Annotated in this window: 53 protein-coding genes (2 of these 53 only partly in view); 18 read left to right on the forward strand and 35 right to left on the reverse strand. The window is 62.4% G+C overall.

Features of this window, described 5'->3' with window-relative positions:
- Positions 1–1,095, forward strand: partial view of a hypothetical protein gene (locus METAC_RS0117965; protein ID WP_156898271.1) — the end only. It extends 1,332 nt beyond the left edge of the window; the window shows 1,095 of its 2,427 coding nt (coding positions 1,333–2,427); the start codon falls outside the window, past its left edge; the stop codon is at positions 1,093–1,095.
- A 20-nt stretch (positions 1,096–1,115) separates the two neighbouring features.
- Here METAC_RS0117965 and METAC_RS0117970 read toward each other — a convergent pair whose 3' ends face one another.
- From METAC_RS0117970 to METAC_RS0117995, 6 genes are all read right to left on the reverse strand, one after another.
- A complete protein-coding gene (locus tag METAC_RS0117970; protein WP_026608090.1) occupies positions 1,116–1,994 on the reverse strand; it encodes an HpcH/HpaI aldolase/citrate lyase family protein in 879 nt (292 codons plus the stop codon).
- Positions 1,995–2,071: 77 nt separating this feature from the next.
- Positions 2,072–2,578, reverse strand: coding sequence for a MaoC family dehydratase (locus METAC_RS0117975; protein WP_026608091.1), 507 nt, complete (start codon positions 2,576–2,578; stop codon positions 2,072–2,074).
- Positions 2,568–3,164: an NUDIX domain-containing protein gene (locus METAC_RS0117980; RefSeq protein WP_026608092.1), complete on the reverse strand. Its 597-nt coding sequence runs from the start codon at positions 3,162–3,164 to the stop codon at positions 2,568–2,570. The genes METAC_RS0117975 and METAC_RS0117980 overlap by 11 nt, the downstream gene beginning before the upstream one ends.
- 3 nt (positions 3,165–3,167) lie before the next feature.
- Positions 3,168–3,959: an NAD kinase gene (locus METAC_RS0117985; RefSeq protein WP_026608093.1), complete on the reverse strand. Its 792-nt coding sequence runs from the start codon at positions 3,957–3,959 to the stop codon at positions 3,168–3,170.
- Between the two features lie 170 nt (positions 3,960–4,129).
- Positions 4,130–4,696 (reverse strand): hypothetical protein, encoded by a 567-nt coding sequence (locus METAC_RS0117990; RefSeq protein WP_026608094.1) that lies wholly within the window; start codon positions 4,694–4,696, stop codon positions 4,130–4,132.
- A gap of 43 nt (positions 4,697–4,739) precedes the next feature.
- A complete protein-coding gene (locus METAC_RS0117995; RefSeq protein ID WP_026608095.1) occupies positions 4,740–5,558 on the reverse strand; it encodes an SDR family oxidoreductase in 819 nt (272 codons plus the stop codon).
- 422 nt (positions 5,559–5,980) lie between these two features.
- On the opposite strand from METAC_RS0117995, the gene METAC_RS25995 reads away from it, so the two are divergent.
- The 7 genes from METAC_RS25995 to METAC_RS0118040 all read left to right on the forward strand — a co-directional run bounded on the left by METAC_RS25995 (position 5,981) and on the right by METAC_RS0118040 (position 12,893).
- Positions 5,981–6,747 (forward strand): IS5 family transposase gene (locus METAC_RS25995; RefSeq protein ID WP_245257393.1). Its coding sequence is split into 2 segments (ribosomal slippage): positions 5,981–6,293 and positions 6,293–6,747, totalling 768 coding nucleotides; the frame shifts between segments, so codons are not numbered across the junction.
- Between the two features lie 617 nt (positions 6,748–7,364).
- Positions 7,365–7,574: a CbtB domain-containing protein gene (locus METAC_RS0118015; protein ID WP_026608097.1), complete on the forward strand. Its 210-nt coding sequence runs from the start codon at positions 7,365–7,367 to the stop codon at positions 7,572–7,574.
- Between the two features lie 9 nt (positions 7,575–7,583).
- Positions 7,584–8,303, forward strand: coding sequence for a CbtA family protein (locus METAC_RS0118020; protein WP_026608098.1), 720 nt, complete (start codon positions 7,584–7,586; stop codon positions 8,301–8,303).
- Between the two features lie 106 nt (positions 8,304–8,409).
- The gene (locus METAC_RS0118025) at positions 8,410–9,471 is read left to right on the forward strand and encodes a hypothetical protein (protein ID WP_026608099.1); all 1,062 of its coding nucleotides are present in this window, start codon (positions 8,410–8,412) and stop codon (positions 9,469–9,471) included.
- A gap of 131 nt (positions 9,472–9,602) precedes the next feature.
- Complete coding sequence (gene nagZ, locus METAC_RS0118030; protein ID WP_026608100.1) at positions 9,603–10,703, forward strand: beta-N-acetylhexosaminidase; 1,101 nt, start codon at positions 9,603–9,605, stop codon at positions 10,701–10,703.
- Positions 10,704–10,861: 158 nt separating this feature from the next.
- On the forward strand, positions 10,862–11,665 hold the full coding sequence (locus METAC_RS0118035; protein WP_026608101.1) for a TOBE domain-containing protein: 804 nt from the start codon (positions 10,862–10,864) through the stop codon (positions 11,663–11,665).
- A 175-nt stretch (positions 11,666–11,840) separates the two neighbouring features.
- Positions 11,841–12,893, forward strand: a complete 1,053-nt coding sequence (locus METAC_RS0118040; protein WP_026608102.1) for a sulfate ABC transporter substrate-binding protein — start codon at positions 11,841–11,843, stop codon at positions 12,891–12,893.
- A gap of 134 nt (positions 12,894–13,027) precedes the next feature.
- Here the strand turns inward: METAC_RS0118040 and METAC_RS0118045 are convergent, their stop codons facing one another.
- The 5 genes from METAC_RS0118045 to METAC_RS26585 all read right to left on the reverse strand — a co-directional run bounded on the left by METAC_RS0118045 (position 13,028) and on the right by METAC_RS26585 (position 16,428).
- Positions 13,028–13,891, reverse strand: a complete 864-nt coding sequence (locus METAC_RS0118045) for a tetratricopeptide repeat protein (protein ID WP_036256775.1) — start codon at positions 13,889–13,891, stop codon at positions 13,028–13,030.
- Between the two features lie 176 nt (positions 13,892–14,067).
- Positions 14,068–14,307, reverse strand: coding sequence for a 30S ribosomal protein S21 (rpsU, locus tag METAC_RS0118050; RefSeq protein WP_026608104.1), 240 nt, complete (start codon positions 14,305–14,307; stop codon positions 14,068–14,070).
- Positions 14,308–14,498: 191 nt separating this feature from the next.
- Positions 14,499–15,596, reverse strand: a complete 1,098-nt coding sequence (locus tag METAC_RS0118055; RefSeq protein ID WP_026608105.1) for a 5-(carboxyamino)imidazole ribonucleotide synthase — start codon at positions 15,594–15,596, stop codon at positions 14,499–14,501.
- Between the two features lie 7 nt (positions 15,597–15,603).
- Positions 15,604–16,041: a 5-(carboxyamino)imidazole ribonucleotide mutase gene (gene purE / locus METAC_RS0118060; RefSeq protein ID WP_342446954.1), complete on the reverse strand. Its 438-nt coding sequence runs from the start codon at positions 16,039–16,041 to the stop codon at positions 15,604–15,606.
- 234 nt (positions 16,042–16,275) lie between these two features.
- On the reverse strand, positions 16,276–16,428 hold the full coding sequence (locus tag METAC_RS26585) for a hypothetical protein (protein WP_156898272.1): 153 nt from the start codon (positions 16,426–16,428) through the stop codon (positions 16,276–16,278).
- Between the two features lie 300 nt (positions 16,429–16,728).
- On the opposite strand from METAC_RS26585, the gene METAC_RS0118070 reads away from it, so the two are divergent.
- Entirely contained in the window at positions 16,729–17,382 is a 654-nt protein-coding gene (locus METAC_RS0118070; protein ID WP_026608108.1) for a sterol desaturase family protein, read from the forward strand.
- Positions 17,383–17,397: 15 nt separating this feature from the next.
- Here the strand turns inward: METAC_RS0118070 and METAC_RS0118075 are convergent, their stop codons facing one another.
- From METAC_RS0118075 to METAC_RS0118105, 6 genes are all read right to left on the reverse strand, one after another.
- The gene (locus METAC_RS0118075) at positions 17,398–18,528 is read right to left on the reverse strand and encodes a glycosyltransferase (RefSeq protein ID WP_245257519.1); all 1,131 of its coding nucleotides are present in this window, start codon (positions 18,526–18,528) and stop codon (positions 17,398–17,400) included.
- An 85-nt stretch (positions 18,529–18,613) separates the two neighbouring features.
- Entirely contained in the window at positions 18,614–19,615 is a 1,002-nt protein-coding gene (locus METAC_RS0118080; protein ID WP_051335875.1) for a fatty acid desaturase, read from the reverse strand.
- A gap of 146 nt (positions 19,616–19,761) precedes the next feature.
- Complete coding sequence (locus tag METAC_RS0118085; protein WP_026608111.1) at positions 19,762–20,904, reverse strand: hypothetical protein; 1,143 nt, start codon at positions 20,902–20,904, stop codon at positions 19,762–19,764.
- 265 nt (positions 20,905–21,169) lie between these two features.
- Positions 21,170–22,396, reverse strand: coding sequence for an aminotransferase class I/II-fold pyridoxal phosphate-dependent enzyme (locus METAC_RS0118090; RefSeq protein ID WP_026608112.1), 1,227 nt, complete (start codon positions 22,394–22,396; stop codon positions 21,170–21,172).
- Between the two features lie 342 nt (positions 22,397–22,738).
- Complete coding sequence (locus tag METAC_RS0118100) at positions 22,739–23,140, reverse strand: DUF2237 family protein (RefSeq protein WP_026608113.1); 402 nt, start codon at positions 23,138–23,140, stop codon at positions 22,739–22,741.
- A 15-nt stretch (positions 23,141–23,155) separates the two neighbouring features.
- The gene (locus tag METAC_RS0118105) at positions 23,156–24,358 is read right to left on the reverse strand and encodes a pyridoxal phosphate-dependent aminotransferase (protein WP_026608114.1); all 1,203 of its coding nucleotides are present in this window, start codon (positions 24,356–24,358) and stop codon (positions 23,156–23,158) included.
- A gap of 573 nt (positions 24,359–24,931) precedes the next feature.
- Between METAC_RS0118105 and METAC_RS24410 the strand changes: the two genes are divergently transcribed.
- Positions 24,932–25,171, forward strand: a complete 240-nt coding sequence (locus METAC_RS24410) for a hypothetical protein (RefSeq protein ID WP_036255708.1) — start codon at positions 24,932–24,934, stop codon at positions 25,169–25,171.
- 170 nt (positions 25,172–25,341) lie between these two features.
- On the opposite strand, the gene dapB is transcribed toward METAC_RS24410, so the two are convergent.
- Positions 25,342–26,169, reverse strand: a complete 828-nt coding sequence (dapB, locus tag METAC_RS0118120) for a 4-hydroxy-tetrahydrodipicolinate reductase (RefSeq protein ID WP_026608116.1) — start codon at positions 26,167–26,169, stop codon at positions 25,342–25,344.
- Positions 26,170–26,582: 413 nt separating this feature from the next.
- Here dapB and METAC_RS0118130 point away from each other — a divergent pair, with 413 nt between their 5' ends.
- The gene (locus tag METAC_RS0118130; RefSeq protein WP_026608118.1) at positions 26,583–27,419 is read left to right on the forward strand and encodes an N-acyl homoserine lactonase family protein; all 837 of its coding nucleotides are present in this window, start codon (positions 26,583–26,585) and stop codon (positions 27,417–27,419) included.
- Positions 27,407–28,018 carry a TetR/AcrR family transcriptional regulator gene (locus METAC_RS25370; RefSeq protein WP_051335670.1) on the forward strand — a complete coding sequence of 204 codons (612 nt, stop codon included), beginning with the start codon at positions 27,407–27,409 and terminating at the stop codon, positions 28,016–28,018. The genes METAC_RS0118130 and METAC_RS25370 overlap by 13 nt, the downstream gene beginning before the upstream one ends.
- Positions 28,019–28,028: 10 nt before the next feature.
- Here the strand turns inward: METAC_RS25370 and pyrF are convergent, their stop codons facing one another.
- From pyrF to dnaK, 5 genes are all read right to left on the reverse strand, one after another.
- On the reverse strand, positions 28,029–28,763 hold the full coding sequence (gene pyrF, locus METAC_RS0118140; protein WP_051335671.1) for an orotidine-5'-phosphate decarboxylase: 735 nt from the start codon (positions 28,761–28,763) through the stop codon (positions 28,029–28,031).
- Positions 28,760–29,635 carry a class I SAM-dependent methyltransferase gene (locus METAC_RS24420; RefSeq protein ID WP_245257520.1) on the reverse strand — a complete coding sequence of 292 codons (876 nt, stop codon included), beginning with the start codon at positions 29,633–29,635 and terminating at the stop codon, positions 28,760–28,762. Before METAC_RS24420 ends, pyrF begins: the two co-directional genes overlap by 4 nt.
- A 366-nt stretch (positions 29,636–30,001) precedes the next feature.
- On the reverse strand, positions 30,002–30,487 hold the full coding sequence (locus METAC_RS0118150; RefSeq protein ID WP_026608120.1) for a cupin domain-containing protein: 486 nt from the start codon (positions 30,485–30,487) through the stop codon (positions 30,002–30,004).
- Between the two features lie 569 nt (positions 30,488–31,056).
- Positions 31,057–32,181: a molecular chaperone DnaJ gene (gene dnaJ / locus METAC_RS0118160; protein ID WP_026608121.1), complete on the reverse strand. Its 1,125-nt coding sequence runs from the start codon at positions 32,179–32,181 to the stop codon at positions 31,057–31,059.
- 523 nt (positions 32,182–32,704) lie between these two features.
- Positions 32,705–34,612: a molecular chaperone DnaK gene (gene dnaK / locus METAC_RS0118170; protein ID WP_026608122.1), complete on the reverse strand. Its 1,908-nt coding sequence runs from the start codon at positions 34,610–34,612 to the stop codon at positions 32,705–32,707.
- Between the two features lie 368 nt (positions 34,613–34,980).
- Here dnaK and METAC_RS24425 point away from each other — a divergent pair, with 368 nt between their 5' ends.
- Complete coding sequence (locus METAC_RS24425) at positions 34,981–35,838, forward strand: hypothetical protein (RefSeq protein ID WP_156898273.1); 858 nt, start codon at positions 34,981–34,983, stop codon at positions 35,836–35,838.
- On the opposite strand, the gene METAC_RS24430 is transcribed toward METAC_RS24425, so the two are convergent.
- From METAC_RS24430 to zapE, 8 genes are all read right to left on the reverse strand, one after another.
- Positions 35,835–37,112: a PepSY-associated TM helix domain-containing protein gene (locus METAC_RS24430; protein ID WP_051335673.1), complete on the reverse strand. Its 1,278-nt coding sequence runs from the start codon at positions 37,110–37,112 to the stop codon at positions 35,835–35,837. The two genes, METAC_RS24425 and METAC_RS24430, sit on opposite strands and share 4 nt — an antisense overlap.
- Before the next feature lie 297 nt (positions 37,113–37,409).
- Positions 37,410–38,807: a dihydrolipoyl dehydrogenase gene (gene lpdA, locus METAC_RS0118190; protein WP_026608123.1), complete on the reverse strand. Its 1,398-nt coding sequence runs from the start codon at positions 38,805–38,807 to the stop codon at positions 37,410–37,412.
- Between the two features lie 74 nt (positions 38,808–38,881).
- The gene (odhB, locus tag METAC_RS0118195) at positions 38,882–40,135 is read right to left on the reverse strand and encodes a 2-oxoglutarate dehydrogenase complex dihydrolipoyllysine-residue succinyltransferase (protein ID WP_026608124.1); all 1,254 of its coding nucleotides are present in this window, start codon (positions 40,133–40,135) and stop codon (positions 38,882–38,884) included.
- 103 nt (positions 40,136–40,238) lie between these two features.
- On the reverse strand, positions 40,239–43,259 hold the full coding sequence (locus METAC_RS0118205; protein WP_026608125.1) for a 2-oxoglutarate dehydrogenase E1 component: 3,021 nt from the start codon (positions 43,257–43,259) through the stop codon (positions 40,239–40,241).
- 247 nt (positions 43,260–43,506) lie between these two features.
- On the reverse strand, positions 43,507–44,391 hold the full coding sequence (sucD, locus tag METAC_RS0118210; RefSeq protein WP_026608126.1) for a succinate--CoA ligase subunit alpha: 885 nt from the start codon (positions 44,389–44,391) through the stop codon (positions 43,507–43,509).
- Positions 44,392–44,393: 2 nt separating this feature from the next.
- Positions 44,394–45,590: an ADP-forming succinate--CoA ligase subunit beta gene (sucC, locus tag METAC_RS0118215; protein WP_026608127.1), complete on the reverse strand. Its 1,197-nt coding sequence runs from the start codon at positions 45,588–45,590 to the stop codon at positions 44,394–44,396.
- 316 nt (positions 45,591–45,906) lie between these two features.
- Positions 45,907–46,872 (reverse strand): malate dehydrogenase, encoded by a 966-nt coding sequence (gene mdh / locus METAC_RS0118225; RefSeq protein WP_026608128.1) that lies wholly within the window; start codon positions 46,870–46,872, stop codon positions 45,907–45,909.
- 343 nt (positions 46,873–47,215) lie between these two features.
- A complete protein-coding gene (gene zapE, locus METAC_RS0118230) occupies positions 47,216–48,385 on the reverse strand; it encodes a cell division protein ZapE (RefSeq protein ID WP_026608129.1) in 1,170 nt (389 codons plus the stop codon).
- A gap of 239 nt (positions 48,386–48,624) precedes the next feature.
- On the opposite strand from zapE, the gene METAC_RS0118235 reads away from it, so the two are divergent.
- A complete protein-coding gene (locus METAC_RS0118235) occupies positions 48,625–49,521 on the forward strand; it encodes a trypsin-like peptidase domain-containing protein (RefSeq protein ID WP_026608130.1) in 897 nt (298 codons plus the stop codon).
- Between the two features lie 31 nt (positions 49,522–49,552).
- Here METAC_RS0118235 and METAC_RS0118240 read toward each other — a convergent pair whose 3' ends face one another.
- Positions 49,553–50,233 (reverse strand): HAD family hydrolase, encoded by a 681-nt coding sequence (locus METAC_RS0118240; protein ID WP_026608131.1) that lies wholly within the window; start codon positions 50,231–50,233, stop codon positions 49,553–49,555.
- 134 nt (positions 50,234–50,367) lie between these two features.
- Between METAC_RS0118240 and METAC_RS0118245 the strand changes: the two genes are divergently transcribed.
- Both METAC_RS0118245 and METAC_RS0118250 read left to right on the forward strand, forming a co-directional pair.
- Positions 50,368–51,141 (forward strand): outer membrane protein, encoded by a 774-nt coding sequence (locus tag METAC_RS0118245; protein WP_026608132.1) that lies wholly within the window; start codon positions 50,368–50,370, stop codon positions 51,139–51,141.
- A 328-nt stretch (positions 51,142–51,469) separates the two neighbouring features.
- Positions 51,470–52,249 (forward strand): outer membrane protein, encoded by a 780-nt coding sequence (locus tag METAC_RS0118250; protein WP_026608133.1) that lies wholly within the window; start codon positions 51,470–51,472, stop codon positions 52,247–52,249.
- A 105-nt stretch (positions 52,250–52,354) separates the two neighbouring features.
- Here METAC_RS0118250 and METAC_RS0118255 read toward each other — a convergent pair whose 3' ends face one another.
- Positions 52,355–53,338, reverse strand: coding sequence for a beta-ketoacyl-ACP synthase III (locus tag METAC_RS0118255; RefSeq protein ID WP_026608134.1), 984 nt, complete (start codon positions 53,336–53,338; stop codon positions 52,355–52,357).
- 259 nt (positions 53,339–53,597) lie between these two features.
- Positions 53,598–53,867 carry a hypothetical protein gene (locus METAC_RS0118265; RefSeq protein WP_156898274.1) on the reverse strand — a complete coding sequence of 90 codons (270 nt, stop codon included), beginning with the start codon at positions 53,865–53,867 and terminating at the stop codon, positions 53,598–53,600.
- Between the two features lie 558 nt (positions 53,868–54,425).
- Here METAC_RS0118265 and METAC_RS0118275 point away from each other — a divergent pair.
- Positions 54,426–54,620 (forward strand): hypothetical protein, encoded by a 195-nt coding sequence (locus tag METAC_RS0118275; protein WP_036256784.1) that lies wholly within the window; start codon positions 54,426–54,428, stop codon positions 54,618–54,620.
- A 123-nt stretch (positions 54,621–54,743) separates the two neighbouring features.
- On the opposite strand, the gene METAC_RS0118280 is transcribed toward METAC_RS0118275, so the two are convergent.
- Positions 54,744–55,277 (reverse strand): SH3 domain-containing protein, encoded by a 534-nt coding sequence (locus METAC_RS0118280; RefSeq protein ID WP_425338925.1) that lies wholly within the window; start codon positions 55,275–55,277, stop codon positions 54,744–54,746.
- A 541-nt stretch (positions 55,278–55,818) separates the two neighbouring features.
- Between METAC_RS0118280 and METAC_RS0118290 the strand changes: the two genes are divergently transcribed.
- A protein-coding gene (locus tag METAC_RS0118290; protein ID WP_026608139.1) for a 2-hydroxyacid dehydrogenase crosses the window boundary here: on the forward strand, positions 55,819–56,356 show its 5' portion. It continues 458 nt past the right edge of the window; the window shows 538 of its 996 coding nt (coding positions 1–538); it begins with the start codon at positions 55,819–55,821; the stop codon falls past the right edge of the window.

Consider the following 56,356-nt stretch of genomic DNA (forward strand, 5'->3'; position numbering starts at 1 on the left):
GGAAACGCGATCAAGAACAGCGTTTTGCAGGACATCGGCTCTTCGGCGATCATCGCCGGCAACGAGCCGCGGCGCAATAAGGAGCGATACCCGGATAATTTCCTCAATGGTCCGAGCACGCCGGAGTGGAGGGTCGGGCCGGTGACCGTCTCCAATAATCTGATCGAGGATTTCGGCCATGTGATCTTGAACTCGCTGGCCGTATTCGCGGGCCGCGGCGTCGCGAATTCGGTCATCTCGCATAATGAGATCAGTCACGGCCCGGCCTGGGCCATGTGGATGGGCTCCGATCCCGGCTGGTATGGCGCCGGCCAAAAAGACCCTTTGTTCCCTGGGCCGACGAACAATGTCATTTCATGGAACTATATCCATGATCTGGGCGACGGCGGCGACACTACCGCGCAGGACTGGGGAGCGATCTATACGGTCGGGCCATTGGATGGAACGGTCATAGAATATAACAAAACCGCGCATATCACGACATCAACGCATCCCTCATGGTACGGACGCAGGTTGAACGCCCATGGCCGGGACGGGATGATCCTCTACAATGACGATCATACACATGGGCTCACGATCCGGAATAATGTCTTCGCCGGGAGCCAGAATTTCCTTCACTCGTTCAAGGGCACAGGCAATGTGCTCGACAACAATATCTTCTACTCGAAGAACGACGCATCGGCCTATCTAGGCCCGCAAATTTTCAACATGCTCAACTGGCAGCATTACCCTGCCGAGCAGGGCCAAGCCTTCGCAACCTTGACCCATAATCTCTATGTCGTCGATCGAGGAGACTCGAGCGCCGTGCCGGTTCTTTATTTTCCCGTCAAGTCGACGGGGAGCACGGTGACGCCCGATGTCGTGACATCCGATAACAACCTTTATTTTCAGGTAGGCGCGACGATCTCCAATTTCGCCTCCAACGCGACGCTCGCGAATTGGAAAACCGAATTCGGCCAGGACGCTCATTCGCTCTTCAACGTCGATCCGCTCTTCGTGAACCCGGCCGCGGGAGATTTCAGGTTGAAACCGGGGAGCCCGGCTCTGGGGATCGGGTTCGTTCCGTTCGATCTCTCCGCGGCGGGGCGCAAATAGGAAAGCGCAGCGCAGGCGATTTATGGATCCTTGCCGGTGGTCCGCGCGAGCAGCCGCAGCGCCTTGACGAGATGCGGCCGGTCGAGCATTGCGCCGTCGAGGCTCACGACGCCCATGTCGGGCTCCGCGGCGAAGGCGGCGACGATGGCGCGGGCTCTGGCGATGGCCTGAGGCGACGGCGTCAGAGCCTCATTGATAACCGCGACTTGCGCCGGATGAATGGCCATTTTAGCCGCGAAGCCGTCGCGCCTCGCCATATCGCATTCCTTGCGGAGGCCCTGGAGGTCGTGGAAATCGGGATAGATGGCGTCGATCGCCAGCGCGTCCGCGGCGTTCGCCGCCAGCAGCGTGAGCGTGCGCGCGAGCGCATAGGGCGCCGTGTAGGCGCCGTCATCGCCTCGGCTCGTCTCAGAGCCGAGGCAGGCGGAGAGATCCTCGGCGCCCCAAGCGAGGCCGACGAGGCGGCGGCTCGCGCCCGCGTAGCCGCCCATGTTGAAGAGCGACCCCGCGGTCTCGGTGACGATCGCGATGACGCGCGTCGCGCCGTCGGTAAGATCGCATTCGGCTTCTTTGACCGCGAGCCTGGCGCCGAGATGCTGGAGGGCGGCGGCGTCGACGCATTTCGGCAGCAGGACCCCATCCGGGCCGCCCGGCATGATTGCGTCGAGATCGGCGTCGACCAGCCCGGAGTCGAGCGCATTGACGCGGACATAGAGTAGGGCGCGCGGCGCCGCGCGCTTCGCGGTTTGGAGGAAGTCGAAAGCCAATCGCCGAGCCGCCGCCTTGTTGGCGAGCGTCACGGAATCCTCGAGATCAATCGCCAGGCAGTCCGCGCCGGATGAGAGGGCCTTCGCGAGCTTTCTCTCGCTGTCGGCGGGGACGAAGAGAAGAGAGCGCATGAGACGCCTCGGTTCAATTCAGGCGGCAACGCGCCTCGGTCTTCGACGCCGGCGTCTTACGGACCGGCGCCGCGATCTCAAGCCGGCCTTTTCTTCATGAAAGCCTGGCGCCGGCATTCTGCGACGAGAGCGCCGTCCTGGCGATAGGCGCGATGGATGAATTCGACGATTCCCGCGTCGGCGCGCGAGTTCGACATGCGCTTCGCGGCAATCTCGGTCGTCACATGGATGGTGTCGCCTTCGAAGAGCGGCGCTGGAAACTTGACTTCGGTCATGCCGAGATTGGCGATGGTCGTGCCGAGCGTCAGGTCGTTGACCGAGATGCCGATCATGAGCCCGAGCGTGAAAAGCGAGTTCATCAAGGGCCGTCCCCACTCGGTTTCCGTCGCGCAAAAATGCGCGTCTATATGCAGCGGCTGGGGATTGAGGGTCATGTTGGAGAACAACATATTGTCCATTTGGGTGACCGTTCTGGTCAGGCGATGCGCGACTTTGGCGCCGACGACGAAATCCTCGTAATAGAGTCCGCCGCGCGGGCTACGGAGGGCGCCGAAGACCCAATCGCCTTGCGCGTCATCGCTCATCCGCCGCGCTCCGCATTAGGCCGGCGAGCTTGGCGTAATGCAACAGCAGGATCGTCTTGGCGTCGATGATTTCGCCGCTGTCGATCATGGCGAGGGCTTCGTCGAACGTCGGCTCCAACACCTCGATGTCCTCGTCTTCCTCTTCGAGGCCGCCGCCGTCGCTCATTCGATCCGCCGGTGAATATTCCGCGATGAAAAAGGTGAGCCTCTCGCAAAAGGCGCCGGGGCTCATATAGGCCTCGAATAGCCGCTTGGGATGGTGGACGGCGAAGCCGGTCTCCTCCTCCGCCTCCTTGACGATTCTCGCCTCGGCGTCGGCGCCTTCGAGCTTGCCGGCGCAAACTTCGATCAGGCCGTCGTGCCCGCCCGAGAGAAAAGCCGGCGCGCGAAATTGGCGAATGAGCACGACGCGGGAGCGCGTCGGATCATAGAGGAGGATCGCGGCGCCGTCGCCTGTGTCATAGACTTCGCGGCTCATGCTTTGCGGGCGGCCGTCGTAGCGCCGGCGCTCGAAGGAAATCTTCTCGAGCAGGCCGCGCCCGCGCGCAAGCAGCTGGCGGCTGAGGATGCGGATGCCATCGACCATGTCTCAATATCCGAATTGCTCGCGCAGGATCTGCTCGTTGAGCGAATGGCCGGGATCGTGGAGCAGCACGAGCCCGGTCGCATGATCCATCGAGACCGTGACCTTGACGATGTTCTTCAGCTCGAAATGATCGGCGACCGCGGCGACCGGCCGCTTGTCCGACTCGAGGACGTCGATCGTGATCTGCATCTTGTCGGAAAGCAGCGCGCCGCGCCAGCCGCGCGGCCGAAAGGCCGAGATCGGCGTCAGCGCCACCATGGTCGCGTCCAGGGGAAGGATCGGCCCATGCGCCGAAAGATTATAGGCGGTCGAGCCCACGGGCGTCGCAACCAGGAGGCCGTCGGCGGCGAGTTCGCCGAGCCTCTCCCTGCCGTCGATCGACACCCGCATTTTCGCGACCTGATAGGATTGGCGCATGAGCGACACCTCGTTGATCGCCCGCGCCTTGACGATCTCGCCTTCCATGTCGATCGCCTTCATCAGCAGGGGATGGACCACCGAGGCCTCAGCCTCGTCGAGGCGCTGGATGAGGTCGGGACCATGAAATTCATTCATGAGAAATCCGACCGTGCCGCGATTCATCCCATAGATCGGCTTGTTCGCGCCCATGAAGCGATGCAGCGTGCGCAGCATGAGGCCGTCGCCGCCGAGGGCGACGATGACGTCGGCGGCGTCCGGATGGACATTGCCATAACGCGCGACGAGCTCATGCAGCGCGGCCGTCGCTTCCGGCGCGCCAGAAGAAAGAAAGGCGATGCGCTCGAAGCGGTGCTTCGCGCTGTTTTCGGCGGCCATAATCTCCCGCTCCGACCCTTCGAGTTCCAGCGACGCCTTTCGGTCGGACGTTCTATCCGATTGGGATTAGCTTTCGAGCTGCGCCTTGACATAAACGTAAGCCGGAGGCGCCGTAAAGCTGCGTCGAAGCAGCGGCCCGCGACCAGAGCGTTTTCCGACCGTCCGCCGGCTTAAGCGACGACATCCGCGAGGTCGCCGGCGAGCAGGAGCTGCGGAACCTGGGTGAAGCGCCAGCCCTCGCCTTGCTTGTCGAAAATCCAGACGAGATCGACGCGCTCGTAAGGCCAATATTGCGGCGCGGTCTTTTCGTCGCCGAGGATGGCGTTGGCGATGATGTGCATGGAAAGATGTTTCCAGGCGATCAAAGCCGGCCCCGGAGCGGCGAGGACCTGACGCACGAGGGCGGTCTCCTCGCCGTAAAAATAGTCGCCATTGAGCTCGACGCCGGAGTCGGCCTCTAACAGCTCGGCGAGAGGGATCAGAGTGTTCCGGGGTCTCAGGCTCGGGTCTTCCGGCGCGGCTTTGCAAGCGTAGAGCGCGCGGGGCCGGGCGAGGGCCGGATGGCTGAAGCGATCGTCGCAGGGCGCGAAGAAACGAACCAGCGCGCCGGCGCGCTGCCAGCCGCGCACGGTGATCGATTCCTTGTCCTTGCGCCCCTCGAGATTGACGCCGCGAAACCTTTTGTCGGGACTGGGGCGCTCCGCATGGCGGATCAGCATGACCTTGTCGCAACTCATCGCGAGTCTCCCGATCCTTGGGCCGGGCGAAAGCCCGGACGGCTCAACATTTATAATGGCTGGCGATTAGCGCCTCGAAGGCCCCGGCCGGAATGAAGGGCTTGGCCCGCGCGACGGCGGTTTGCGCCAGGGCGCCGATGGGATAACGCAGCGCCGGCCGATCCAATTCGACGATGCGCTTGACTGCTCGGCCGACCAGGACCGGGTCGGCGCCGCTGGTTTCGTCCGCCTCGATGGCGGCGAGCGCGGCCTCGAATGTCTTGCGATAGGCCGAGCCGGGACCACTCGCCGCCGTCAGACGTCGCGCTGCGGTGAAGCCTGTGGCGAAATCGCCCGGCTCGACGATCGCGACTCGGACGCTGGATCCGCGCAGCTCCATGCGCAGCGCCTCGCAATAACCTTCGAGCGCGAATTTTGCCGCGCTATACATGCCCTGGAAGGGAAGCGCGATGAGGCCGGCGATGGAGCCGACGACGACGAGATGGGCGGGATCACGCGCGCGAAGATGCGGCAAGGCGGTGCGGCAGACGCGATGATTGCCGAAGAAATTGGTTTGGAATTGCGCCAAGGCTTCCTCGGAGCTCGTGTCTTCCAGCGCGCCAGCGAAGCCGACCCCCGCATTGCTGACCACGACGTCGAGGCGGCCTTCGCGTGCGACCACATCGGCGATCGCGGCCTCGACCGAGGAGTCGTGATCGACGTCCATCTTGATCGGCTCGAAACCTCCGGGGGGATTGGCGTCGGCCGCTTTGCGCGACGCGCCATAGACGCGATAGCCTGCGCCGTGCAGTTCCTCGGCGATCGCCAAGCCTAGGCCCGAACTTGCTCCCGTGACAAGCGCCACGCGCTTTTCGCTTTTCATTGCCCCGTCCCCTTCAAGCTCTGGTCAAAACCGCGCGCGGCTCTGGATAGCCGGCTCCGCCTTGCGCCTGTCTCTATCACGCGGGCGGTTTTTCCGCCGCAGGTTTGGCTCGGCCGACAGGCGTCGCACCAAAATTGGTGGCGTCTCAGTTTGAATTTCCGCTCCCGACTCATGTCGGTCGCTTAGCTAAAGCGGTTTGTTTCCCAAAAGCGGACCTAAAAGTCGGCCATACTTCCTTAGGCAGTCATAGCTAGGAAGGCCAATGCTATAGAACTTCCATCGGCAGCATCTGGCGATATCGGTTGGCGTCACCCCCAACACCTTCGAGTGCGCTAGGTCCCGTTGACAAATAGGATTCCCATTAGGGTAAGGTTCTGATTCAAGGTCGCTTTCGGAAGGAGGCGGGCTTGATTCGGGGATTGATGTCGGATGAGGAATGGGCGTGTTTCGAGCCGTTCGTGACGGTTCGCGGCGCGCATAGCGGGCGACGGCCGAAGGACCACCGCCTCGTTCTCGATGGGATTTTCTGGATTGCCCGCACCGGCGCGCAATGGCGGGACCTGCACGAGCATTTCGGCAAATGGTCGTCGGTCTATCGGCAGTTCCGGCGCTGGACTCTCAGTGGGCTGTGGGAGCTCCTTCTGGAAGCCCTGAATGAAACCGAGGGCGTTGGCGAGACCGTCCAGATGATCGACTCGACCATCATCCGGGCGCATCACTGCGCCGCCGGCGCTAAAGGGGGACTCCGCGTCAGGGTCTTGGCCGCTCGAGAGGTGGCTTCACGACAAAGATTCACCTCCGCACGAACGGCGAAGGACTGCCGATAGCCGCAAAGATCACCGCAGGCGAGGTCTCGGATTATTCGGGCTTCGCCCCCTTGATGGAAGCGGAAGGACCTGAGGCCAAAGTCCTGCTCGCCGATCGTGGTTATGATTCCGATCATATTCGCGAAACGCTGGAGAAAACAGGCGCTGCGGCCATCATTCCGACGCGCCGAAACCGCAAGATCCAAATCCAGATCGACAGTCACATCTATGCCTTGCGCAACCGCGTCGAGCGTTGCTTCAACAAGCTCAAAAACTCTCGGCGCCTCGCAACCCGCTACGACAAAACCGCAGCCAGCTATCTCGGGTTCGTCCAAATCGCCGCGATCAGGATCTGGATGCGCATATTTGTCAACAGGACCTAGTTTGAGCCGGTGAAAATCGCTGAATCGAATCACCGTTAGATGCTTTCAATCAGTAGGCCCTAATAAATGCCACAGACTCCCAAGCCGATGTCTCGCACTCTTGCCGTCGAAATCGCCACGAAGACCATAGCCGTCGTTAACCCGGCTAACCGCGGGCTGCGAATAGCGGATCTGCTCGAAAAGCATGGGTTCCGCCGCGTCCGGGAACCCGAAATGGATATCCTCAGCGATCAGGCCCGCCTCGTGAGTTGGTTGCGCGAGACCTTCAGAGTCGACTGAATGGATTCTACGAGAAAGGTAGCTGAAGAACAGCAGGGGTTTATCCGATGGCTGCGGCCTGATTATCAGACAGAAAGAAGCTGGCTCGGAAGCGGACCGACGCAAAACCACCCTTTGCAGAAATTCAAACTGAGACGAAACCCAAATTTTGCGTCAATTGACAGGCTTGAGCGCCAATCCTAAGGTCGAGCATACCGGGATGCGAAGAAGGCGGTGTGATTCCGCCGCGGTCGCGCCACTGTCAGCGATGCGCCTGAAGTTTCGAGCGCCTTGCGAGCCAGACCTTCCTCTCGGATTGGCGAATGCGATTTGGGACGCGTCATCCCTGGAGTCACGACATGAGCAAGGCCCTTTCCGCTCCGGCGGCCAGTCTCGCCCCCATTCCCGTCCGCGATATTCTCCCCTGGCTCGTCTTCGGCGGTCTCTTCTGCCTATTGGCGATTTATTTCGTCGGCGCGGAGCAGGGCGCGACCGCTTTGTTGCCCGGCCATTTCATGCACGAACTTGTCCATGACGGGCGCCATCTCCTGGCCTTTCCCTGCCATTGAGGCGCTCGCATGGTCGGATCGCTTTTGCTCCGGGGGATGCTGGCCGGCCTCCTCGCGGGATTGCTCGCCGCGGCGTTCGGCGCGCTCGCCGGCGAACCCTCGATCGAGCGCGCGATCGCCTATGAAAGCGCCGCGGCGCAGGCTGCGGGCGAGCCGCCGGAGCCTGAAATTGTCAGTCGAGATGTTCAGCGCGGGCCGGGCCTTTTTGCCGCCGCTATGGTTTACGGCGCCGCCCTCGGCGGTTTCTTCGGCTTAGCTTTCGCTTTCGCCCATGGCCGGATCGGAGGCGGCGATCCCCGCGCGGTTGCGGCGCTTCTCGCGACGGCCGGCTTTGTCGCGCTCGCGCTTGCCCCCGCGCTCAAATATCCGGCCAATCCGCCGGCGATCGGCGCCGCGGACACTATTGGCGCGCGCACGGCGCTGTTTTTCATCATGATGTTCGCCTCGCTCACGGCGATGATCCTGGCGGCGGCGACCGGGCGAAATCTGGCGGCGCGGTTTGGCGCCTGGAGAGGGGCGCTCACCGGCGTCGTCGTCTTCGTCACAGCCGCCCTATTCGCGGGCGTCCTTCTGCCTTCGGTCAATGAAGTTCCTGCGGACTTTCCAGCCGACCTCCTCTGGCGCTTTCGTCTCGCGTCTCTGGGCACGCAGGCCGTGCTCTGGAGCGCCATCGGATTTGGCTTCGCGCTTCTGACGCCGACGGCCCGTCATCTCTCAGCGTCGGACTAGGTCCCGACTCGGGACTGGGCGAAGCTGCTTGAATTTCCGAAGGGGGGCGCGTCTTCTTTCGCCCGACCTGATTGGCGGGCGCCGTCGGTTTGTGATGGAGAGCGTCATGGAGCCAGAGCATTTCGGAATCGAACAGATTACGGAAGAGGACCGGGCCTACGCCGGGTCGCGTTACGCCGAGGTTCGCGACGCCCTGTTCGCGCATCCCTATCAAGCGGTTTGGGGGCTTGAAAGCGCTCCGCCCTTGCCGCGCTACGAAACGACCGTCGCCAGTTTCTTCCGGGGCCTTCTTCCCTTTGGTCGGCGCTATTTGTTCCGGCAAGCCTCGGAACGAACCGTCGATTCCCATGCGGATTTGCGTTGGGGGCCGGATCGGAAGGGATTTCGCCGATTTCTTCATCCGAACGGGATCTGCCTCACGGGTCTATGGGAAATCACCGAGGCGACCGAATATTCGGGCTATTTTCGGCAAGGCAGCCGCGCCTTGACGATTGGCCGCTATTCTACCTGCTGCACGGAGACCCGCCGCGGCCACGTCCGCTCGCTGGCCTTGGTCGGAAAGCTCTATCCAACAACCGATCCTGATCATGCCGAGCCGCTTCGCGCCGCGAACTTCTTCACTCAGGAAGACATTGGCGGCGACCACACGGCCTACATCAACGACGCCGAGCTTCGCAATGCGCCGAATGTCAGCCCTTGGCGGCGGGGAAAGGCTCTATTGACCATTGTCGTCGAAGGAATCGTGTTCACGCTGACCGACAAGCAAGCGACCCTGCGTCAGCTTCATCAGATCGCGGAGCTTGGCAAACCGAGCAGCGAGCCCACGCGCGCGCCGACATTCATGCGTCTTCTCGTGGCGGCCGAGCAGCCGAGGATCGAAGGCGAGGCCCTGGATTTCCGCGATGAGATCATGGCGCAGATCTTCGACAAGGGCGATCCGGCCCCGAAGCGCAAATTGGCCTTTCATATCGAAGTCACGGATGAAGGGACTGAGCGGAATATTTTGGGCTATGTGCGGCGCCGCTTCCGGAATTGGCGCCGCATTGGCAAATTGACCTTCGATGACGCCGTCGCGTCCTACAACAGCGATTTTGTCGTTCATTTCAATCATCCGGGCTGGCGCGACGACAAGAATGACCCGGCGACGGCGCATCGACGGTCGATCTAAATATAAAGATCAGCCGTCAATGCGGGAGTGGAAGGCGGCTCGCCCGGCGCGCATGGATTTCTTGGCGGGCGCTCTTGCGTCGACCTTATGGCTCCGCCAATCATGCAAGATTGATTCGGCCGAGGCGCGCTATGAAGCTCAAGAGTTCCATCGATTCCGTCGGCGACCATTTTTTGGTGGGCCTGCGGCCGACGACCGCGCTTCACGATCTCGATCGGGCTCTGCTCAACGATCTGCGTCCGGCCGGCGTCATTCTGTTCAAAAGCAATTTCCGCCACGACCTGTCTTATGACGGTTGGCTCGAGAGTCATGCCCGGCTTGTCGACGACATTCGCGCGGCCGCCGGTCGACCGAAAATGTTCATAGCGATCGATCATGAGGGCGGCCGGGTCTGCCGCACGCCGCCGCCGATCACGCGTTTCGCCTATGCCTCGCAATGGGCCGATCACGCCGCGGAGGTCGGCGGGGCGATCGGGCGCGAGCTCGCCTCGCTCGGCCTCAACCTGAATTTCGCGCCGGTCCTCGACATTCACACCAACCCGAAAAACCCGGTGATCGGCCCACGCGCCTTCGGGACGACTCCGGAAGCCGTGATCGCCTCGGCGCTTCCTTTCATGCGCGCCATGCAGAAAGAGAAAGTCATCGCCTGCGGCAAGCATTTTCCCGGTCATGGCGACACGAGCGTCGATTCGCATGTCGGCTTGCCGGCGCAGGACCTCGACCTCGACTCGCTCCGCCGCCGCGAATTGAAGCCCTTCGCCGCCGCGATCGAAGCCGGGATCGGCATGATCATGACCTCGCATATCCTGTTTCCGGCGATTGATCCCGAGGCGCCGGTCACGCTATCGCCGCGCTTCATTCGAGAGATCTTGCGCGAGGAGCTTGGCTTCGCCGGAGTCGCGATCTCGGACGATGTCGGCATGGGCGCCATGAACGGCATTTTCGACGCCCCCGAAGCGGCGGCCCGTTTCATGGCGGCAGGTTGCGACATGCTGATGGTCTGCGCGCATTTCACCGACACCGATCGCGCCCGACGCTTCGCCGAGGCGATCGTCGCGGCGATTGACGAGGGTCGGCTCGACGAGTCGCTTCTGGCGCGATCTCGGGCGCGCGTGTCGGCGCTGCTCGAGCAAACGCCGGTGAACGAGGTTCGACGTTTGCCGGAAGAGGCGCTGCGCGCGCATGGCGACGCCATGGCTTTATATACAGATCAGACCGTCGAGGTCGTGTGAGCGCATCGTCCCGCGGCTGGAGGTCGCGGCTTCTCAAATCCGGCCGATTACACGCGTAGCCCTATCAGGTAAGTAAACTATATAACCGGCCCCAAGGCGCGGATTGTCATTGTCGCAATTGGTAAAGTCGTGCATCTAGGAAGTTTGCGGAGGAAAAATTGCCCCGAAACTTATCCGGAAAAATCGATACTTTGCTGGCGCTTCGCGCCGATGGGCGGCTTCTCGTCGGTAGGGAGCGGATCACGTTGCTTGAAGCCGTGATCCAGCACGGGAGCATCACCAAGGCCGCGGAAATCGCCGGCTTCAGCTATAAGACGGCTTGGGACGCGGTTAACGCCATAAATAATCTTCTCCCCCGGCCGGCCTTCATCACCCACACGGGCGGCCCGCGCGGCGGCGGGGCTGAGGTGACCGACGAGGGACGGCGTTTGATCGCGGCCTTTCGCCGACTGGAGGAAAAGCTCGGGCGAATTTCCAACGCCATCGTCGAGGAAGGTCTCGAAAACGAGCGCGACCTTTTATTCTGGGGGATCGGCCTCAAGCTCAGCGTCCGCAACGCGTTTCACTGCGAGCTTGTCGAAATCCTCCCGGCGCCAGTCAATGTCGAAGTGAAGCTCAGGGTTTCGCCGGAGATCGTGATCACCTCGATCATCACCAACGCCAGCATCGTCGAGCTCGGCCTAACCGTCGGGCGCTCGGCGGTCGCCATGGTCAATGCCTCCTCTGTGATGCTGGCCCCCAAGGAAGACGCCCCGCGCATCTCGGCGCGCAACAGGATCAGCGGCGTCGTGGTCGATCGAATCGACGGTGGCGTCGATTCCGAGATCACCGTCGATATTGGCGGCGGCAAGACCATTATTTCGGTCGTCACGCAGGACGCGGCTGAGGATCTGGGCCTAACGCCCGGCAGCGCGGTCTGGGCGCTTTTCAAGACCTCGCATGTGATCCTCGCAACGGATTGAATTCGTTCGCGACCGGCTCGCGGAGAACGGTTCCGCTCCCGCCTATCTGCCAAACCTGAATTCAAGCTGCGGTCGCCTGCTTGCGGTTCGGTTGGGCCGACTCGCGGCCGGCTCAGTCTCTTGACTATAATTATGTAGTCTATAGAAAGGGTGTACCACTCTTAGGGAGCCCTTCATGACCCCGCTCAGGCGCGATCGCCTCGTTTTTCCCGCCGTTTTTCGAGCCCTCGCCATTGGCGGCCTCGTCCTCGCCACGACCGCTCTATCCGCTCACGCTGCGCGAGCGGAAGAGGCGCTGCTCAATGTCTCCTATGATCCCACCCGCGAGCTCTACCGTGCGGTCAATGAAGCCTTCATCGAGGACTGGAAGGCGAAGACCGGCGAAACCATCGCCGTGCGCGCCTCGCATGGCGGCTCCGGCGCGCAGGCTCGCGCCGTGATCGACGGCTTGCCCGCCGATGTCGTGACCTTGGCCCTGGCCGCGGACATCGATTCGATCGCCGCCAAAACCGGGAAGCTCCCGGCCGATTGGCAAAAGCGGCTGCCCAATAATTCGACGCCCTACACCTCGACCATCGTGCTCGTGGTCCGCAAAGGCAATCCCAAAGGAATCAAGGACTGGGACGATCTGATCAGGCCCGGCGTCTCGGTGATCACGCCCAATCCGAAGACTTCGGGCGGCGCACGCTGGAATTTCCTTGCGGCCTGGGGCTACGCGAACAAGAAATTCAAAGGCGATGAAGCCAAGGTGAAGGACTTCGTTCGCGCCGTCTATAAGAACACGCCGGTTCTGGACACAGGCGCGCGCGGATCAACGATTAGTTTCGCGCAACGAGGCCTCGGCGACGTGCTGATCTCCTGGGAGAATGACGCCTTTCTCGTCTCCGAGGAATTCGGCAAGGACAAGTTCGACATCGTCGTGCCGTCCATTTCGGTCCTCGCCGAGCCGCCGGTCGCCTTGGTCGACGCCAATGTAGACGCCAAGAAGACGCGGGCCCAGGCTCAGGCCTATCTCGATTTTCTCTATACGCCGAAGGCCCAGGCCATCATCGCCGCGAATTACTACCACCCGGTCAAGCCGGAGGCGGCGGCGCCCGCCGATCTCGCCCGCCTGGCGAAGATTCCGCTCGTTACCGTGGACGGGGATTTTGGCGGCTGGGCTAAAGCGCAGGCGAAATTCTTCGCCGACGGCGGGGTCTTCGATCAAATCTACGGCGCGCAACGCTGAGGCCGTCTTGCTTACGTTTTTCAGGATGAGATGCGGCGGCCTCGGGGCCGCCGTTTCTTTATCTGGCGAGGCGCGAAAAGCCTCTTGGAATTCCCGCCCGTTGAGCCGTATCTCGCAGTTGCGGGCGTGAGCGCCTAGGATCTCGCCGCGCGCGCGGCGCCGTCTTTGGCAAGCTGATTATTGGGGTCGAACACGAGGGCGCGCTGATAGGATTCAAGCGCCTTCGCTCGATTGCCGGATTTCTCATAGGCGAGCCCGAGTCCGGCCCAAGCGTCGGCGTTCTTATTGTCGACATTGAGCGCTGCGTTGAAATCCTCGATCGCCTTGTCGGGCTTGCCGATGGCGAGCAGGCTTTGCCCGCGCGCTTGATAGGGCGGGCCGGCGAAAGGATTTCGATCGATGGCGTTGTCGAAATCCGTGATGGCCTGCGCGTGGTTTCCCTCGCGCTGATAGATCAAGCCTCGCGCGTGAAAGGCTTGGGCGCTCTCCGGATTGAGCTTGATCGCCTGATCGAGATCGGCGCGAGCGTCGCTGAGATTGCCTTGGGCGCGCAGGAGATTGGCGCGGCCGAGATAGGCGGGCGCGTGGTTCGGGTCAACCGCGATGGCGCGATTGAAATCGCTGAGCGCGGCGTCATTGCGATTGACCTGGCGATAGGCCAGCGCGCGATTGGTGAGGGCCGCCGCATTGTCCGGAGAGATCTTGATGGACTGGTTGAAGTCCGCGATCGCTTCCTGAAACTTGCCGATCCGCGCATAAGCGACGCCGCGCGTGTTATAGGGCTCCGCGCTATTCGGATTGCGTCGCACGACATCGTTCAGGGAGGCGAGATTAGCCTCGTGCGCTTCCGTCGACGCGCTGTCGATTTCGGCGGCCCCGGTGCCCTGCTTGGTCATCAGGTTCGTGGTCGTTTCGCAGCCGGCGAGCGCAAAAGTCGCCGCGGCGACCAAAAGGCCATGCACAGGACGCCTTGCCGGCGTCGCGCGTAGAAACGCCATCGCGAAGACTGTCATCCGCTCACCCTCGCCGGGCATTCACGGGCCGACTTGGCCCATAAACTCATTAGGGAAGAGACATGACGGCTCCGAGACGCGTCCCACAGGCCTGCTTCACGCTTTGGGAGCTGAGCCTGGCATTTCGCAGCGGGAGCGCATGGCGCCGATGACGAAGGCGATCAGCGAGCGCCCAAAACGGGCTTCGGCTTCATCGGCAACAAGCCCTCGCGCTGCATTTTCTTGCGGGCGAGCTTGCGGGCGCGGCGGACGGCCTCGGCTTTCTCGCGGGCTCTCTTTTCGGAGGGCTTTTCGTAATGGCCGCGGAGCTTCATCTCGCGGAAAATGCCTTCGCGCTGCATTTTTTTCTTCAGCGCCTTCAAAGCTTGATCGACATTATTGTCGCGAACGAGAACTTGCACGCAAAAGTCCTTGATGAATCGCCACATCGTCGCCTGCGGCGACGCATTTGACGGAAAAAGGCGGAACGAAAAGCCGGGCGCTTTTTAGCGCCCGATCCCAGAGAGAACGCGGATACCAGACCCGGGCCTATCTGTCTAGAGCCGAGAGCCGGTTAGCAGCTGCTCAGCTCAGGGCGCCGGAACGACTGAGCTCAAGGCGCGACGCGCGTTACATGGCCCATTTTGCGGCCGGCCCGCGCTTCGGACTTGCCGTAAAGATGAAGGCTCGTTCGGGGCTCGCGTAGGATCTGCTCCCAGGCGAAGGCTTCCTCGCCGATCAAGTTCCACATCTCGACGCTTGATCCATGGCGATCCGTCACGCCGAGCGGCCAGCCGGCGACCGCCCTGACATGCTGCTCGAATTGCGAGGTCAAAGCGCCGTCCAGGGTCCAATGGCCGGAATTATGAACGCGTGGGGCGATCTCATTGACGCGAAGCTCGGCGGGGCCTTCGCCTTCTCCGCCGGTCGGATCGACGACGAACATCTCGACCGCGAGAACGCCCACATAATCGAGCGCGTCCGCGATCGCATGGGCGATCCGCACCGCCTCGGCCGCGGTCTCCGGCGCGATGCGCGCTGGAGCGCGGGTGAATTTCAAGATATGGTTTTCGTGCTCGTTTTCGCAGACGTCATAGACAGCGAACGCGCCGTCCGCCCCGCGCGCCGCGACGACGGAGACCTCCTTGGCGAAGGGCACGATTCCCTCGAGGATCGCCGGCGCGCCGCCGAGCGAGCGAAATGTGACGGCGAGATCCCCGCCCTCGCGGACGAGAACTTGGCCTTTGCCGTCATAGCCGAAACGCCGCGTCTTGAGGATCGAGGGACGGCCGAGCTGCGCCACCGCGCGGGCCAGAGACCCAGCGTCGTCGACGCGCAGATAAGGAGCTGTCGCGATGCCGTTCGAGGTCAAAAATTCCTTTTCGACCAGCCGATCCTGGCAAGTAGCGAGAGCGGCGGGGCCAGGTCGCACCGCGCCGATCTCGGCCAACAGCGCCGCCGTCCGCGCGGGTACATTCTCGAATTCATAGGTTACGAGATCGACGTTGAGCGCGAAATCCTCCAGCGCCTTCTCGTCGTCGAAAGGCGCAATGGTGCGCGCCGCGCTCACGTCGAAGGCGGGGCTATCGGGATCATTGGAATAGATATGCGTCTTGAGGCCGAGCCGGGCCGCCGCCAGGGCGAGCATTCGGCCCAATTGGCCGCCGCCGAGAATGCCTATGGTCGCGCCGGGTGCGAGTGCAAAGGACATGGCCAATTCAGTCCCCGTTCGCCGGCCGCTCGGCCACGGCTTCCGTTTGCGCCGCGCGCCAACTCGACAGACGCGCTTCGAGCGCCGGATTCGCAAGAGCCAGAATGGCGGCGGCGAGGAGGGCGGCGTTGACCGCGCCGGCCTTGCCGATCGCCAAGGTTCCGACTGGAACGCCGGCGGGCATTTGCACGATGGAATAAAGCGAGTCCTGTCCGTGCAAGGCTTTGGTTTCTATCGGGACGCCGAGAACCGGAAGCTCGGTCAAGGCTGCGGTCATGCCGGGAAGATGGGCGGCGCCGCCGGCGCCTGCGATGATCACCTTAGCGCCGGCCGCCTTGGCCCCCTTGGCGAAGGCGAAGAGCCGATCGGGTGTGCGATGAGCTGAAATGATCAAAGTTTCGTAGCCGATCTCGAGTTCGTCGAGGACGCCGGCTGCATGCCGCATCGTCTCCCAATCCGATTCGCTACCCATAATGACGGAGACGGGTTTTTCGGTGGCGGACAAATGGCGGTCCAGGGCTTGGATACGGCGAAGGCAGGGGCATAGACGAAGGGGGGAACCGGCGCAAGCGCGCCGAAGCCTGCGCCGGCGTTCGGCGATCCCAGCGCGGCGGGATCACTTTCTTTTGGCCGGCCGTTGCTCGCTTTACAAAAAGGACGGCGGCAAAATTTACTATTTCTATCTTGCTCTGAAAAATGGGTTGTTTCTAAAAGCAGAGAAAAGCTTTCCAATGAGCGAGGCTCCGAACTTGCCGGCCCATTGCGCCGCCAGCAACCAGAGGAAGGCCCATAATTTTACCCAGAAAGACAAGACGCCCCAATTTTCAGACACGGAAGCCTCCTTTGAACTCTGCTTTAAATAAATAAAGTTACTTTTTGCTGAACTGCATGATAGGCGAAGCCGCTCGGTCCATATAGTCGAGTTTAAGCTTTATCTTTACTGTCAGATGATCATCGATGAGGCCCGAAGATCTGGTCCGCCTGCAATGTATTGGATTTGAAATACGCGGCGCCGCCGGCGTTGAGGCGGCGTGGGGGAATGTCGCATGCCTGCTCTGGCGCGCGCGTTTCCCCCTCGCTTCAAAATGGTTTAGAATTCGAAAATCGCAACATTCGGGTTAGATCGGAAATCATGACGGAGACTTCGGAAGACGCCGGCTACGGCCTTTCAAGAGATAGCGAAGCCTTGCGCGCCTCGCCGCGGCTTTTTGAAAATCCGCTTCTCGACAAATTGTCCCGCGTGCATTGGTCGACGCCGCTCTTCGTCTATGTGCCTGTCGTCGCTTGCCTTACGGTGGCGAGCCTAAGACTGTTCGACGTCACGAGCGTCCTTGGCGGCGCGGCGCTCGGCTATCTGATCTGGACCTTGACCGAATATTTCGGCCATCGCTTCCTTTTTCACTATGAGTTTCCTGGCGCCTTTGGCGCGCGCATCCATTTGCTGATCCACGGCATCCATCATGTGCACCCGAACGATCCGCTGCGGCTCGTCATGCCGGCGCTTCTGAGCGGGCCGATCATGCTCATCGCCTACGCCATCCTGCGCCTCGTCTTTGGATCAAGTCTGGTCTATCCAGTCCTGACGGGGTTCATTCTCGGCTATCTCGCCTATGACATGGTGCATTACTATGTCCATCATGGCGATCCGAAGACGCGAGTCGCCCTCGCCCTGCGGCGCGTCCATATGCTGCATCATTTCCGCGATCCTAAGCGCGGCTTTGGCGTCAGCGCGCCCTGGTGGGATTATGTCTTCGGCACGGCCCATGTCCGGCCCGGCGGGGCTTGAAGAGCTTCGAGAAAGTTAAACGTCCCGTGCGCCGCGGCGGGCGTCGAAACGCCCTTCGCCCCATACAACGTCATGCGTCGTCCAGGCGCGAAGCCAGGCGGCGAGGGCGAGAATTTCTCGGCCCAAAAAGGCGAGCGGCGCCCAGGCTGAAATTTCCCAACCTTTCAGCGCCGTGAAGAGAATTTCGGCGCAAAACCATCCCGCCAAACTGGCGCCGAAGCAGAGCGAGGCGGGGAGCCCGATGAGCGGCCCCGCGAGCGCGCCCGCCAATGCGGCCGGCAGCGGGCTGGCCAATGGCTCCAAAGGGAAAGATATTTTTTCGTTCGCCCGTCTGATCACGCTCCAGCGCGCTTGGCGCTCATAGACCTCGCGCAGGCTGCGCGCGCCGATCTCCTGAGCGACCGTGCGATGCGAGAACACGGTGCGGAGCCCCTGCCGCGCGAGCGCCATCGAAATGGCCGTGTCCTCGGCGAGCATATGGCCGACCGCCTCGAGGCCGCCCGCCTTGGCGAGATCGCTGCGCCGAAACAGCATGACCTTGCCGACGCCATAGCCGAGCCCGAGGACCGAGGCGGCGAGGAGAAGGCGCGCATGGCCGTTGAGCAGGATCGCCTCGATCCGGCCGGCGAAGCTTTGCGGACGCACCGCGACCGGGACCGCGACCACAAGGCCGACGCCCTTCGAAAAACTCCGCATGAAGGCGGCCATCACGTCGGGCGCGAGCGTCATGTTGGAGTCTTTCGTGAAGACGAAGTCGTTTCTGGCCTCGCCGAAGGGCGCGGCGAGATTATTGAGCTTCGGGCTGACCGCGATCTGCGCGGCCGAACGCAAGATGCGGCAAGGCCGTTCGGGATGCGCGCCGGCTACGCGCCGCGCCGCGTCGAGCGCGGGCGAATCCTCCTCGACTGCGCTGATCAGGACCTCATAGGCCGGATAGTCCTGAATGAAAATGGAGGCTTGCGCGCGCTCGAATCCGGGATCGAGATGCTTGATCGGCACGAGGGCCGACACCGGAGGCAGATCGGCGCGCGTCGCTCGGCGTCGCTGAAGGACAGGCTGCATAAGGCCGCAGGCCAGGGTCACGGCGAAGAGCGCCGTGGACAGGCACCACCAGAACGCGCCGATCATGGAGAGAAGAAAAACCACGAGGATCCGATGAATGAGTGCGGCGAGGGCCTCGCTGCAGGCGGACGAGCGATCACCTTCGTTTAACGCCGGATTCGGCGCAAGCTCAGCGCCCGCCCGCCGTTTTCAAGGCGGCGGCGCTGCGGTCGACCCGGCTGTATAAGGTGAAGCGCGGATCGAAAATGAATTGGATCTGGAGACCGGGCCAGGACTCATGCGTCTTCAGATCCGCATAGAATTCCGGCGCCATCTCTTTCAATTGCGGCAAGCGGGTCCAAGGCACGTCCGGAAAATCGTGATGTTCGTTGTGATATCCGATGTTGAGCGCGATGACGTTCAGCGGGCCGTAGTAATCGAAGGTCTCCTGCTCCGGATCGAAGGTGAAATGCTCCTGCACCCAGCGCGCCGCCAAGGGATGCAAGCCGCCGACTGAAAACCAGAAAGAGGCGAAGAGATAAAGCAGGGCGTTCGGGCCGAGGAAGACAAGGATCAAAAGATCATAGGCGACGACGCAGGCGGCGTTGATGAAGGTCCAGCGGCCCCACATCGGCACCGTGCCTTTCAGCCGGCCGAGCCGGAATAATTGCAGCGCCGGGAAAAAGAACATCCAGGCCGCCTTGCCGAGCGCGCTTCGGCCAAAGACGCGGGCCTCCCAATGGCTCGGCAGATCGGCGTCGTAGTCATAATCGCCGAGATGCGAATGATGCTTCATATGATAGCAGCGAAAGCCCATCGCATTCGGGAAGGTGTTCGGCAGATCGGCGAGGATCGCGATCCATTTGTTCAGGGCGTTGGATTTGAATACGCAATTATGGGTTGCGTCATGGATCGCGACGAACATGGCGTGATTGGCGAAGGCGCCGATGCAAAAGGCGCCGATCAGGGCGGCCCACCAATAGGCGAGGCCGAGATGGCCGAAGACGGCGGCGAGCAAGGTCTGCCCGGCGACCGCGCCGGCGATGACGATCGCTGTTCGCGGATCGTGGCCGATCAGGGCCTCGACTTCGGGATGCGCCTTGAGGATCGCCCTCCGACGCAAAGGATGCGGGCGCTTGGCCGCCGTTGGAATGAAGGCGTTGCGCCGCGCGGCGGTCTCGGCGGCGTCCATCGAGCCTAGATCGAAAGCTTGCGCGCTCATGCTTCGATGTTCCTCTTGTAGGGGCGACGCGCGGCGCGCGATTCCGCCCGACAATGGTGTGCTTCTCCGTCGCGAAGGATCAATGCGACCGATCGCATCGGCCGGGCGTTCGGCGCTCAGGCGGCGAGGCTTTTCTCATAGATGCGATGAATCTTGTCGATGCGCGCGCCGGAAAGCTCGATGGGCCGGCGCATGCCCACATTATCCTCCAGGACCCAGCCGAATTCGACATGTTCGAGCGGCCCGTGGGCGCCGCGCCGCCGACACTCCTCTATGAAGGCCAGGATGACCGCCCCGCCGGCCGCTCTGCGATGCAGGGCCTGCCTCACCCCGAAAAGGGCGAGTCGTCCCGATTTGAAACGATGGTTGCGAATGCGCGAGATCAGGCGCGGTAGGCCGAAGGGAAACAGGCGGCCGCCGAGATCCGCGGTGATCTCGTGCAGGTTCGGCAGAATGACGCCAAAAGCTTGCGGCTCGCCGTCGAGCTCGATCATGAAGCCCCCTTCCGGCGGCATGACGAGCTTGAGCCCATCGGCGCTCGACATGAATTCCTCGAGCGTGAAGGGCACGTAGCCCCAATTCTGCCGCCAGGCGTCGTTGAAAATGTCGACGATGATCTCGGCTTCCGGCTTGATGTTTTTGAGATCCAGCGTCCTGATCGCGAGCCGGCCGCGCCATTCCGGCCGCGCCATGATGCCGGGCTCTGCCCGCCGGTCCTTTTCGCTCACGTCATAGCGGTAGGAGATCAAGTCGCGCGCTTTCTTATAGCCCCGCCGCTCCAGCGCCTTGGCCAAATGGGGCGGGGTCCAGGGCATGAAGACCATCGGCGCGGCGTCGAAACCCTGAATGAGCAGGCCGCACTCGCTCCATACCGAGGGGGAGAAAGGCCCATGAATGATCTCGGCGCCGCGTGCGCGCAGCCAGGTCTCGGCGACGTCGCAAAGGGCGTCGACGACGGCGTCGTCCTCGATCGCGTCGAGGCAACCGAATTGCGCGCGCGAGGCGCCCAGCGGGGAAATCTCGTCCTTATAGACTTGCGCGAAAATGCGCCCGGCGAGCTTTCCGTTCTTGCGCGCCAACCAGGCCTGAGATTCGACCTGCTTGAAATGCGGATTGAGCCTCGCCGCGTGCATGGTCCAGCGTTCGGCGTCGAGCGGCGGCGCAAAGCCCATTTCGCCTTGGTAGAGAAGGCGCGGCGCCCGGCAGAAGGTCAGGAAGTTTTGCAGCCCGTCCGCGGGGACGATCTCGATAGAAGGCATATGGATGGCGGTCCTCGGGTTCAAAGACTGCGGAGCTAGGGCCGATCGGCGACGCCACGAGAGTTCGAGCTTCCGGCCCCTGAGCGATGCGAGGCGTGGGACGCTCTCGACCAGCCTTTCCTTTCGCTTGTCCGAGTCGCGATTCCGGCTCAATCGGACGCGGGAGGAGACGAACCGCAGCATCATTTTTCGCTGCAGGCTCTCATCGCCTGACGGTGTTGGCTTCCGTCCGCTGGGCGGGCCGGCGCGCCTGCGCCTTTTTGCCTCAGGTCGCCGCGCTGAGGGACGCCACGGGTTCCGCGTGAACGCTTTTGCGCGTCGCCAACAGATCGATGACGCCTCTGATTTCCGATTCTGTATGCGCCGCCGACAGGAAGAATCGAAGCCGTGGCTGGTCTTTCGGAACGCCGATCTGAATGATCGGCGGGACGTAATAGCCATGGCTCAGCAAATGGCTCGACGCGGCTAAAGTCTCGAGACTGTCCGAGAAAAGGATTGGAACGACGCCGCGGCCAATGGCCGGCCCTGTGTCGAGGCCGGCCTCTCTCGCGAGCCCCATGAAGAGCTCGGCGTTCTGACGCAGGCGCTCGAGCCGCCAGGGTTCCTGGCTCAGCAAGTGCAAGGCGGTCTCGGCGGCGGCCGTGATGACGGGGGAGAGGCCGACGCTGTAGACAAAGCCCGGCAGCGTGTAGCGCAGCCAGTCGATCACGGCGGCCTTGCCGGCGATGAAGCCGCCGCAGGAGGCGAGGGTCTTCGACAAGGTGCCAATAATCAGGTCGATGTCCTGAGGATCGACCCCCACATGCTCGCACAGGCCGCGTCCCTGCGCGCCGAGCACGCCGATGGAATGGGCTTCGTCGATCAATAGCCAGGCCCCGCGGCGGCGCTTGATCTTGACGAGCTCCACGAGGTCGGCGAGATCGCCGTCCATGCTGTAGAGGCCTTCCGCCACAATCAGCGCGTTCCGATAATGGTCGCGTCTCTCACGCAGCAGAAAGTCGAGATGGTCGAGATCATTGTGGCGGAACACGATGGTTTCGGCGACCGTGCTCTTCGCGCCGCTGACGATGCTGTTATGCGATAATTCGTCGATGAAAAGGGCGTCGCGCGAGCCGAGAATATGGGAAATGGTCGTCACATTGGTCAGATAGCCGCTGACCAATGTGAGCGCCGAGTCGGTCCCGAGAAATTCGGCGAGCGCAACTTCCAAATGATGATGCGTCGAGCGTTCGCCGCCGACGAGCCGTGAGGCGAGGGCCCCGACCCCGAAAGTTTCGAGAGCGGCGGCGGCCGAGGCTTTGACGGCTGGATGAGAGGCGAGGCCCAGATAGTCGTAATTCGCGAAGCTGACGAAATGCCGCCCTTTGATCTTCGCTTCCTGGCGCAGACTATCGGTCGCCGCGAAAAACGGGTCGCCGCCTTCGAGATAGGCTTTGCCCGCGAGGCGGAACCGTTTGGTGGCGTAGTCGGCGAGGCTGTTGAACTTAGACACGAATATAGGCAGTCCAAATCGAGTTCATGAAACGCTTCGAAAAATCGGGACTCTCGACGACGCAGGATGGAATGGGACCTCTCATGGCGATACGAGGCATATCATCATGAATTGGGTGGAGCAAAATGCGATCTTCGCGCAACGCCGCCGGAGGGGCTCGACCGGCCGGGCTCGATCATAAAAAGTTCTTTTATTACAAGCCTCTAATTCAATTGGTCAATTCCGGTTACAAAACGTAACAAAGGGCCGAATGACGGTCGTTCGCCGGGCTGCAGCGCCCGCAGCGGGGCGCCTGCGAATCAAAATTGTCACATCGAGATCGCGCCAGACCGAGCGGCGGAGTCAAGACAGATCGATCGCATGACGCTTGAGATCGGCGAGGGCGCAATATTCGAGCGCGCCTTCATGGGTCGCCTGCAGAACGACATGGGGGGCCTTGCCGGCGTCATGCGCTTCCTGCCAGCGCGGCGCGCAAAGGCACCAGCGATCGCCGGGATTAACGCCTGGGAAGCCATATTCCGGCAGCGGGGTCGACAAGTCGTTTCCGGCCGCCTTGGAAAAGGCCAGGAAGGCCTCCGTCGCCACGATGCAGACCGTATGGCTGCCGAGATCTTCGGCAGCCGTGTCGCAGCAGCCGTTTCGGAAGAAGCCGGTGATGGGATCGAATGAGCAACTCGTCAAGGGCTCGCCCAAGACATTGCGGGAAGGCTTGCGGCCGCCGCCGCCGGTATCGTCCCTGAACATGCGCGCTCCGATTGTTTATGTGAGACTCGAACAAAAGCGCTGAATTTTCGCGCATGCCTCCTCCAGGGTGGAGGTGGCGGTCGCGTAGGATATGCGAAAGTTCGGACCGAGGCCGAAGGCCGAGCCCTGCACCACGGCGACCCCTTCGGCTTCGAGCAAGGCCGCAGTGAAATCCTCGTCCGTCTCAATTTGCTTCCCGTCGGGCGTTTTCCGGCCGATCGCCGCGGCGCAGGAGGGATAGACATAAAAGGCGCCTTCGGGCGAAGGGCATTGCAAATATTTTGCCTGGTTCAGCATGGAGACGACGAGGTCGCGCCGCGCCTCGAAAATCTTTCGCCGCTCTGCGATGAAGTCCTGCGGGCCGGTCAGCGCCTCGACCGAGGCCCATTGCGCGATCGAGCAGGCGCCCGAAGTTTGTTGCCCCTGCAACATCTCCATCGCCTTGATCAGCATCTCCGGGCCCGCGGCGTAGCCAATGCGCCAGCCGGTCATGGCGTAGGATTTCGACACGCCGTTCATGGTGAGCGTGCGGTTGATCAGATCCGGGGCCGCCTCCGCCAGGGTCGCGAAGGTGAAATCGCCATAGATCAGATGTTCGTAAATGTCGTCGGTCAGGATCCAGACGTGGTCGTGACGCAATAGGACCTCGGCCAAAGCCCGCAGCTCGTCATGCGTGTAGGCGGCGCCGGACGGGTTCGACGGCGAGTTCAGGATCAGCCACTTGGTCCTGGGCGTGATCGCCCGCTCGAGCGCTTCGGGCCGTAGTTTGAAGCCCTGCTCGATGCTTGTCGGAACCGTCACAGGCCGGCCGCCGGCGATCAAAGCCATGTCCGGATAGCTCACCCAATAAGGCGCCGGAATGACCACTTCATCGCCTGGATTGACTGTGGCGAGCAGGGCGTTGAACAAAATATGCTTGCCGCCGGTGCCGACGATCGTCTGCGACGGCTTGTAGTCGAGATGGTTCTCCCGCCGGAATTTTTGCGCGATCGCCTCGCGCAAGGCGGGAATTCCGGCGACCGGCGTATATTTGGTCTCGCCGCGCTCGATCGCCGCGATGGCGGCCTTTTTGATATTGTCCGGCGTGTCGAAATCAGGCTCGCCCACGGAGAGAGAGATGATGTCGCGTCCGGCATTCTTGAGGTCGCGCGCCTTTTGCGTCGCCACGATCGTCGCGGAGGGCTTCACGCGCAGCAAGGCGTCGGCGATAAAGGGCATGGCGCAAGGCTCCGTGCGCAGGGACCGTCGCAGGTCGTTGGGGGGCGGCGCGGACCTTAGGGCGAGGGCGCGGCCGAGGGCAAGTGAGGATCCGCGCGCTCCTGAGACGAGCCCTTCGCCTTATTGATGAAAATATGCGCGACTTTGAGGAATCAGCCCGAGTCGGGCTCAAAAACGTCGGCTTTCGCCTATTAATATTGCTGAGGCGTCATTTTTCTAGAGCCTCCGCCGATCAGATGGAATCGATCTGATCGGCAAGAATATGGTTGAGTTCTTCGAAGTCGGAGCAATTTCTTAGTCGATCGCCCGCTTTGGGGCGGAATGCGTTCGACCAGCGATCCGCGCTGCGACAGTGCGTAATTTTTTTCTCGGCGCCGCGGAAATATTCGTCGGCAGTGAAACTTTTTGACCCACGGCCGCGTTTTAGCACCGAACGAGATTTTTACCTGCCGCGCGAAAAATGGGGTTCTGAGCGGGGCGTGCGATACCGCACCGGCGAGCGCTCTTGGATCATTGAAGAATGACTCCATGAGCAATCGATTCGGACCATCGCGGCGGGGTTGGAGATGCGGCATGTTCGTCGCGCAGCATTTTGACCAGGGCAGGGAGGCGGGATTTCTCCATAGGGTCGACGCGCAATCGGCACGACGGCAATTTCAGGTGTCTTTGGCTCTCATCTTGGTGCTGGCCATTGCCGCCGTCGCGTTGGGTTTGCTGGCGCGCGTGGATCGAGCGTCCATGTTTACCATGTCTCATTGGCCGATGACCGTCGGCTCCCGTGTCGCGGAAATGCCGCTGGACATCCGGAGCTAGGGTCTTCAAACTGTCACACGAGCTTCCCCTTGGCCCCCGGGAAGTGCGTGCAAGGGCCGCGTTCTCCGAAAGGGGGCGCGGCCCGACGTTTTTTTGGCTGTTGCGCACGAGCCATTAACCCAATGATGCCTTTGAGCCATCGAGGTCATTGACTGTTGCGGTCGAATTAATCACCGAGGCCCAATGAGATCATTGAGGCCCAAGACGTCTATCATCGAATAAAGGCCCGGCTTGCGGCTCCTGCCCCAGAGCGCGGCTTGCACGGCCCCGCGCGCGAATATGCTGCGGTCCTCGGCGGCGTGAGCGAGTTCGATGCGCTCGCCCGGTCCGGCGAAAATCACCTTGTGGTCGCCGATCACGGTTCCGCCCCGCAAGGAGGCGAAGCCGATGTCGCCGGACTTGCGCGGGCCCGTATGTCCGTCGCGGCCGCGCGCGGCATGTTGGTCGAGCGACACGCCGCGCCCTTTTGCAGCCGCCTCGCCGAGCAAGAGCGCCGTCCCGGATGGCGCGTCGACTTTCATACGATGGTGCATCTCGACGATTTCGACGTCATATTCGACGCCGAGCGTATGGGCGACCTTTTCGACAAGCGCCGCGAGCAGATTGACGCCAAGGCTCATATTGCCCGAGCGCACGACGACGGAATGGCGTGCGGCCGCCTCGATCCGCGCCAAATGCGCCGACGAAAACCCCGTGGTGCCGATGACGTGAACGATGCGCGCCTGCGCGGCGAGCGCAGAAAGCTCGACGCTGACCTCGGGCGACGTGAAATCGAGCAGGGCCTCCGCGCCGAGAATGGCGCTCAACGGGTCGCCAGTGATTTCGACCCCGGTCTGGCCGCAGCCCGCGAGGAGCCCGGCGTCCTGGCCGATCGCGATCGAATCCGCCTCCTCGACGGCGCCGGCGAGAGTCGCGCCAGGCGTCTCATGGATAACCTGGACGAGAACCCGGCCCATGCGCCCGGCCGCGCCGGCGACGACGAGACGCATTTCGCTCATGGCTGATCTCCTGAGGCCGGGTTGCGATAAGATCTATAGATCACGACGCGTTCGAACGGAAATGCCTAAAATCTTGAAACGCCTCGGGCTGCGACAACAGAGCGTGATTTTCAGCAAAAACGCAGAAACGGCCGTCCACGTGCGTCCTGCTCCTTTGACGATTTTGGATCGATTCGATCCAAAATCACCGCGATCTGGCCGCGAACTCGTCATGCCCGCGTCACCGACGCCTTCTATCATCGCTGGCGATCGAGGGGCGCGACAAGCGGCTTGAGATCGCGCGCCGGGCCGGAGGTACGCCCGGCGCTTTGCGTTTCAGGGGCCGCTTTTTCCTCTGGCGCCCCTTTTAGACCACGCATTGCGCAGGAGGTTAGCGAATGCTAACTTCCGCTCCATGGATAAGGAGCATGCCAATGTCGAATATCGGCGTCATCGCGATCAACACAGGTTTCGTTCAAGTCAAGAAGCCATTTCTGACAAGAAAAGGCGGCCCGATCGGTAGCCGCTTGCGCATTCTCCTAAGCGCGGAATTCAGCTCGGACCTTCCCGTGCTCGCCTGGCTGATCTCCCACCCAGAAGGCGACATTCTGATCGACGCCGGAATGAGCGCGGGTTGGCTGCGCCCCGACTATCTCGACTCGATCGGCAGTTTTGACGCGTGGCTTACGCGGCGGCTGTGCCGTTTCCAGGTCGAGCCCGGCCAGTCGATCGGCGCGCAGCTCCCCAAATTTCGCGCGGCGGGGACGCAGGGCCTCCGCGTGTTCATGACCCATCTTCATATCGATCACGTCGATGGGTTGCGCGAGTTGCAGGGCTGCGAGATCTGGGTCAACGAATCCGAATGGGCGCATCCGTCGGGCGCGCCGAAGGCCCTGCTTGCGCCCTTGACGCCAAGGCGCTTCGCCTTCGAGCCCGTCGCCGATCCCGTGTTTGACCGCATTTACCCGATCACGCGCGCTGGCGACCTGTTCGTCGCGCCAACGCCCGGCCACACGCCGAACCATTGCTCGATCATTCTTCGGCGGGGCGGTTTGTCCTATGTGTTCACCGGCGACGCCATTTATAATCAAAAGCAATTGCTCACTGGCGAATTGGCGGGAGCGCATGCGAATGCGCGGCTCGCGGCGCGGAGCATTGAACGGCTTGAGGCCTATGCCAAGACGCATCCGACTGTGGTGCTTCCCTCGCATGATCCGGACGCCGTGAGGCGCTTGGCCGAAGGGGAAATCGCGCCGCTATGGGCGGGTTGAAGCAGAATCGGGGAACAAGATGTTTTCTTGTCCAGGACGACGCCCCGGCCAAGGCGGCCGGACTGAGAGCGGCGCTCGGGCTTTTCGTCGTTGGCGGCGTCGACGCGACGAGCGTTCGTGACATTGCGGCGGAAAGCGGCTTTTCCAATCCCGCGATCTTCAAGCATTTCGAAAGTAAGGACGCGCTCGCCCTTTGCCTTTTCGAGCGCTGCTATGCCTGGATGGGCGAGGCTTTCCGCGCCGAGGCCGCGGCCGCCGGCCCCGGGCCTGAGCAAAAAATCGCGGCCATCGTCGCCTGCGCCTTGCGCCTGATCGAGGAGGATCGCGAGGCGGTCCTTTACGTGCAAGAGAATCTGCGGCGCTTTTGGCGCGGGGCCAGCGCCGAGACGAGGCGTTATTCTCTTTTGGGCCAGATACGGGAGTTGGTCGGAGCCCGCGGCGTCTCTCCCGAAGAGCAAAAGCTACAGGCCTCCGCGATCATCGGCTTTATCGCTCAGCTCGCCCGCGAGGCTTATTTCGATGAATTGCCGGCCCCTGCGCCGGAAATGGAGTCGCGGGCCAACGCGATCGTGGCGCGAATCTTGAGCCTATTGAAATAAGGCGCGCCGCTTATTCCGAATCCACCCCGGCTATGTCTGCGACGATGGCTTCGGCCGCCGCCTTAGGGTCGTTTGCTTCTGTGATCGGGCGTCCGACGACCAGATAATCCGCCCCTGCGGCGCGCGCGGCGGCCGGCGTCATGGCTCTCTTTTGGTCGCGGGTCTCCGAGCCGACGGGCCGGATGCCGGGAGTTGCGAGGATCAACTCCGGGCCGAATTTCGCCCGCATGGCTTTGGCTTCCCCGGCAGAGAGGATGAGCCCGTGGATTCCGGCCCGCCGCGCTTGCTCCGCCCGGCGCGCGACGAGATCCTTGACTGCGAAAGCATAGCCCGCCTCGCGTAGATCCTGGTCGTCATAAGAGGTCATCACGGTCACGGCGAGGAGGCGCAGAGGCGTTCCAGCGACACCGGCCATCGCGGCCCCCATTGTTTGGGGATAGGCGTGCACGGTGAGGAAATCCGCGCCAAGACGCGCCACATTGGCGCAGGCTTTGGTCACCGTGGTCGGGATGTCGTGCAGCTTGAGATCGAGGAAAACCCGCTTGCCGGCGGCGACGAGATCCTTGGCGAAGGGGAGGCCGCCGCCATAGGCGAGCTCCATCCCGATCTTGTAGAAGGCGACGCTGTCGCCGAGCCGCTCGACCATCGTCTCGGCTTCGCGCACGGTCGAAAAATCGAGCGCCGCTATCAGTCTTTGCCGCGCGGGGAGAGACTCGAGGCCCGTGAGGGCGCGGGCCTCGCTCATCGCGGCCGGCGCTGCTTGTCGCGCTTGGGGAGCCGGCCCAGAAGCCGCAGCGCCGGTTCGAGCCGTACGCCCTGCCGGCGCAAATGCCTCGCCCTGGCCTTCAGGCGAAACCTCACTTTTGCGTCTTCGATCTCTTTCATCAAATGGGTCTGCATGTGTCCTGCGCCGGACCTCATGATGCCGATGAAATCCTGCCTTGTCTCCGCCGACCCTTGGCGCTGCGAAGCCGCGTCTTGACTTTGCGGCCGATAGATCCAGACGCGCGCCGGCGGCAAGTTCAGCCAGACCGGCGGGGACCCCTCCACGAGAAAGGTGGGCCCCTTGGCGCGGCCGCGGGGGATCGGCGAAACAGGGCCATAGGTGAATTGAACGAAGCGTCCCGCGGGGGCGAGCAGCGCGAAGCCCTGCCCCAGAAGGGCGAGCCTTTCCCGCTCTGGCTTCATAAGCAGGGGCAGGCTCGAGACAATGGCGGCGGCCGGTTCGCGAATATGCCCCGCCAAGGTTTCGGCCAGGCGATAGGCGTCGCCTTGGATGATATGGACGCCGGGAAAGCGCCGCGCGAGCAGGCGGCAAAAGCCTGGGTCGAACTCCACCAAAAAGAGCCGGTCCGGGGCGACGCCTCGGCGCAAAAGCGCCTCAGTGACCGGGCCGGTGCCCGGCCCGAGCTCAATGATTGGCCCTTCCACGAGCGGATCGACGTAGCGGGCCATCATGCGCGCCAGGAACCGGCCGGACGGGGAGACGGCGCCGGCGACCATGGGGTTGTCGAGCCACGATCTGAAGAAACGCGCCTCGTCGGCGATGCGCTCTTCGATCGGTATGTTGGGCGATGACGCGCTACGAGGGTCCGGACGCGAGGATTGGCTGAGCAAAGGAATGTCCTCGTTCTGGCGAGAGGGTGAAAGTCCCCGGCGAAAATCGCCGACAATTGGCCCAGCGTCAAGAAACAGTAATGTTTTTGCCGTCCGCCGACGTCAAATTTAGACTAAAATCCGGCTTCCTTTGTTGCGCTTAAGAGCTGCTCGGCTAATAGATCCTGTAGCATAGCCTCCAGGTCGGAAAGGTCTAAATTTTGAGCCCTAAAGAACGGTCAGTTTTCTGCAAAGCTTGAAAGGTAAGGCGACTTATTCGTCGCATAAGAGCTGGAATAGTAGGCCGCCCTTTGGGCAAGCCAAGAATACATTTAGGCGACAGTCGGGGCCGCCGATCTCTTCGTTATGGGTATTGCCATCGAGAATCTATTTTGGCTTCGGCCAATAGCCTTCTGGAGAGCCAGGCGCCTTTATTTGTGTGGTCTCCACAGGCCCGATCCCGACGATCTGCACGATCGTCTCCTCATCCCCGGCGCCGTCCCAATGAACGCCGCCGGCGGGATGCAGCACGTAAGAACCCGCCGCCACTGGCCTCGCTTTGTTGAAATCGAGTTCCTCGCCAGTGCCGTTCCACCAGGTGCCCTTGATCACGGTCGCATGGCGGTCCTGTGAATGGAAATGCGGATTGGAATGAAAGCCCGGCGGGAACTTGATGCGGATGACATAGACGCCAGGTTTTGAAGGATCGCCAAAGAGAACCGCCTGCTGCATGCCGACCTCAAACGGGCTTTTGAAGGGGACGTTTTCCGGCGGCAAATAGATGAAATCCTTATTGGTTTCGGCGGTAACCGGCAAACCCGTCATCAGCGCAACGGCAATGGCGCCGCCGAATATCGCTTTCCCGAGCTTCATGATGATCCCCTCCATCCTCGCCTCCCCACATCCATTTCGGGAGCGGAAATTTGAATATCTTCCTATTCAATCTATAAAACAAGTATATTATTGGGTTAAGAATAACTTAGGCGACGACTTGGGGCGCCTGACCATTGCCGTCCCCGAAAGCGCGAATCGAGTTGTAGTCGCTTGTCGCAGCCGAAAGAGCCATAGCGATTGGGGATGTTTGATAGATGACCTGGACCGCGGCATTGAACTGACGGATGCTGCTTTCTGCCTTCACTCACTTATCGGCGGCCGCTCATTCTGGCCTGCGAGGTCGGGGGAAGCTTTGGCGTCGGCTTCAGCGACCTATTGCACGAGTGATGCGCTCGTTAGATCAACCGCCGCTCACGCAGTCGCGCCTCAGTCAATGTGACCGCTCAAGCCTTGGCGATGAGCGCCTCGAGCGCGGCTGTCATTCGTCCTTCGCCTTCCGTAATCAACGCGCTCATAATAATTGGCGAAGTGACCACATCCAGTTGGCTCGAGTGCGTTCGAGCCACGCCCGTTGCTGCCGGTGGGCCGCCGAATCGGCGGGACCAGCTTCATTGACTGCTCAGATTCTCGAAAAAATCCTTCATCTTGGTAAAAAAGCCCGCCGATTCCGGATGTGTCTTATGCGAGGACAACGAGTCGAATTCGGCGAGCAGCTCGCGTTGCTTCTTGGTCAGGTTCTGCGGCGTCTCCACCGTCACCTGAATATAGAGATCGCCGATGTCGCGCGACCTCAGCACGGGCATTCCCTTGTATTTCAGCTTGAATTGCTTGCCGGACTGCGTTCCCTCGGGAATCTTGACCGTGGCCATGCCGCCGTCGATCGTATGAACCTCGACCTCGCCGCCGAGCGCCGCCTGGACCATCGAAATCGGCACGCGGCAAAAGAGATCGGCCCCGTCGCGCTGAAAATAGGGATGCGGCTTGGCAGAGACGAAAATGTAAAGATCGCCGGCTGGCCCGCCCCTTGTGCCGGCCTCGCCCTCGCCGCTGAGCCTGATGCGCGTGCCGTCCTCAACGCCGGGCGGAATATTGACCGAGAGGCTGCGGTCGCGGGTGACGCGTCCCGAGCCGCCGCAGGGCGCGCAGGGATCGTCTATGATCTCGCCGCGCCCATGACAGGCCGGGCAGGCCCGCTCGATCGCAAAAAAGCCCTGCTGCGCCCGGACCCGTCCATGGCCGGCGCAGGTGTGGCAGGTGCGCGGCTTGGCGCCGGGCTTCGCGCCGGAGCCGGAGCAGGCTTCGCAAGCCACGGAGGTGGGCAGGGTCAGGGACGCGGTCTTGCCGCTGAACGCCTCTTCAAGAGTGATTTCCATATTGTAGCGCAGGTCGGAGCCGCGCCCCGCGCCATTGCGGCCGCCGCGCCGGCCGCCCATGACGTCGCCGAAGAGATCGTCGAAAATATCCGCCATGGAAGCGGCGAAGCCCTCGCCGCCTCCGAAGCCTCCTTGCTCGAATGCGGCATGGCCATAACGATCATAGGCCGCGCGCTTTTGCGCGTCGGACAGGGTCTGATAGGCTTCGTTCAGCTCCTTGAATCGATGCTCGGCCTCTGAATCGCCGGGATTACGGTCGGGATGGCAATCCATCGCCGCCTTGCGGAAGGCGGACTTCATCTCGACTTCCGTGCATGTCTTGGAAACGCCGAGAATTTCGTAAAAATCGCGTTTGCTCATCTTTCGTCGCGTTCCGATTCCTGCGCTCAAATCTCAGCGTTTCAAGTATATTCTCGCCGAGCGGACCCAATATCCGATCTACCAGAATATGCTTGGGGCGCCTCGCCTGCGTCCGCTAAAAGCGCGTTCCGATTGGATCGATCCGAGTCCAACCGAGAGAGCGCGCTCTGGATCAATAAGCAAATTTCATGCGTCGCGGGGCGCGACGCAAGATCCCCTTGCGCATAAGCGGCCAGGGCTCGCAACGCAAGAGACCGAACCTTACAAGCCGGCGCGCGCTCGAGCGAGATGAGAAAAGATGCGCCCGGCTTTTCCGCGGAAATCGCCGTTCTCGCTTTGAAAGCCGATCAAGATGCAGCATCCATCCTAATGCATCGTGATCGTCGGCCCAGGCCCGATTGACGCCGCGAATTCAAATGGAATCGGGCGCAGCCGCCCGGAGAGATCCCGGCGGAGCGCCCGATTTTCACGCAGCGCCGCGCCGAAGCGCGCCTGCAGTCTTCACGCGCGACGGCGTCGGGCGTCAGGCCGATTTTTTCTTGTCGTCCGGGCCGACTTCCTTGAAATCGGCGTCGATCACGTCGTCCTTCGGCTCGGCATGGGCTGCGCCTTCGCCGCCGCCCTCGCCCTGGGCCTTATAGAGCGACTCGCCGAGCTTCATGGAGGCCTGGGCCAAGTCGTTTGTTTTGGCCGTGATTGCTTCCGCGTCGTCGCCCTCGAGGGCTGTCCTCAAGGCGGCGACAGCGGATTCGATCGCGCTCTTGTCGGCGTCGGAGACCTTGCTCCCATAGTCGGCGAGAGACTTCTCGGCCGTGTGGATCATGGCCTCGGCGTGGTTCTTGGCGTCGACGAGCTCGCGGCGCTTCTTGTCCTCGGCCGCATGCGACTCGGCCTCCTTCACCATCTTGTCGATCTCGCTGTCGCTGAGCCCGCCCGAAGCCTGGATCCGGATCTGCTGCTCCTTGTTGGTCGCCTTGTCCTTGGCGGTGACATTGACGATGCCATTGGCGTCGATGTCGAAGGTGACCTCGATCTGGGGCACGCCGCGCGGCGCCCCCGGAATGCCGACGAGATCGAATTGGCCGAGCAGCTTGTTGTCGGCCGCCATCTCGCGCTCGCCCTGGAACACCCGGATGGTGACCGCCGTCTGGTTGTCCTCCGCAGTCGAGAAGACCTGGCTCTTCTTGGTCGGGATCGTGGTGTTGCGGTCGATCAGGCGGGTGAACACGCCGCCAAGAGTCTCGATGCCGAGCGACAGAGGCGTCACGTCGAGCAGCAGGACGTCCTTGACGTCGCCCTGCAGCACGCCGGCCTGGACCGCCGCGCCGATCGCCACGACCTCGTCCGGATTGACGCCCTTATGGGGCTCCTTGCCGAAGAAGTTCTTCACGATCTCTTGCACCTTCGGCATGCGGGTCATGCCGCCGACCAGAACGACCTCGTTGATCTCGCCGGCCGTCAGCCCGGCGTCCTTCAAGGCCTTGCGGCAGGGCTCGACCGTCTTTTGAATCAGGTCGTCGACCAAAGCTTCGAATTTCGCGCGCGTGAGTTTCAGCGCGAGATGCTTCGGTCCGGCCGCGTCTGCCGTGATATAGGGCAGGTTGATCTCGGTTTGCGTGGCCGAGGACAATTCGATCTTGGCCTTTTCCGCGGCTTCCTTGAGCCTTTGCAGGGCGAGCTTGTCCCGCTTCAGGTCGATGCCGTTCTCCTTCTTGAACTCATCGGCGAGATATTCGACGAGGCGGGTGTCGAAATCCTCGCCGCCGAGGAAGGTGTCGCCATTGGTCGACTTCACCTCGAAAACGCCGTCGCCAATCTCGAGGATCGAGATGTCGAACGTGCCGCCGCCGAGATCGTAGACCGCGATGACGCCCGATCCTTTTTTGTCGAGGCCATAGGCGAGAGCCGCGGCTGTCGGCTCGTTGATGATGCGAAGGACCTCGAGCCCGGCGATCTTGCCGGCGTCCTTGGTCGCTTGTCGCTGCGCGTCGTTGAAATAAGCGGGCACGGTGATCACCGCCTGGCTCACCGGCTGGCCGAGATAGGCTTCGGCGGTCTCTTTCATCTTTTGCAGGATGAAGGCGGAGATTTGCGACGGGGAATATTGCTTGCCGTCGGCCTCGACCCAGGCGTCGCCATTGGACGCTCTAATGATCTTATAGGGCACGAGGCCCATGTCCTTCTTGGTCATCGGATCGTCAAAGGTCCGCCCGATGAGCCGCTTGATCGCGAAAAATGTTCTTTCCGGATTCGTGACGCCTTGGCGCTTGGCCGGCTGCCCGACGAGCCGCTCTCCATCGTCCGTGAAAGCGACGATCGAAGGCGTCGTGCGAGCTCCCTCGGCGTTCTCGATGACCTTCGGCGTCGCGCCCTCCATGACCGCCACGCAGGAATTGGTGGTGCCGAGGTCGATTCCGATAACTTTACCCATGTTCAATCTTCCTTTCGATCCGCAAGACCACCGGACCCCGAAGCGATCCGGCTCATGGGCGGACGGATTGCCGCCCGGTCCCCGACTGCGTTCAAATTGGTGTCGCCGCGCGCGAACGCAAGATGGCCGCCTGATAAGATGGCCCCTATATAAGGGGAGGATCAAGCGGCGCAAGGCGAAGCCGCCAGGGGACGTCGCGGAAGGCTTGTGCAGTTCGCTTCATTTTGCAGCGCTGAGGGCCGGCCTCTTTGAAGTTCTGGCGCGACGCCGCGAACCATGCGATTTTCCGCCGCGCGGGCTCGTCGCCATCCTCAGGCGTGGAGAGGCGAGCATCGACGCAGCGGTCCCAGGTTCGAGCGGGCTTTCCATTGAGACATGTTTTTCCGGCCGCGATCCTCGCTTTGATTTCCGTCTCGTCTTTGGCGCGCGCTCAATTGATGCTGCCTGGCGCCTTGCAGGCGCCCCCTGCCGGATCGGAAACCCCGGGTTCGGATAGAGGCGCCGCTCCGGCGCCGCCGAAGCCGATCGGGCTGAAGCCGCCGACGGACGCCTCCGTCATCGGGCGGGATCTCTTGCGCGACGGATCGAGCGGGCTCATCGCCTTTCAGAGGGGTGCCGCGAAGGATCTTCAAATCACTCATCTCGTCCTTGCAGGAGCGGCGATCTCGAGTCCGAGCGAGGATTGCCGCGTCGAGGTTGTCGCCGCGACCCCGATCGAGGCGAAATTCATAGGCCTCCCAAATGGCCTCGCGCGTTACGAGGTCGCCGTCGAAGCTTGTCCTTTCTCGCTCGAGCTTCTGGACGGAGCGGTTCTGGTGGCGCGCGAGCAGGGCGCTTGCGACTTCGCGGCCGCCGATTGCCGCGCCGATCCGGCCGGCTTCTGGGGGCCGGCCGCCGAATCCATCGACGCCGCGCAAATCAAGCAATTGGAGCGCGCCCGCGGCCAGGCCGAAGCCAATATGCGGGCGAATTTTCGCGTCTTGCTGAAGAGCGCGGGAAAGGACAAGGCGGCGATCAAGAGGATCGCCGGCGAGCAGGCCGGTTTCTCATCACAGCGGGAGATGATCTGCCGCAATTACCGCCAGGAGGACGCGCATGGCTTTTGCGCGCTGCGAATGACCCAAGCGCGCGCGCTCGCGCTCGAGGCCGCGTTTAATCGCAAAGGCGAGGCGCAAGCAGGCGAGAATTCGGCAAAGGCCGAGGGCAAGCGGAAACCGAAGCTTTAGTCCAGGCGCGGCGGCGCGAGCGCCGCCGGGCTCGGCCAGGTCGCGGCTGCCTCGACGTTCGCGGGCAGAGGGCTGCGCGCCGCGGCAGCGCGCCGGGCGCAGCGCTTTTTCCACCAAATATAGACACCGGTCGCCGACAGCATCGTGATCGCGAGGCCCAGGACGCAAACGAAGATTCGGTAAGGCATGCCGAACACATTGGCCATGTGCAGAGCATAGAGCCAGGATGTGACCGTGGCGCCGCTTTGCCGCCCAGTCGGTAGATCAACCGAGCGGAGCGCGCCGGTCTCGCTATCGATAAGCACGCTCGTGTCGCCGCCGCGCGTGGCGACGTCGAGGCTGCTGTGCGCGCTATAGCCGTAGAAGCCGAGGGATGCGATGTAATTCAGTCCTGACGCGTGATCGATGGCGAATCCATGCAGCGCGGCTTGCTCGGCTAGGAGGCGTTCTCCTGTCTCCTGCGCCGTCCGCCAATCGAGGCGGGGCTCTTCGATCAATCGCGGCGGCGAATTGAAGTAGACGGCCCAGGGCGACTCTCCGCCGAATACTCCCCATGTCGCCCATATATAGACCGGCTTGACGTTCATCATGACGCTCGACCAGGCGAAGATGAGCAACATGGGCCAGAGCCAGAGTCCCCCGGCGCGGTGAAGGTCGAAGTTCACGCGAAAGAAACCCGCGCGCGTCTTGACCAGCCAGGACGGCTTCCAGCGCCGCCAAAAGGCAGTGAGTGCGATTGGCAGCGTGAGATAGAAGCCGTTGAAGCAATCGAGCGTCCAAATGATGGCTGCTATGCCCAAAATCCACATGCCGGTCGGGCCGAGGGCCAGCTCCCAATGGATCCTATAGATAAAGGGCATCAGGTTGATCCAACCTTCGGAAATGTCGCCGCGCATGCGCTTGCCCAAGGCCTCGCCGGTCCACGGATCGAGAAAAATCTGGTTGAAGCCAAGCGCATAGGCTTCTCCGGTCGTTGGGTCCTTGCGTGGGCTGACTTCGACGGCGATCTGGTCCGGCAGGGAATCGTAGACGCCTTCGACACGGGCCTGCGGGGCGAAGGCCTCCGCACGTTCCGCGAGAGTCGCCAGATCGAGCCGCGACGCGCCAGGATGGGGCTGGGCGAAAAGTTGCGGGCTGATTAGCCGCTCCAATTCCGTATTAAAGGCGAGCAGGCTGCCGGTGAGGCCGACGATGACGAGAAACCCCGCCAGCGCAAGGCCGGTCCAGCGATGTAGCCAGACGAAAAAATGGCGGATCTGGACATTCAGCTGCATAGGGCTCGCCTCCTCGCGGCCGAGGACCGCGCGGCTCGGTCCTCGGCAATTGCTGCAGAAGACGTGGCTTACGCCCGGCCTCCGCCAAAGCGACCTGCGACAAAAGCGCGTGGGAGGCTCCCGTTTTGGCGGTCCCGCGCGCGAGCTTCAGAACTCCGCGCGCAGCGAGGCGACGAAATATTTCGGCGCGCCGGGCTAGATGCTGTAGCGATCATACTCCTGATGGACGGCCTCAACCGTCACGGCGTTGCGCCTAACTTGGATAAACCGGCGTTGCGACCCGACGCGTCGCGGCCATTAAATATGGATGGCGCGCTTGTCGACGGCGAGGGCAGCCTCCTTGACAGCTTCCGATAAGGTCGGATGGGCGTGGCAGGTTCGCGCCAGATCTTCCGCCGAGCCGCCGAATTCCATCAGCACAACCGCTTCGGCGATGAGCTCGCCGGCGCCGGCCCCGATGATATGGACGCCGAGCACGCGATCGCTCGCCGCATCCGCGAGGATCTTCACGAAGCCCTCCGCAGCGCGCATGGCCCGCGCGCGTCCATTCGCGGTGAAGGGAAATTTGCCGACCTTGTAGGCGACGCCCTTGGCCTTCAGCTCTTCCTCCGTGGCGCCGACGGTCGCGATCTCAGGCATGGTGTAGACGACGGAGGGAATCGCCTCGTAATTCACATGCCCATGTTGACCGGCGATGATCTCGGCGACGGCGACGCCTTCTTCCTGCGCCTTATGCGCGAGCATGGGCCCGCGCACCACATCGCCGATCGCATAGATTCCCGGGACCGTCGTGGCGAAGCGATCATCGACGAGGATGCGGCCGCGGTCGAGCGCGACGCCGAGCGATTCCAAGCCGAGACCTTCGGCGACAGGACGGCGCCCGATGGCGATGAGCGCGACATCGGCTTCGAGAGTCGAGGCCGCGCCGCCCGCCGCGGGCTCGATCGAAACGCTCAGCCCCGACGCGAGTCGTTCGATCTTGCCGACCTTATGGCCCAAATGGAATTCGAATCCCTGCTTCTGTAGGATGCGTTGAAACTGCTTGGCGGTTTCGCCGTCGAGGCCGGGCAGGATGCGGTCCAAAAATTCGACCACGACGACTTTGCTGCCGAGGCGGCCCCAGACGGAGCCGAGCTCGAGCCCGATGACGCCCGCGCCGACAATGAGCAGGCGCGGCGGAACCTCCGCGAGCGCAAGCGCGCCGGTCGACGAGACAATGATCTTCTCGTCGATCTCTACGCCGGGAAGAGCTGCGAAATCCGAGCCGGTGGCGACGACGATGTTCTTGGCGGTCAAAGTCTGCGCGGCGCCGTCCTCGGCCTTCACCAGAACCTCGCCCGGCGCCGTGATCGTCGCATGGCCGTGGAAGGCGTCGATCTTATTTTTCTTGAAGAGAAAGGCGACGCCATTGACATTGGCGGTGACGGTCTCGTCCTTGTGTTTCATCATCGCTGGAAGATCGAGGCGGGGCTTGTCGACCAGGACGCCGAAGCCCGCGAGCTCGTGCTCGGCTTCGGCGAATTTTTCCGAGGCTTGCAGCAGCGCCTTTGAGGGGATGCAGCCGATGTTGAGGCAGGTCCCGCCATGGGTCTTGCGCTTCTCGACGACGGCGACTTTCAGGCCGAGCTGGGCGGCGCGAATGGCGCAGACATAGCCGCCTGGGCCGGTTCCGATGACGATGAGATCGTAGGACATTCCATTTCCCGGGTAGTTAGGTCAGGCGGCGCGGTCGTAGTCGAAAGACGCGGATCAAGAGACGAGCGCTGGCGCTAAAGATCCAACACCAGCCGCGCCGGATCCTCCAGCGCCTCCTTGACGCGGACGAGGAAAGTCACCGCCTCCTTGCCGTCCACAATCCTGTGATCGTAGGAGAGCGCGAGATACATCATCGGGCGGATCTCGATCTTGCCGGCGACGACGACCGGGCGCTCCTGGATCTTGTGCATGCCGAGAATGCCCGATTGCGGCGCGTTGAGGATCGGCGTCGACATTAGCGAGCCATAGACCCCGCCATTGGTGATGGTGAAGGTCCCGCCCTGCATTTCGTCGATCGCGAGCTTGCCCTCCCGCGCGCGCTTGCCGAGATCGGCGATGGCCTTCTCGACGCCGGCGAGGCTCAGCCGGTCGCAATCGCGCACGACCGGCACCACGAGGCCCTTGTCGGTGCCGACCGCGACGCCGAGATGATAGTAATTCTTGTAGATCAGGTCCTCGCCGTCGATCTCGGCGTTGACGGCGGGGATCTCTTTCAGGGCGCCGACGCAGGCCTTCACGAAAAAGCCCATGAAACCGAGCTTCGTGGCGTGCTTCTTCTCGAAAAGATCCTTGTATCTGGAGCGCAGCGCCATGACCTCGGTCATGTCGACCTCATTAAAGGTCGTCAGCATGGCCGCCGTGTTCTGCGCGTCCTTCAGCCTTTTCGCTATAGTCTGCCGCAGCCGAGTCATGCGGATGCGTTCTTCGCGCGTCGCGTCCGCCGGCGGGGCGGGCGCGCGGGCCTGGACCGAAGCGGGAGCCGGGGCCTGGACCAGAGCCGGGGGCGCAACGGCGAGCGCATTGGCGATATGATCGAGCACATCGCCTTTCAGGACCTGGCCGCGCTTGCCCGATCCCTCGACCGTCGCCGGGTTGAGGCCATGATCCGCCGCGATCTTGGCGGCGGCGGGCGAGGGCGGCATATGAGTTGTAGTTGCAGGCGGCGCGGAGCTGGGCTCGGCCGGGACCGACGTCGCTCGCGCAGCGGATTGCGCGAGCGAGGGCGCGGCTTCGGCTTTGGCGCCTCCCGCCGAGGCGGCGATCTGGCCGAGCAGCGCGCCGACTTCCACCGTCTCGCCATCCTTGGCGGCGATTTCCGTCAGGACTCCGGCCGCCGGAGCGTTCACTTCCAGCGTGACCTTGTCGGTCTCGAGCTCGACGATCGGCTCGTCCGCCGCGACGGCTTCGCCCGCTTTCTTGAACCAACGTCCAATCGTCGCTTCGGTGACCGATTCGCCCAAGGTCGGAACCCGAATTTCTGTGCTCATGTTCGTCACGCTCGCCGCCGCGCGGCTTTTCGAGAGGAATGCTCAATCATGCCCAGCCCGGCGCCTCGCCTCGCAGCCGACGACGGTCTCCGACAGCCAGCGATCATGATCCGTCGGACGGCGCGAAGGCCTCGTCGAGGATCGTCTTCAACTGAGCCAGATGTTTCGACATCAGTCCGGTCGCGGTCGCGGCCGAGGCCGGCCGGCCGATATAGCGTGGCCGCTTGGCCTTGCCGCCCACCTGGGCCAGAACCCATTCGATATAGGGATCGACGAAATTCCAGCCGCCCATGTTCTTCGGCTCCTCCTGGCACCAGACCACATCGGCCTGTTTGAAGCGAGACAGGGCCGTGACGAGCGCCTTCAGCGGGAAGGGGTAGAGCTGCTCGACGCGCAACAGATAAACATCATCGAGCCCGCGCTTTTCCCGTTCTTCGTAGAGGTCGTAATAGACCTTTCCTGAGCAGAGGACGACGCGGCGGATCGAGGCGTCGGGCGCGAGGTTGAAGGCCTCGCCCGCGTGCTCGGCGTCGTCGCGCAAGATGCGATGGAAGGAAGACCCCTCCGCCATCTCGTCGAGCCTCGACGTGGCGCGCTTATGGCGCAACAGCGATTTTGGCGTCATCAAGACGAGCGGCTTGCGGATGTCGCGCTTCAGCTGCCGGCGCAGGATGTGAAAATAATTCGCCGGCGTCGAGCAATTGGCGACCTGCATGTTGTCTTCGGCGCAGAGCTGCAAATAACGTTCGAGCCGCGCCGAGGAATGTTCCGGACCCTGGCCTTCATAGCCATGCGGCAGCAGGCAGACGAGGCCCGACATGCGCAGCCATTTGCGTTCGCCGGCGGAGATGAATTGATCGAAGACGACTTGCGCGCCATTGGCGAAGTCGCCGAACTGCGCCTCCCAAAGCACCAGCGCATTAGGCTCGGCGAGGGAATAGCCATATTCGAATCCGAGCACCGCCTCTTCCGAGAGCATGGAGTTCAAGACCTCGAAATGGGCCTGCCCGTCGTGAATATTGTTGAGCGGGACATAGCGTTCTTCGGTCTGCTGGTCGATCAGGACGGAATGGCGTTGCGAGAAAGTGCCGCGCTCGCTGTCCTGGCCGGAGAGGCGAACCGGATGGCCCTCCTCGACGAGGGAGCCGAAGGCGAGCGCCTCGGCCGTCGACCAATCGATTCCCTCTCCTGTCTCGATCATCTTGCGGCGGCTGTCGAGCAGCCTTCGGATCGTGCGATGAAGCTCGAACCGTTCCGGGACCACAGCGAGGCGCAGGCCGATCTCGCGCAGCCGGCCAATCTCGACGCCGGTGCGGCCGCGTCGCGCGTCCTCGCCGCCGGCGAGCGCTGGCTTCAGCCCGGCCCAGCGGCCGTCGAGCCAATCCGCCTTGTTCGGCTTGTAGGATTGGCTCGCCTCGAAGGAAGTTTCGAGATGGTGGCGCCAATTCGCCTGCAGCCGCTCCACCTCGCCCATTGTGAGCACGTCCTGCGCGACGAGCTTCTCGGCGTAGATCTCAAGCGTCGTCTTGTGGGCGCGGATCTTTTTATACATCAAGGGCTGGGTGAAGGCCGGCTCGTCGCCTTCATTGTGGCCGAAGCGGCGATAGCAAAACATGTCGATCACGACCGGCTTATGGAACTTCTGCCGGAACTCGATCGCGATCTTGGCGGCGTAGACCACGGCTTCCGGATCGTCGCCGTTGACGTGAATGATCGGAGCCTCGATCATCTTGGCGGTGTCGGACGGATAGGGCGATGAGCGCGAATGGCGCGGGGTTGTGGTGAAGCCGATCTGGTTGTTGATGATGAAATGGATCGAGCCGCCAGTGCGATAGCCCTTCAGGCCCGAGAGCCCGAAACATTCGGCGATCACGCCCTGGCCGGCGAAGGCGGCGTCGCCATGAATGAGCAGAGGCAGAACCGCGGTGCGGTCGACCACGTCGCCATATTGATCTTGCTTGGCGCGCACCTTGCCGAGCACCACCGGATCGACGATTTCGAGATGGGAGGGATTGGCGGTCAGGGAAAGATGCACCTTGTTGTGATCGAAATCGCGATCGGACGAGGCGCCGAGGTGATATTTGACGTCGCCCGAGCCCTCGACCTCGTCGGGCGTGAAGGAGCCTCCCTTGAACTCATGGAAGATCGCGCGATGCGGCTTGCCCATGACCTGAGAGAGGACATTGAGGCGGCCGCGATGGGCCATGCCGAGCACGATGTCCTTGACGCCCAAGGCGCCGCCTCGCTTGATGATCTGCTCGAGCGCCGGGACCATGGACTCGCCGCCATCGAGGCCGAAGCGCTTGGTTCCGGTATATTTCAGGTCGAGGAATTTCTCGAAGCCTTCGGCCTCGACGAGCTTGTTCAGGATCGCGCGCTTGCCTTCCTTGGTGAAGCTGATCTCCTTGCCGGGCCCCTCGATGCGCTCCTGCATCCAGGCCTTTTCGGCCGGATCCGACATATGCATGAACTCGAAGCCGATCGTGTCGCAATAGGTGCGGCGCAGGATCTTCAGCATTTCGCGCACGGTGGCGTATTCGAGCCCGAGCACATGGTCGATGAAAATCTTGCGGTCGTAATCGCCCTCGGTGAAGCCATAGGTCGCCGGGTCGAGCTCCTCATGGTCGAAGGGCTGCTCGATGCCGAGCGGGTCGAGATTGGCGTGGAGATGCCCGCGCATGCGGTAGGAGCGGATCATCATCAGGGCGCGCACGGAATCGCGGGTCGCGCGCAAAAGATCGGCCGGAGAAACGGCGCCGGCCGCGGGAGCTTTAGCCTCTAGCTTGGCCGTGATCAGCTTTTCGGTCGCGGCCCAATTGCCGTCGAGCGCCGAGACCAGTTCGCCATCCGCCGCGACGGGCCAGTTCGGCGCCTTCCATCGCGGGCCTTCGGCGCTTTTCTGAATGCCGACGCGGTCGTCGTTCAGCTGGTCGAAAAAGGCGCGCCATTCGGGATCGACGGAGGCTGGATCGCGTCGATAGGCGTCCTGGAGCTGTTCGACATAGGCCGCGTTTGCGCCATAGAGGAAAGAGCTTTGCGCGAATTTGGCGTTCGACTCCGAGCGCCCGCCGCCGCCCGCGCCGCCTGATCCGTTGGCCGTTCCGTTTGCGTCTTGGCGCGCCATCGTCATCTCCGTCATGGCCGAAGCGCCGTCCGATCGGACGCGGTCGGAGGCGCCGAATACAATGAATTAATCTAATTCTGCTTTTGCGCCGGGGGTCGCATGTTCGCCACCGATCGAGCGCCGCCTGCTAGTCGACGCGGCGAGCCCCGAAAAATCGCGCTCGGGCCTTCCAAAGCGCTGTACCAGCAATATTCGCTTCAAAAAACTCAAGCCTCCGTTATTGCCGGCTCCATTCTCTGGCCAGACGTTAGCGCTGCAGCAATTCTGCGAGTGTTCTGCCGAGCCTTGCGGGGGAGGCCGCCACCCGGACGCCCGCGGCCTCGAGCGCCGCGATCTTGTGCTCCGCGCCGCCCTTGCCGCCGGCGATGATCGCGCCGGCATGGCCCATGCGCCGACCGGGCGGCGCGGTGCGGCCGGCGATGAAGCCGACGACCGGCTTTTTGCGGCCGCGCTTCGCCTCGTCGGCGATGAATTGCGCCGCATCCTCTTCCGCCGCGCCGCCGATCTCGCCAATGAGAATGATCGACTGGGTCGCCGGATCGGCCAGAAACATCTCGAGCACTTCGACAAAGTCGAGCCCTTTCACCGGATCGCCTCCGATGCCGACGGCGGTTGTCTGGCCGAGCCCCGCCCGGGTCGTCTGGAAAACGGCTTCGTAGGTTAGAGTTCCGGAGCGAGACACGACGCCGACCGAGCCCGCCTTGAAAATGCCGCCGGGCATGATGCCGATCTTGCATTCGCCAGCGGTCATGACGCCGGGGCAGTTTGGTCCGACGAGGCGCGATTTGGAGCCGGAGAGCGCGCGCTTGACCTTGACCATGTCGGCGACCGGGATGCCTTCGGTGATGCAGACGATGAGCGGAATTTCCGCGTCGATCGCCTCACAGACGGCGTCAGCGGCGCCCGGCGGCGGAACATAAATGACGCTAGCGTCGGCCCCGGTCGCCGCGCGCGCTTCGGCGACCGTGTCGAAGACCGGCAGGCCGAGATGCGTCGCGCCGCCTTTGCCGGGCGAGACGCCGCCGACCATCTTGGTGCCATAGGCCATGGCCTGCTCGGAATGGAATGTGCCGTTCCGGCCGGTGAAGCCCTGGCAAATGACCTTGGTGTCCTTGGTGATGAGGATCGACATGGTTACGCCTTCCCAACCGCGCGGACGATTTTCTGGGCGGCGTCGTCGAGATCGTCGGCGGAGATCACGTTGAACCCCGACTCGGCGATGATCTTCTTGCCAAGCTCGACATTGGTGCCCTCGAGCCTCACGACAAGGGGCGCGGCCAGGCCGACCTCCCTCACCGCCGCAATTACGCCTTCCGCAATCACGTCGCATTTCATGATCCCGCCGAAAATATTCACGAGTATCCCCTTCACCTTGGGGTCGGCGGTGATGATCTTGAACGCTGCCGCGACCTTGTCCTTGGTGGCGCCGCCGCCGACGTCGAGGAAATTGGCCGGCTCCGCGCCGTAGAGCTTGATGATGTCCATGGTCGCCATCGCGAGCCCGGCGCCATTGACCATGCAGCCAATCTCGCCGTCGAGCGCGATATAGTTTAGGTCATGCTTGGAGGCTTCGATCTCTTTGGGGTCTTCCTCCGTCTCGTCGCGTAGGGCGATGATCTCGGGATGGCGGTAGAGGGCGTTCGGGTCGAAGGAGATCTTGGCGTCGAGGCATTTGAGCCGCCCTTCAACTGAGACGATGAGCGGGTTGATCTCGAGCATGGCCATGTCCTTGGCGACGAAGGCGGCGTAAAGCTGCGCCGTGAGCTGCTCCGCCTGCCGGCCGAGATCGCCGGAAAGGCCCAAGGCCTGTGCGACCGCCCGACCGTGATGGGGCAGCGCGCCAGTGACCGGATCAATCGAGACGGTGACGATCTTGTCCGGCGTGCGCCGGGCGACCTCCTCGATGTCGACGCCGCCCTCGGTCGAAACGACGAAGGCGACCCGGCTCGTCGACCGGTCGACGAGCAGCGAAAGGTAGAATTCCTTGGCGATATTGGAGCCGTCCTCGAGATAGAGCCGATTGACTTGCTTGCCCGCCGGCCCCGTCTGCACGGTGACCAGGGTCCGGCCCAGCATCTGCTCGACGAAAGCCTCGACTTCCTCGGCGGATTTTGCGATCCGCACGCCGCCCTTCTCGCCGGCTTCAGGCTCCTTGAATTTGCCCTTGCCGCGCCCGCCGGCATGGATCTGGGATTTCACCACCCAGACCGGGCCGCCGAGCTCATGGGCGGCGTCGGCGGCGTCGCTCGCTCTGAGCACCGGAACGCCCCGCGCGACCGAGACTCCGAATTCTTTCAAGACGGCCTTGGCCTGATATTCGTGAATGTTCATGTCGACGTCTCGCTTCGGCCTCGGCTTCGCCGGGGCGCGCCAGAGGCTCACGGATGAGTATTTTCGAAAATCGCCATGCCGACCGGCTCGAACGAATCTAATTTGGTCGTGGAGAAACACGGCCGCGCCGGAAGAGTCTCAAGCTCGATCATGCTCATGATCGACGTCCGAAAGTCGGAACCCGATGCGAGCGCGACCCCGGTTGTTGTCTTTCTCTTTTTTGTTCTCACGCAGACTGTCGAGCGGGAAAGTCCCAACAGCCGATCGCCGCGTCCACATCTCGCGTGTCGCGCAGCCGCCGCTCCGAATCGAGGAGTCAGCTCGCGAGCGCCGGATTGATGGTCTTGCAGGCTTCGACGAGGTTGCGCACGGACTCCACCGACTTGTCGAACATCTGTCGCTCGGTCGGATCGAGCTTGACCTCGACGATTTTCTCGACCCCATCCGCGCCGATGATCACCGGCACGCCGACATAAAGATTGTCGACGCCATATTCGCCGTTGAGCTGAGCCGCGCAGGGGATCACGCGCCGCTTGTCCTTCAGATAGGCGTCCGCCATTGCGATCGCCGAGGCGGCGGGCGCATAGAAGGCGGAGCCTGTCTTGAGATGGTTGACGATTTCGCCGCCGCCTTTGCGCGTCCGCTCCACGATCGCGTCGAGCCGCGCTTGGGTCGTCCAGCCCATCGCGACGAGGTCCGGCAAGGGAATGCCGGCGACGGTCGAATAGCGCAGCAAGGGAACCATATCGTCGCCGTGGCCGCCGAGGACGAAGGCGGTGACGTCCTCGACCGAGACATCGAGTTCCTCGGCGAGGAAATAGCGAAACCGCGCCGAATCGAGCACTCCGGCCATGCCGACGATCCGTTGCGCGGGAAGGCGCGCGGCTTTCTGCAGCGCCCACACCATGGCGTCGAGCGGATTGGTGATGCAGATCACGAAGGCCTGCGGGGCGAATTGCCGGATGCCGTCTCCGACGGCTTCCATGACCTTGAGATTGATGCCGAGAAGATCGTCGCGGCTCATGCCGGGCTTGCGGGGCACGCCGGCCGTGACGATGACCACGTCAGCCCCGGCGATCGCGGAATAGGAATTGGCGCCGGAAAGGGAGGCGTTGAACCCGTGGATCGGCCCGGATTCCGCGAGGTCGAGCGCCTTGCCCTGCGGCGTGCCTTCGGCGATGTCGAACAGCACGATGTCGCCGAGCTCCTTGAGCGCCGCGAGGTGAGCGAGGGTGCCGCCGATCTGACCTGCTCCGATCAATGCGATCTTGCTGCGCGCCATAGTGTCGCCTTTTGCTTGTCGGCCTCCGAGCCCGGAAGGATCGGCCGAAGATTCTGCATGAATCGCGAAAGTTTGTTCAACCTGGATGAAGCGCAAAAATAAAGTGGGGGGATGGGCCGAGGAAGGAGCAGGCCCGAGCTTCGAGGAAAAGCCCTTGAATTCTGCATGTTAAAACATGCCGGTCAGTTGGTGAAGCGCTTTTCGATGCTGAATTTCGAGAAACGCGCCACGGATTCGACTTGATGATTCATGGTAGCCGAACTCGGCCGAGACGGCTAGCTCTTTCGCGGCGCGGTCGGGCCAATTCGCCGCGATCGAAAGGGGGGGCGCGGGCGCCTGTCGATCAGGTTTCGACGAGGCCGCTCGCGTCGCCCGAGCCCGCTGAATTCGGCGCGCCGTGCGGAAGGGCGAGATAGGCGGCTGAGCGCATTTCCGCGAGGCGCGACGCCGTTCGCGCGAATTCAAAGGCCTCGCGCCCCTCCGCCCCGCGATAGAGACTGGCCGGCTCCGCTTCGGCGGAGGCGATGAGCTTCACATGCTGGTCATAGAGCGCGTCGATCAGCGTGATGAAACGGCGCGCTTCGTCGCGCCGGGCCGCGTCGAGCACGGGGATGGCGTCCAGGACGATCGTGTGGAATTCTCGCGCGACGGCGAGATAATCCGCGGGTCCGAGCGCCGACGAACATAGATCGGCGAAGGAAAACCGGGCGACATTGGCGCAAGCTTCCGGCGCGACGAGCTTGCGGCCGAGCACGTCGAGAGAGAGGGGCGCGCCACGCGCCTGGCCCGTCAGCGCTTCAAAGGCGCTCGTCAGCGCGGCGTTCGATTTGGCGTTCGGCGGCACATGATAGACGGCGCGGTCGCGGAGCTTCTCGAGTCGGAAATCGGTGCGGGCCTCGAGCCGCACGACCTCCATCCTCGCCTCGATGATGGAGATAAAGGGGAGGAAAAGCGCGCGATTGAGCCCATCCTTGTAGAGATCGCCGGGCGTGACGTTCGAGGTCGCCACCACGACCGCGCCGCGTTCGAAGAGAGCGGAAAAGAGACGCCCGAGGATCATCGCATCCGTGATGTCGGTCACGCGAAACTCGTCGAAGCAGATGAGCAGGCTCCTCTCCGCGATGGCGTCGGCGACCGCCGCGATCGGCTGATCCGCCCTGGCGGTGGATCGCGAGGCTTCCCGCAGAGTCTTGAGACTGGCGTGAACCTCGGCCATGAAAGCGTGAAAATGGACGCGGCGCTTGCGCGGCCACGGCGCGGCCTCGAAAAACAGGTCCATCAACATGGTTTTGCCGCGCCCGACGCCGCCCCAGATGTAGAGGCCGCGGAGCGGCTCGTCGTTGCGTTTCCGACCTAGCAGGCGGCGGAGGAGAGGCGGTCTGCGCCTGTCGGAGACGTCGAGCGCGCGCCGCAATTTGTCGAGCTTGGCCAGGACGAGCTCTTGCCCCTTGTCGCGGTCGATGTCGCCTCGTTTCGCTTTTTCGGCGTATCGATCGAAAAGCAAGTTCGGCACCTGAGCCTCATTCGAAAGCGGCGCGGCCACGCGCGAAAAAAAGCCTGTCTAATTTGGCTGGATGGGCAAATCTACCTTTTCGTCAGGGCGGCGTGGGATTTGCTTTGTAAAGGCGATCCGAGTTGGTCGAAATCCCGCCTTTTTGTTTTCGCAATCGGAAAATACGTTTTTGTAAAGCTTGCTTAACGCTTGGGCGGGAACCTATGGTGGCTTCGCTGAAGAATGAGGAGTGCCGTTGGATGCGCCATAAAGGCGGGATCCGCGCCGCGTTGGGTTGCGCGTTTCTTTTTGGAATTTGGGGCCAATTTGGACTTTCGAGCCAGGTTTCGGCGGCTCCCTTTCTCGAGCATGCGCCGCTCCCCAAAACGCCGACCTTCGTTGACGCCGAGGTCACCCCTGTGGTGGTTTTTGGCCGCAACAGCCGGCGCAGCGTCGAGGATTTTGCCGCCGAGCAAAAGCTAGACGCCGTCGAGCTTCGCCGTAAATTCACGGCCTCCGGCCTGATCGAATGTGGCGCCGCGCATGGCGCGGGCCAACTCACCCTGACCGACGATATCGTGACGACGGCGGCGCATGTCTTCTTTGATGAAAGAGGCGCGCCGCGCGCGAGGACATGCTTCTTTGTGATCGAATCGGACGGCAAGCAGATTCGCACGCCGATCGATTCGGGCTCGATCGTCGCCGGCAGCACCAATCCTTACGCGATCGAGGCGGTTCATGACTGGGCGGTGGCGCGCCTCAAGCATCCGGTCGATGGGGTGACGCCTTATGGGCTGGCGGAGGCGGAGCGTCCGAACATGCCGGTCGAATTCGTCGCTCGCGGCCATATCGACTGGGGCGAAGGCCGCCGGCTTTCGATGGAGAAATGCGCGCTCCGCGATCAATTGACCGTTGGAGCCGAAGGAACCCGGGAATTTTCCTTCGACTGCGAGACGGGGGATGGCGCGTCTGGCGGCGCGGTCATCATCGGCTCGGGCGATCCGGTCGTCGGCGCGATCCTCGTCGGCTGGCGCAGCAACAAGCCGTTCCGTTCGGCGCCCTTCTCGACAACCCATTACAATTTCGCCGTGACGATTGAGGGCGCCTTCAAGAAGGCTGTCATGGCCGCCGCCGCGAAGGTCGTCGTCTCAAAATAGAGACCACGGCCGTCGGCGCGTTTAGAGTTTCTCACTCGATCGCGAGATCGCGCCGCGTGTTTTCCAGCGCATCGAGGACTTGGCCGAGGCTATCCAAGACGCCGACGCAAAGCGACCTGATCTCGTCGGTTGGCGCAAGCATGTCGGGCACCATAATCGTCGCCATACCGGCGGCGCTCGCGGCGCGCACGCCATTGTATGAATCTTCGAGCGCGAGACAGCGCGTCGGATTCGCGCCGAGCCGACCCGCCGCGGCGAGGAATGTCTCAGGATGGGGCTTGCCGACGGCGACGTCGGTGCGGGCGACGACGACGTCGAGCAGGTCGCGCACGCCCGCGCGCTCCAGATGATCCTCCGCCGGCGCCCGATCCGATGACGTCGCGACTCCCCTCGGCACCCCACGCTCTTTGAGGAAGACGAGAAGATCGCGCGCGCCGGGCTTCAGAGGGACGCCGGTTTCACTGAGTCGCTCGAAGGCGGCGTGGCAGTGCCGGTAATAATCCTGCAGCGGAAAATCCGGGCCGAAATGCGCTTTCATCAGCGCGGCGCTGGTCTCTTTCGGCGTCCCGATGAAGCTCCGATGCAGCGCGTCCGCCATCTCATGCCCAACGAGCGCGCAAGCTTCGAAAATCGCGGTTCGATAGAGCGCCTCGGTGTCGAGCAGCAGCCCGTCCATGTCGAATATGACGGCTTCGAGAGGGGTCGGTATCATCGTCGCTCCACATTTGGTGTATTTTTGACACAGTTCCAGCAAATGGATGGCGGACTGTCATTCTGCTGTTGCGTGATCAGGCGCCTCAGGGCATTTCTAATTCGGCAAGCTTATTACATCCAAGGGGACCGACGATGATCCGCAAATTTCTACTTTCCACGGCGGCGATAACCGCGCTTTCGACCACCGCTCTCGCGGCGGACCTGCCCTCCCGCGCGCCGCCGCCGGTCTATATCCCGCCGCCGGCCTTCACCTGGACCGGCGTCTATATCGGCGGCACGGTCGGCTATGCGGAAGGCTTCCATAACTACACCGACGTCGGCTACTATGACTATGGGAGCACGCGCCAGGATCAAAGCCAGGGCTTCATCGGCGGCGGCCAGATCGGCATCAATTTCCAGACGGGCAGCTTCGTGTACGGCCTCGAGACCGACTTCAGCGGCCTCACCAACAAGAGCACCAACAACGCCTATTACAGCTACTACGACCAATATTACGACACGCACAAAATCAACTGGCTTGGCACGACTCGCGGCCGCATCGGTCTCGCGGTCGACCGCACCTTGCTCTACTTCACGGCGGGCGTCGCCTATGGAAACTTCAGCGACAGCCGCGGCGCGAACTATTTTGGCGAGGGCTATTCTTACCACGATTGGAATTCCAGCACGACCAAGATCGGTTGGGTCGCGGGCCTCGGCCTCGAATATGCCGTCACCCCGAATTGGACAATCAAGGGCGAGGCCCTTTACGCCAATCTCGGCAGCACCACGACGAACCTCCAATCGTCCTACAACTACAGCTCGCAGTACAATGCCCGCTTCCAGGATTCTGTGGCGATCATTCGCGCGGGCTTCAACTACAAGTTCGACCTCTTCGGCGCGCCGGCTCCGGTCGTCGCCAAATATTGAGATCGTCGTCTTTAATTTTATCGGGACGCCGCGCATCCGCGCGGCGTCTTTCTTTTTGTGCTGGGCGTTCACATTTTCTTGATGCGACTCCGCCGCATCATGCCCTCGACGCCGACTACTGGAGTCCCAAGACGTCGGCCGTCGAGTCAGCGGCTTCGGCGGTTTGCCGTTTATTGCGGAATCGATTCCGCGGGGCCCGCTCCACATTTGGTGTATTTTTGACACAGTTCCAGCAAATGGATGGTGGACAGCCATTCTGCTGTTGCGTGATCAGGCGCGTCAGGGCATTTCTAATTCCGCCAACCTATTACATCCAAGGGGCCCGACAATGATCCGCAAATTCCTTCTTTCGACGGCTGCGATAGCCGCCCTCTCCACCACCGCCCTCGCGGCGGACCTGCCCTCCCGCGCGCCACCGCCGGTCTACATCCCGCCGCCGGCCTTCACCTGGACGGGCATCTATATCGGCGGCACGCTCGGCTATGCTCAGGGCTACCACACCTTCACCGACGCCGGGTACTTTGATTACGGCTCTTCTCGCCAGGATCAGACCCAGGGCTTGATTGGCGGCGGCCAGATCGGCATCAACTTCCAGACCGGCAGCTTCGTCTACGGCCTGGAGACCGATTTCAGCGGCCTCACCAACAAGAAGAACATTTATGCGTATGATCACTACGGCGACTCTTACTACGACGAGGCCCGTCTGAACTGGCTCGGGACGACCCGCGGCCGCATCGGTCTCGCCGTCGACCGCACGTTGCTCTACTTCACCGCCGGCGTCGCCTATGGCAACGGAAGCCACAGCCGCGGTTACAGCGACGCCTTTTACAGTGGCTATTACAACTACGAATGGAACTCCAGCACGACCAAAATTGGTTGGGTCGCCGGCCTCGGCGTGGAATATGCCATCACCCCGAACTGGACCATCAAGGGCGAGGCGCTTTACGCGAATCTTGGCACCAGCACGGTTCCGCTCAACAGCTCTTATTATTCCTACCTTGGCCAGGCTAACGGCCGCTTCCAGGACTCGGTCGCGATCATCCGCGCCGGCTTCAACTACAAGTTCGACCTCTTCGGCGCTCCGGCTCCGGTCGTCGCCAAATACTGAGATCATCCTTCGTGATGATGGGACGCCGCGCGAAAGCGCGGCGTCTTTTTTTGCGCGCCGCTTTCGCTTTCGCTTGAATGCGATTCTCAAATCCGGACTGGTCGCCTACCAGCGCATCAGGGCGCTGCCCCAGGCCATTCCGGCGCCGATCGCCATCATTGCGATCAGGTCGCCTTTCTTCAGCCGCCCGGCCCGATTCGCCTCGTCGAGCGAGATCGGCAGCGAGGCGCTCGACGTATTGCCGTAGCGATCGAGATTGAGCCAACATTTCTCAAGCGGGATTCCGAGCCGCTCCAACACGGATTCGACGATTCGCGCATTGGCTTGATGGGATACGATGTGGTCGATGTCGGCGACCGTCAGCCCATTTGCGTCGAGCGCTTCGCGAATGACGTCAGGCAGAACGCGAACCGCGAATTTATAGATCTCGCGCCCGTTCATCGAGATCTTGTGCATGTTTCTGGCGAGAACGTCCTCGGATTGGGGGTTTTGGCTGCCGCCGCCGGGGATCGACAGGATTCCCGCCGCCGTGCCGTCCGAGTGGAGATGGGTCGAGATCAGGCCTCGTCCGGGCTCGGGGGACGGTCCCAGGACCATGGCGCCGGCGGCGTCGCCGAAGAGGACGCAGGTGTTGCGGTCCGTCCAATCGACGAGGCGGCTCAAAAGCTCCGCGCCGACGACCAGCACGCGTTTCGCCTGGCCGGTCTGGATGAATTGCGCGGCGATGCTGAGGCCGTAAAGCGAACCGGCGCAAGCGGCGGATAGATCGAAAGCGAAGGCGCGCGTTGCGCCGAGCTTGGCTTGAACGATGACCGCGCAGGAGGGCAAAGGCATGTCCGCCGAAATAGTGGCGACGAGAATCATGTCGAGATCCTCGGCCCTGCAACCGGCCATCGCTAGAGCGTGGCGAGCGGCGATGACCGCCATGTCCGAGGTGACCTCCCCTTCGGCGGCGATCCGGCGCTCCTTGATGCCGGTCCGCTCGCTGATCCAGGCGTCGGACGTGGCGACCATGTTTTCGAGATCTCGATTCGTCAGAATTCGCTTCGGGGCATAGGCTCCGGTCCCGAGAATATGGGCGAATGTCAAAACCCTGGCCTCTCTTGCAACCGCGGAGCCGAACATATTGGGAAGGCCGGGGAAACGGCTCGCGTCTGCTGTCAGCGAATGCGCCAGTCCCCGAGCGCGGATTACGGCTGCGCATCGCTCGCTTACGCCGTCACGCTAGCGATAAGCCGAAACGACGCGATTGGCCAGCGCGCGTCGGTCGATCTCCTCGGCGAAATGGGGATCGAGCAATCATATATCGTTAAAATATGAAACAATCCTTGCGCGCGGCCCCGCGCGCTCACCGGCGCGGCGCGGCTTTCGGATCCGGCGATTCGCTGATGTTCAAGAGGTAGCTTTCCTGCAGACCGGCGATGACCGCCCGAGCCTCGCGCAAGACGTCATTGGCCACTCTCGGCCGTACGGCGGCCAAGGTCCAGTTCGCGCGGCCGACCGCATTCTCTCTCGGCTGGACCAGAACTTCATGGACCAATTCGAAGCCGCGGCACTTTTTCAACGCCTGCAGGCACACGGCCTGAAGTTCTGCGCTGGATCGGATTTCGCTCGCCATGAAAGGCCTCGCATCCATTTGTCTGGAACTCATGCTTCCGGAAACGAAGTCATGCCGGTCTCGGGCTTCGCTGCGCGGCGAGCGGCCCCGCTGCCGGGAAACGGCTCGTCCCCTTACGATTCTATTGAATCTATTGAAATCGCCGCGCCGCAGCTGCGCTTCTCGTCCGGCTGTATAACGCGGTCATTCGGCATCCTGTTCCTCGTTCGGTCCGCTTTGCGCCGGCCGGACGGCGCGGCGCAAAGCCGCGCAATTCAAAAAACCGCTCGAGAATGCTCGAAATTCGCGAAGTCCCCTATCTTTCATCGGCAATTACGGCGCTTGCTTCGAATCAAGTTAGGCGTCAGCTTATGCGCCTATCTCGTCCTTCGAGACGCCAATTCATGTGTAAGGCGCTTCAGGCTGAGCCGAGCGGAGTCTCGCTGCTCGAGCGCGCCTGTTCCGTTCCGGTGGGAAAGGCGCGTCAGCTGATCCGGTCGGCTTGACCCCTATTGGCCACGAAAGATACTCTCCAGTCTCGTCTTGCAAATCGCTCTGGACGGGAAAGGCACGATCCGCATGTTCTTGGGAATAATCCTCGGCATCATTCTTACTGTCGGCGCGGCCTATATCGCGGATTCGGTTCGGAACACCAGCGGGCCGGAGGGATCGGCCGAGCGTCCCGTGGTCAACTGGGATATTGTCGAACGCTGGGTCAAGGCTTTGTCGGTTTTCATCCGCAATAGTTGGACACGTCTGACCAACCGCACCTGACGCCTTTGATCTGGCCAGGTCGATTCGGCGCTCCGAATCGACCTGGCCTTTCGCCCAGTCGCACGCTCTTTAAATTCTTACTGGGGGCTGATTCGTCTCCTCAGGGGCTGAAAAAACCGACGTTCAGTCGATCTTTTCATTTGGATAGACCCCCCAAAGGTCGGATTGCTGAAGATAGCCGCTGAAACTGTCGATGCTGACGCGGCACCAGGTCCCGTCGCAGCTGCGGACATTGGCGATGACATTGGGTTGCAGTTTTGCGATCGTCGCGGATTGCGCGCTCGCTTTTTCATGAAGCGCGGAATCGATTCCCTTTTTCCAGGGCGCGACGAGCGCCGTTCTTCGACCCGACAGGAGAGAATGCAAGACCCAGCCTTCGGCCCCTTCCGAGTCGCGGACCTTGCGCCATGTCTCGAATTCGGCCGTGATCTCGACGGGAAGCCCGGCGCGCTGAAAAACCCAGGTGGTCCGATGGTCCTTCGAGGGGCCTTCGTGCAAATTCACCCGATCCGATTTCAAGCTCACATAGCGCGGCACCGACAGGCCGCTCGCGGAGCCGATTTGCTCGGCCTGGGCCGCGAGGCCCATGGACGCGACGCAGGCAGCTAGGGCGAAGGACCGACCCAAGGACGACCAGGCAGGAACGTTGCGAATCATTCGGCGAGCCATTCCAATTATTGTCTTCTCTAGCCGGCGCCCCGGAGCGGCGCCGGTCCGGGGCGGAGAAGAGAATGCCTTGAAAAAATTGATCGTATCTTTCGAGCAGAGCATATTTCAAACCAATGATTTCGAAACTTTCCTCGTGGCCCGCGCGAGACGCCGCCGGTCGTTTGCGTCGCCGCCGTCATCGAAAGGATCGAGATATGGCGCGCGGAAGTCTGCAGCCATTTTTTCGTCCCCCTGCGTCGTTTACATTCCCGTCCGGCCGCCGTTCGGGTCGCATAGCGGCCCGGCGTCGCTCGGCGAAAGGGGGGCGGCGTTCTTGTCTTTGGCCGGCCATCTGCTACAGAGGCCGCGACTGGCGCGTAGATGGAAATCGCTCGATCTTCTGCATTGGCCAACGTTAAAGTCGGGTGAAGACCGGATCGATCGGGCGACTCGTCGCCTCGACCGGCAGGCCGCGCCGAGCGGCTCGCGCCTGCGCGGTTCCGCCGAAATCCGGACCTGCGCGGGATAAGTCGGGAGGACCAGATACAAGATGGGCCGGAAGAAACCGCTCGTTGTCGTAACGCGTAAATTGCCCGATGTCGTCGAAACGCGCATGTGCGAGCTTTTCGACGCCAGGCTCAACATCGAAGACAAGCCGATGTCGCGCAACGAGATCGCCGCCGCCTTGCGTTCGGCGGACGTGCTCGTGCCGACGGTCACCGATCGGATCGACGCCGAGCTCATCGCCCTTGCCGGAGAGCAGTTGAAGCTCATCGCCAATTTCGGCACCGGGGTGGACAATATCGACGTGCCTGCGGCTTTGGGCCGCGGCATGACGGTCACAAACACGCCGGGCGTCCTGACCGAAGACACGGCCGATATGACGATCGCGCTCATTCTCGCCGTCGCGCGCCGGGTCGTCGAAGGCGCCAGGGCCATCCCGGCCGGACATTGGGCCGGATGGTCGCCGACATGGATGCTCGGACGCCGCATCACCGGCAAGCGGCTGGGCATCGTCGGAATGGGCCGCATTGGCCAGGCGGTCGCCCATCGCGCCCGCGCCTTCGGGCTGCAAATTCATTATCATA

It is taken from the genome of Methylocapsa acidiphila B2, from assembly GCF_000427445.1.
In the GTDB taxonomy this organism is placed as follows: Bacteria; Pseudomonadota; Alphaproteobacteria; order Rhizobiales; family Beijerinckiaceae; genus Methylocapsa; species Methylocapsa acidiphila.

What these genes read in the sequence shown, in the direction of transcription:
- METAC_RS0117970 (WP_026608090.1), bottom strand. Translation starts at nt 1,994, where the DNA reads ATGCGCTCTCTTCTCTTCGTCCCCGCCGACAGCGAGAGAAAGCTCGCG.
- METAC_RS0117975 (WP_026608091.1), bottom strand. Translation starts at nt 2,578, where the DNA reads ATGAGCGATGACGCGCAAGGCGATTGGGTCTTCGGCGCCCTCCGTAGC.
- METAC_RS0117980 (WP_026608092.1), bottom strand. Translation starts at nt 3,164, where the DNA reads ATGGTCGATGGCATCCGCATCCTCAGCCGCCAGCTGCTTGCGCGCGGG.
- METAC_RS0117985 (WP_026608093.1), bottom strand. Translation starts at nt 3,959, where the DNA reads ATGGCCGCCGAAAACAGCGCGAAGCACCGCTTCGAGCGCATCGCCTTT.
- METAC_RS0117990 (WP_026608094.1), bottom strand. Translation starts at nt 4,696, where the DNA reads ATGAGTTGCGACAAGGTCATGCTGATCCGCCATGCGGAGCGCCCCAGT.
- METAC_RS0117995 (WP_026608095.1), bottom strand. Translation starts at nt 5,558, where the DNA reads ATGAAAAGCGAAAAGCGCGTGGCGCTTGTCACGGGAGCAAGTTCGGGC.
- METAC_RS0118015 (WP_026608097.1), top strand. Translation starts at nt 7,365, where the DNA reads ATGAGCAAGGCCCTTTCCGCTCCGGCGGCCAGTCTCGCCCCCATTCCC.
- METAC_RS0118020 (WP_026608098.1), top strand. Translation starts at nt 7,584, where the DNA reads ATGGTCGGATCGCTTTTGCTCCGGGGGATGCTGGCCGGCCTCCTCGCG.
- METAC_RS0118025 (WP_026608099.1), top strand. Translation starts at nt 8,410, where the DNA reads ATGGAGCCAGAGCATTTCGGAATCGAACAGATTACGGAAGAGGACCGG.
- nagZ (WP_026608100.1), top strand. Translation starts at nt 9,603, where the DNA reads ATGAAGCTCAAGAGTTCCATCGATTCCGTCGGCGACCATTTTTTGGTG.
- METAC_RS0118040 (WP_026608102.1), top strand. Translation starts at nt 11,841, where the DNA reads ATGACCCCGCTCAGGCGCGATCGCCTCGTTTTTCCCGCCGTTTTTCGA.
- METAC_RS0118045 (WP_036256775.1), bottom strand. Translation starts at nt 13,891, where the DNA reads ATGGCGTTTCTACGCGCGACGCCGGCAAGGCGTCCTGTGCATGGCCTT.
- METAC_RS0118055 (WP_026608105.1), bottom strand. Translation starts at nt 15,596, where the DNA reads ATGTCCTTTGCACTCGCACCCGGCGCGACCATAGGCATTCTCGGCGGC.
- purE (WP_342446954.1), bottom strand. Translation starts at nt 16,041, where the DNA reads ATGCGGCATGCAGCCGGCGTCCTCGACGAACTCGAGATCGGCTACGAA.
- METAC_RS0118070 (WP_026608108.1), top strand. Translation starts at nt 16,729, where the DNA reads ATGACGGAGACTTCGGAAGACGCCGGCTACGGCCTTTCAAGAGATAGC.
- METAC_RS0118080 (WP_051335875.1), bottom strand. Translation starts at nt 19,615, where the DNA reads ATGGACGCCGCCGAGACCGCCGCGCGGCGCAACGCCTTCATTCCAACG.
- METAC_RS0118085 (WP_026608111.1), bottom strand. Translation starts at nt 20,904, where the DNA reads ATGCCTTCTATCGAGATCGTCCCCGCGGACGGGCTGCAAAACTTCCTG.
- METAC_RS0118100 (WP_026608113.1), bottom strand. Translation starts at nt 23,140, where the DNA reads ATGTTCAGGGACGATACCGGCGGCGGCGGCCGCAAGCCTTCCCGCAAT.
- METAC_RS0118105 (WP_026608114.1), bottom strand. Translation starts at nt 24,358, where the DNA reads ATGCCCTTTATCGCCGACGCCTTGCTGCGCGTGAAGCCCTCCGCGACG.
- METAC_RS24410 (WP_036255708.1), top strand. Translation starts at nt 24,932, where the DNA reads ATGTTCGTCGCGCAGCATTTTGACCAGGGCAGGGAGGCGGGATTTCTC.
- dapB (WP_026608116.1), bottom strand. Translation starts at nt 26,169, where the DNA reads ATGAGCGAAATGCGTCTCGTCGTCGCCGGCGCGGCCGGGCGCATGGGC.
- METAC_RS0118130 (WP_026608118.1), top strand. Translation starts at nt 26,583, where the DNA reads ATGTCGAATATCGGCGTCATCGCGATCAACACAGGTTTCGTTCAAGTC.
- METAC_RS25370 (WP_051335670.1), top strand. Translation starts at nt 27,407, where the DNA reads ATGGGCGGGTTGAAGCAGAATCGGGGAACAAGATGTTTTCTTGTCCAG.
- pyrF (WP_051335671.1), bottom strand. Translation starts at nt 28,763, where the DNA reads ATGAGCGAGGCCCGCGCCCTCACGGGCCTCGAGTCTCTCCCCGCGCGG.
- METAC_RS0118150 (WP_026608120.1), bottom strand. Translation starts at nt 30,487, where the DNA reads ATGAAGCTCGGGAAAGCGATATTCGGCGGCGCCATTGCCGTTGCGCTG.
- dnaJ (WP_026608121.1), bottom strand. Translation starts at nt 32,181, where the DNA reads ATGAGCAAACGCGATTTTTACGAAATTCTCGGCGTTTCCAAGACATGC.
- dnaK (WP_026608122.1), bottom strand. Translation starts at nt 34,612, where the DNA reads ATGGGTAAAGTTATCGGAATCGACCTCGGCACCACCAATTCCTGCGTG.
- METAC_RS24430 (WP_051335673.1), bottom strand. Translation starts at nt 37,112, where the DNA reads ATGCAGCTGAATGTCCAGATCCGCCATTTTTTCGTCTGGCTACATCGC.
- lpdA (WP_026608123.1), bottom strand. Translation starts at nt 38,807, where the DNA reads ATGTCCTACGATCTCATCGTCATCGGAACCGGCCCAGGCGGCTATGTC.
- odhB (WP_026608124.1), bottom strand. Translation starts at nt 40,135, where the DNA reads ATGAGCACAGAAATTCGGGTTCCGACCTTGGGCGAATCGGTCACCGAA.
- METAC_RS0118205 (WP_026608125.1), bottom strand. Translation starts at nt 43,259, where the DNA reads ATGGCGCGCCAAGACGCAAACGGAACGGCCAACGGATCAGGCGGCGCG.
- sucD (WP_026608126.1), bottom strand. Translation starts at nt 44,391, where the DNA reads ATGTCGATCCTCATCACCAAGGACACCAAGGTCATTTGCCAGGGCTTC.
- sucC (WP_026608127.1), bottom strand. Translation starts at nt 45,590, where the DNA reads ATGAACATTCACGAATATCAGGCCAAGGCCGTCTTGAAAGAATTCGGA.
- mdh (WP_026608128.1), bottom strand. Translation starts at nt 46,872, where the DNA reads ATGGCGCGCAGCAAGATCGCATTGATCGGAGCAGGTCAGATCGGCGGC.
- METAC_RS0118235 (WP_026608130.1), top strand. Translation starts at nt 48,625, where the DNA reads ATGCGCCATAAAGGCGGGATCCGCGCCGCGTTGGGTTGCGCGTTTCTT.
- METAC_RS0118240 (WP_026608131.1), bottom strand. Translation starts at nt 50,233, where the DNA reads ATGATACCGACCCCTCTCGAAGCCGTCATATTCGACATGGACGGGCTG.
- METAC_RS0118245 (WP_026608132.1), top strand. Translation starts at nt 50,368, where the DNA reads ATGATCCGCAAATTTCTACTTTCCACGGCGGCGATAACCGCGCTTTCG.
- METAC_RS0118250 (WP_026608133.1), top strand. Translation starts at nt 51,470, where the DNA reads ATGATCCGCAAATTCCTTCTTTCGACGGCTGCGATAGCCGCCCTCTCC.
- METAC_RS0118265 (WP_156898274.1), bottom strand. Translation starts at nt 53,867, where the DNA reads ATGGCGAGCGAAATCCGATCCAGCGCAGAACTTCAGGCCGTGTGCCTG.
- METAC_RS0118275 (WP_036256784.1), top strand. Translation starts at nt 54,426, where the DNA reads ATGTTCTTGGGAATAATCCTCGGCATCATTCTTACTGTCGGCGCGGCC.
- METAC_RS0118280 (WP_425338925.1), bottom strand. Translation starts at nt 55,277, where the DNA reads ATGATTCGCAACGTTCCTGCCTGGTCGTCCTTGGGTCGGTCCTTCGCC.